The organism is Nitrobacter winogradskyi Nb-255, from assembly GCF_000012725.1.
Lineage (GTDB): Bacteria > Pseudomonadota > Alphaproteobacteria > Rhizobiales > Xanthobacteraceae > Nitrobacter > Nitrobacter winogradskyi.
The window spans coordinates 3,166,297-3,223,967 of sequence record NC_007406.1; the positions used below are offsets into that span (position 1 = coordinate 3,166,297).

44 protein-coding genes, 1 tRNA gene and 2 pseudogenes are annotated in these 57,671 nt (G+C 61.5%); 23 read left to right on the forward strand and 24 right to left on the reverse strand.

Annotated elements, in window-relative coordinates:
- The first annotated feature begins 71 nt into the window (after positions 1-71).
- The 5 genes and pseudogenes from NWI_RS15230 (at position 72) to NWI_RS15255 (ending at position 5,815) form a co-directional block, all read left to right on the forward strand.
- Positions 72-1,022 carry a LysR family transcriptional regulator gene (locus NWI_RS15230; RefSeq protein ID WP_041345694.1) on the forward strand — a complete coding sequence of 317 codons (951 nt, stop codon included), beginning with the start codon at positions 72-74 and terminating at the stop codon, positions 1,020-1,022.
- 3 nt (positions 1,023-1,025) lie between these two features.
- Complete coding sequence (locus NWI_RS15235; protein ID WP_244374929.1) at positions 1,026-1,433, forward strand: P-II family nitrogen regulator; 408 nt, start codon at positions 1,026-1,028, stop codon at positions 1,431-1,433.
- Positions 1,434-1,524: 91 nt separating this feature from the next.
- The gene (locus NWI_RS15240; protein WP_011316107.1) at positions 1,525-3,042 is read left to right on the forward strand and encodes a carboxysome shell carbonic anhydrase; all 1,518 of its coding nucleotides are present in this window, start codon (positions 1,525-1,527) and stop codon (positions 3,040-3,042) included.
- Between the two features lie 821 nt (positions 3,043-3,863).
- A pseudogene (locus tag NWI_RS18630) lies at positions 3,864-4,100 on the forward strand (ParB/Srx family N-terminal domain-containing protein); the annotation flags it as partial.
- A 590-nt stretch (positions 4,101-4,690) separates the two neighbouring features.
- Entirely contained in the window at positions 4,691-5,815 is a 1,125-nt protein-coding gene (locus NWI_RS15255; RefSeq protein ID WP_011316109.1) for a trypsin-like peptidase domain-containing protein, read from the forward strand.
- 1,000 nt (positions 5,816-6,815) lie between these two features.
- Here the strand turns inward: NWI_RS15255 and NWI_RS15270 are convergent.
- Together NWI_RS15270 and NWI_RS15275 are read right to left on the reverse strand one after the other, a co-directional pair.
- Positions 6,816-7,166 carry a hypothetical protein gene (locus NWI_RS15270; RefSeq protein ID WP_244374931.1) on the reverse strand — a complete coding sequence of 117 codons (351 nt, stop codon included), beginning with the start codon at positions 7,164-7,166 and terminating at the stop codon, positions 6,816-6,818.
- A 250-nt stretch (positions 7,167-7,416) separates the two neighbouring features.
- Positions 7,417-7,869 (reverse strand): Hsp20 family protein, encoded by a 453-nt coding sequence (locus NWI_RS15275; RefSeq protein WP_011316111.1) that lies wholly within the window; start codon positions 7,867-7,869, stop codon positions 7,417-7,419.
- A gap of 681 nt (positions 7,870-8,550) precedes the next feature.
- Here NWI_RS15275 and NWI_RS15280 point away from each other — a divergent pair.
- Both NWI_RS15280 and NWI_RS15285 read left to right on the forward strand, forming a co-directional pair.
- Positions 8,551-9,034: pseudogene (locus tag NWI_RS15280) on the forward strand (Hsp20 family protein).
- A gap of 90 nt (positions 9,035-9,124) precedes the next feature.
- Positions 9,125-9,631 (forward strand): Hsp20/alpha crystallin family protein, encoded by a 507-nt coding sequence (locus NWI_RS15285; protein ID WP_011316115.1) that lies wholly within the window; start codon positions 9,125-9,127, stop codon positions 9,629-9,631.
- Between the two features lie 575 nt (positions 9,632-10,206).
- Here the strand turns inward: NWI_RS15285 and NWI_RS15290 are convergent.
- Positions 10,207-11,558, reverse strand: a protein-coding gene (locus NWI_RS15290; protein ID WP_148203749.1) for an IS3 family transposase whose coding sequence is annotated in 2 segments (ribosomal slippage) — positions 10,207-11,225 and positions 11,225-11,558 — 1,353 coding nt in all. Because the reading frame shifts where the segments join, the coding sequence is not laid out codon by codon here.
- A gap of 369 nt (positions 11,559-11,927) precedes the next feature.
- Between NWI_RS15290 and NWI_RS15300 the strand changes: the two genes are divergently transcribed.
- From NWI_RS15300 to NWI_RS15310, 3 genes are all read left to right on the forward strand, one after another.
- A complete protein-coding gene (locus NWI_RS15300; RefSeq protein WP_011316116.1) occupies positions 11,928-12,338 on the forward strand; it encodes a DUF3489 domain-containing protein in 411 nt (136 codons plus the stop codon).
- Positions 12,339-12,399: 61 nt separating this feature from the next.
- Positions 12,400-12,855 (forward strand): DUF2924 domain-containing protein, encoded by a 456-nt coding sequence (locus NWI_RS15305; protein WP_081431748.1) that lies wholly within the window; start codon positions 12,400-12,402, stop codon positions 12,853-12,855.
- On the forward strand, positions 12,852-14,504 hold the full coding sequence (locus NWI_RS15310) for a recombinase family protein (protein WP_011316118.1): 1,653 nt from the start codon (positions 12,852-12,854) through the stop codon (positions 14,502-14,504). The genes NWI_RS15305 and NWI_RS15310 overlap by 4 nt, the downstream gene beginning before the upstream one ends.
- 180 nt (positions 14,505-14,684) lie before the next feature.
- On the opposite strand, the gene NWI_RS15315 is transcribed toward NWI_RS15310, so the two are convergent.
- Both NWI_RS15315 and cpdR read right to left on the reverse strand, forming a co-directional pair.
- Positions 14,685-14,759, reverse strand: a tRNA-Val gene (locus NWI_RS15315).
- 73 nt (positions 14,760-14,832) lie between these two features.
- Positions 14,833-15,192, reverse strand: a complete 360-nt coding sequence (cpdR, locus tag NWI_RS15320) for a cell cycle two-component system response regulator CpdR (protein WP_009797255.1) — start codon at positions 15,190-15,192, stop codon at positions 14,833-14,835.
- Between the two features lie 174 nt (positions 15,193-15,366).
- Between cpdR and NWI_RS15325 the strand changes: the two genes are divergently transcribed.
- The 3 genes from NWI_RS15325 to hisN all read left to right on the forward strand — a co-directional run bounded on the left by NWI_RS15325 (position 15,367) and on the right by hisN (position 18,776).
- On the forward strand, positions 15,367-16,254 hold the full coding sequence (locus tag NWI_RS15325) for an N-formylglutamate amidohydrolase (RefSeq protein ID WP_011316120.1): 888 nt from the start codon (positions 15,367-15,369) through the stop codon (positions 16,252-16,254).
- Positions 16,255-16,515: 261 nt separating this feature from the next.
- Positions 16,516-17,459, forward strand: a protein-coding gene (locus tag NWI_RS17245; RefSeq protein ID WP_187147993.1) for an IS630 family transposase whose coding sequence is annotated in 2 segments (ribosomal slippage) — positions 16,516-16,851 and positions 16,854-17,459 — 942 coding nt in all. Because the reading frame shifts where the segments join, the coding sequence is not laid out codon by codon here.
- A gap of 531 nt (positions 17,460-17,990) precedes the next feature.
- A complete protein-coding gene (gene hisN, locus NWI_RS15345; protein WP_011316122.1) occupies positions 17,991-18,776 on the forward strand; it encodes a histidinol-phosphatase in 786 nt (261 codons plus the stop codon).
- 156 nt (positions 18,777-18,932) lie between these two features.
- Here hisN and NWI_RS15350 read toward each other — a convergent pair whose 3' ends face one another.
- Positions 18,933-19,877, reverse strand: a complete 945-nt coding sequence (locus NWI_RS15350) for an alpha/beta fold hydrolase (RefSeq protein WP_041345198.1) — start codon at positions 19,875-19,877, stop codon at positions 18,933-18,935.
- A gap of 210 nt (positions 19,878-20,087) precedes the next feature.
- Here NWI_RS15350 and NWI_RS15355 point away from each other — a divergent pair, with 210 nt between their 5' ends.
- The 4 genes from NWI_RS15355 (at position 20,088) to NWI_RS15370 (ending at position 28,226) form a co-directional block, all read left to right on the forward strand.
- Complete coding sequence (locus tag NWI_RS15355) at positions 20,088-20,549, forward strand: Hsp20 family protein (RefSeq protein ID WP_011316124.1); 462 nt, start codon at positions 20,088-20,090, stop codon at positions 20,547-20,549.
- A 483-nt stretch (positions 20,550-21,032) separates the two neighbouring features.
- Positions 21,033-25,793: a glutamate synthase large subunit gene (gene gltB, locus NWI_RS15360; protein ID WP_041345199.1), complete on the forward strand. Its 4,761-nt coding sequence runs from the start codon at positions 21,033-21,035 to the stop codon at positions 25,791-25,793.
- Between the two features lie 187 nt (positions 25,794-25,980).
- Positions 25,981-27,435, forward strand: a complete 1,455-nt coding sequence (locus tag NWI_RS15365; protein WP_011316126.1) for a glutamate synthase subunit beta — start codon at positions 25,981-25,983, stop codon at positions 27,433-27,435.
- Positions 27,436-27,890: 455 nt separating this feature from the next.
- Positions 27,891-28,226: a hypothetical protein gene (locus tag NWI_RS15370; protein WP_148203957.1), complete on the forward strand. Its 336-nt coding sequence runs from the start codon at positions 27,891-27,893 to the stop codon at positions 28,224-28,226.
- Between the two features lie 130 nt (positions 28,227-28,356).
- On the opposite strand, the gene NWI_RS15375 is transcribed toward NWI_RS15370, so the two are convergent.
- Positions 28,357-29,973 (reverse strand): DUF459 domain-containing protein, encoded by a 1,617-nt coding sequence (locus NWI_RS15375; RefSeq protein WP_011316128.1) that lies wholly within the window; start codon positions 29,971-29,973, stop codon positions 28,357-28,359.
- 165 nt (positions 29,974-30,138) lie between these two features.
- Complete coding sequence (locus NWI_RS15380; protein WP_081431776.1) at positions 30,139-31,536, reverse strand: lytic murein transglycosylase; 1,398 nt, start codon at positions 31,534-31,536, stop codon at positions 30,139-30,141.
- A 553-nt stretch (positions 31,537-32,089) separates the two neighbouring features.
- Between NWI_RS15380 and NWI_RS15385 the strand changes: the two genes are divergently transcribed.
- The 4 genes from NWI_RS15385 (at position 32,090) to NWI_RS15405 (ending at position 34,342) form a co-directional block, all read left to right on the forward strand.
- Positions 32,090-32,965: a UTP--glucose-1-phosphate uridylyltransferase gene (locus tag NWI_RS15385; protein ID WP_011316130.1), complete on the forward strand. Its 876-nt coding sequence runs from the start codon at positions 32,090-32,092 to the stop codon at positions 32,963-32,965.
- Positions 32,966-32,967: 2 nt separating this feature from the next.
- Positions 32,968-33,231 (forward strand): DUF7662 domain-containing protein, encoded by a 264-nt coding sequence (locus NWI_RS15390; RefSeq protein ID WP_011316131.1) that lies wholly within the window; start codon positions 32,968-32,970, stop codon positions 33,229-33,231.
- Between the two features lie 178 nt (positions 33,232-33,409).
- Entirely contained in the window at positions 33,410-33,823 is a 414-nt protein-coding gene (gene msrB, locus NWI_RS15400; RefSeq protein ID WP_011316132.1) for a peptide-methionine (R)-S-oxide reductase MsrB, read from the forward strand.
- A 231-nt stretch (positions 33,824-34,054) separates the two neighbouring features.
- Positions 34,055-34,342, forward strand: coding sequence for a hypothetical protein (locus NWI_RS15405; protein ID WP_011316133.1), 288 nt, complete (start codon positions 34,055-34,057; stop codon positions 34,340-34,342).
- Positions 34,343-34,433: 91 nt separating this feature from the next.
- Here the strand turns inward: NWI_RS15405 and NWI_RS15410 are convergent, their stop codons facing one another.
- Positions 34,434-34,976, reverse strand: a complete 543-nt coding sequence (locus NWI_RS15410; protein ID WP_011316134.1) for a DUF4112 domain-containing protein — start codon at positions 34,974-34,976, stop codon at positions 34,434-34,436.
- Between the two features lie 270 nt (positions 34,977-35,246).
- Here NWI_RS15410 and NWI_RS15415 point away from each other — a divergent pair, with 270 nt between their 5' ends.
- Complete coding sequence (locus NWI_RS15415; RefSeq protein ID WP_011316135.1) at positions 35,247-35,462, forward strand: hypothetical protein; 216 nt, start codon at positions 35,247-35,249, stop codon at positions 35,460-35,462.
- A gap of 294 nt (positions 35,463-35,756) precedes the next feature.
- Here NWI_RS15415 and NWI_RS15420 read toward each other — a convergent pair whose 3' ends face one another.
- Both NWI_RS15420 and NWI_RS15425 read right to left on the reverse strand, forming a co-directional pair.
- The gene (locus tag NWI_RS15420) at positions 35,757-37,379 is read right to left on the reverse strand and encodes a hypothetical protein (RefSeq protein WP_011316136.1); all 1,623 of its coding nucleotides are present in this window, start codon (positions 37,377-37,379) and stop codon (positions 35,757-35,759) included.
- A gap of 51 nt (positions 37,380-37,430) precedes the next feature.
- Positions 37,431-38,723 carry an adenylosuccinate synthase gene (locus tag NWI_RS15425; protein WP_011316137.1) on the reverse strand — a complete coding sequence of 431 codons (1,293 nt, stop codon included), beginning with the start codon at positions 38,721-38,723 and terminating at the stop codon, positions 37,431-37,433.
- 410 nt (positions 38,724-39,133) lie between these two features.
- On the opposite strand from NWI_RS15425, the gene NWI_RS15435 reads away from it, so the two are divergent.
- Complete coding sequence (locus NWI_RS15435) at positions 39,134-40,687, forward strand: S10 family peptidase (protein ID WP_011316139.1); 1,554 nt, start codon at positions 39,134-39,136, stop codon at positions 40,685-40,687.
- Positions 40,688-40,776: 89 nt separating this feature from the next.
- On the opposite strand, the gene serA is transcribed toward NWI_RS15435, so the two are convergent.
- From serA to NWI_RS15500, 13 genes are all read right to left on the reverse strand, one after another.
- Entirely contained in the window at positions 40,777-42,366 is a 1,590-nt protein-coding gene (gene serA, locus NWI_RS15440) for a phosphoglycerate dehydrogenase (protein WP_011316140.1), read from the reverse strand.
- Positions 42,367-42,572: 206 nt separating this feature from the next.
- The gene (locus NWI_RS15445) at positions 42,573-43,745 is read right to left on the reverse strand and encodes a phosphoserine transaminase (protein WP_011316141.1); all 1,173 of its coding nucleotides are present in this window, start codon (positions 43,743-43,745) and stop codon (positions 42,573-42,575) included.
- 193 nt (positions 43,746-43,938) lie between these two features.
- Positions 43,939-44,769 (reverse strand): outer membrane protein, encoded by an 831-nt coding sequence (locus NWI_RS15450; RefSeq protein ID WP_011316142.1) that lies wholly within the window; start codon positions 44,767-44,769, stop codon positions 43,939-43,941.
- A gap of 203 nt (positions 44,770-44,972) precedes the next feature.
- Positions 44,973-45,827, reverse strand: coding sequence for an outer membrane protein (locus tag NWI_RS15455; protein WP_011316143.1), 855 nt, complete (start codon positions 45,825-45,827; stop codon positions 44,973-44,975).
- A gap of 142 nt (positions 45,828-45,969) precedes the next feature.
- On the reverse strand, positions 45,970-47,214 hold the full coding sequence (locus NWI_RS15460) for an MFS transporter (protein ID WP_041345699.1): 1,245 nt from the start codon (positions 47,212-47,214) through the stop codon (positions 45,970-45,972).
- Between the two features lie 289 nt (positions 47,215-47,503).
- Positions 47,504-48,850, reverse strand: a complete 1,347-nt coding sequence (glmM, locus tag NWI_RS15465) for a phosphoglucosamine mutase (RefSeq protein WP_011316145.1) — start codon at positions 48,848-48,850, stop codon at positions 47,504-47,506.
- A gap of 402 nt (positions 48,851-49,252) precedes the next feature.
- Positions 49,253-49,450, reverse strand: coding sequence for a hypothetical protein (locus NWI_RS15470; protein WP_011316146.1), 198 nt, complete (start codon positions 49,448-49,450; stop codon positions 49,253-49,255).
- 283 nt (positions 49,451-49,733) lie between these two features.
- A complete protein-coding gene (gene feoB / locus NWI_RS15475; protein ID WP_011316147.1) occupies positions 49,734-51,614 on the reverse strand; it encodes a ferrous iron transporter B in 1,881 nt (626 codons plus the stop codon).
- Positions 51,611-51,928: a FeoA family protein gene (locus NWI_RS15480; protein ID WP_041345203.1), complete on the reverse strand. Its 318-nt coding sequence runs from the start codon at positions 51,926-51,928 to the stop codon at positions 51,611-51,613. The genes feoB and NWI_RS15480 overlap by 4 nt, the downstream gene beginning before the upstream one ends.
- A 254-nt stretch (positions 51,929-52,182) precedes the next feature.
- The gene (locus NWI_RS15485; RefSeq protein ID WP_011316149.1) at positions 52,183-53,022 is read right to left on the reverse strand and encodes a shikimate dehydrogenase; all 840 of its coding nucleotides are present in this window, start codon (positions 53,020-53,022) and stop codon (positions 52,183-52,185) included.
- A gap of 205 nt (positions 53,023-53,227) precedes the next feature.
- Positions 53,228-55,318 carry an elongation factor G gene (locus NWI_RS15490; protein WP_011316150.1) on the reverse strand — a complete coding sequence of 697 codons (2,091 nt, stop codon included), beginning with the start codon at positions 55,316-55,318 and terminating at the stop codon, positions 53,228-53,230.
- A 311-nt stretch (positions 55,319-55,629) separates the two neighbouring features.
- Complete coding sequence (locus NWI_RS17250; protein ID WP_011316151.1) at positions 55,630-56,178, reverse strand: DUF992 domain-containing protein; 549 nt, start codon at positions 56,176-56,178, stop codon at positions 55,630-55,632.
- A gap of 236 nt (positions 56,179-56,414) precedes the next feature.
- Positions 56,415-57,617: a pyridoxal phosphate-dependent aminotransferase gene (locus tag NWI_RS15500; protein ID WP_011316152.1), complete on the reverse strand. Its 1,203-nt coding sequence runs from the start codon at positions 57,615-57,617 to the stop codon at positions 56,415-56,417.
- Positions 57,618-57,671 lie beyond the last annotated feature (54 nt).

Here is a 57,671-nt window from a genome sequence, read left to right on the forward strand (position 1 = left end):
TAAGAGATGATGTACTAAACACCAATTGTTATTTCTTATCGTTTATATTAGCGTAGCTTATGCATCAGTTTATGCACCTGACACTCAGACAGCTCCAGATCTTCGACGCAGTGGTGCGTCGGCGGAACTTTACGCGCGCAGCCGACGCGCTACACCTGACCCAACCAGCGGTCTCGATGCAGATGCGGCAGTTGGAAGAGCAGATCGGCGTGCCGCTGTTCGACTATGTCGGAAAACAGATCCAGCCGACCGACGCGGGCCGCGAGTTGCATCGCCACGCCACGCTCATCGGCGCCAAGATGCGTGACCTCACTTCAGCGATGGAGGAGTTCCGCGGCGTCCATCGTGGGGAACTCGACCTCATTGTGGCCAGCACGGCCAACTATTTCATGCCCAAGCTGATTGCAGCCTTCTGTGCCTCCCACGCCAAGGTGCAGGTGCGGCTACAAGTGTCCAACCAGACGCATATCCTCGAATCGCTCTCCGCCTCGAATCAGGATCTGGCCATCATGGGGCAGCCGCCGGAGGACGCCGAGCTCGTCGCCCGCGGGTTCCTCGACAACCCGCTGATGGTCATCGCCCCGCCCGCGCATCCGCTGGCCAGACGGCGCAAGATCCCGCTGACGGAATTGGGTTGCCAGCCCTTCATTACCCGCGAGCCCGATTCGGGCACGCGCCATGCCGCCGAGCGGCATTTTTCCCGTCACGGCGTGGAATTCCACTCAGTGATGGAGATGAGCAGCAGCGAGGCCATCAAGCAAGCCGTCGAAGCCGGACTGGGGTTAGGCGTTCTCTCGCTGCACACCCTGGAGCTGGAGCTGGCGACACGCCGCCTGGTCACTCTCCGCGTAGAGAGCTTTCCGATCGTACGGCAATGGTTCGTCGTGCACCGCAAGGGCAAGCGGCTATCAGCGGTGGCGCAGTCTTTCCTGGCGTTCCTCACCAAGCAGGCGCGCCCGTTGGCCTCGCCCAAGCAGTCACCGTCCCACTCGGGGTTACAAGCCTTTGGTCTTCAACAATGAGCCGTGAAAAGCGCACGCCGCTCGTTTGCCCAGGCTAAGGAAGAACGCCAAATGAACGCGATCAAACTGCATCCGCTGAAAAAGCTGGAAATCATTCTCGCCGGCGAGCACAAGCAATTCGCCACCGACTTGCTCAGCCGCGCGGGAGTCAAGGGTTACACCATCGTCGGCAATCTGTCCGGCAAGGGCAACCACGGCATGTACGAAGGGCATCTGATGTTCAATGAGGACGACGCCCTCATCATGATCATCGCCGTGGTGCCGAAAGACTTGGCCGACGCGCTGCTCGATGGCTTTCAGCCGTTTTTCGACGCCCACTCAGGCGTGATTTTCGTCAGCGACATCCAGGTCTGCCGCCCGACTAAGTTCGTGGCGGCCTATCCCTATGAGATGGCCCGCTCTCAATCTTAACGCATGACCGGCTTTTCGACCAAAAGTCGGTTGCCTGAATAAGCTCAGCCGGATGCCTCGGAGCCGGGCTGCAGTACAGAGGATCGCGAATATGAACACACGCAAACGCCTTCATGCCCTGCGACGGGAGGCAAGCCCGGCTGCCGTAACATCGCCCGAGGTAGCGGCCACGCCCGATCATCCGGCGTATGTGATTGGCAGCGGAGAGATGCGCGAGCATGCGCTGGTCGATCGTGACCTCAATCAACTGCTGTTCGACTACGAGCGAACTGTTCGCTTGCGCTTTGCCCGCATCGTCGATGTGCTCAAGCGCATCTCCGCGCATCAGCATGACGAGAATTTTATCGAGCTGGCGCAGCAACTGGCCCGAGAGCAACTCGGCTTCGATCTTCCGACGCAGGTGCTCGAGGACGCCTGGGTGTGCGGGCTGGATTTGTCCACGCTGCATTCACGCTGCATCTTCAGCTCTCTGAAGTTGAGCGTCGACAACGCGCAGACAGAGCAGATCGGCTGGCGCCAACGCCTCCCGCTCGACGAGAATTTTTTGCGTTCGTGCGGCTACCACACCGTTGACATCAGTCCGTGCTCCGATGGCCGGCTGCAGGGCGTCGGCGCCTATGCGCTGCGCTTTCTGCCGGGGCCGAATGTGCGGGTGAAGGGGTATGCCGGCGCACTGTTTAATGTCGAAGCCAATATGTCGGATTGGGCAGAGCGCGAAGTCAAGCGGCTGTCGGGCGCCATGGTCGATGGCGACCGCCTGAACTTCCTCAAGATCGCCGTCTATCACTTCAGCAGTTCTTCGCCCGACAATCACGGTTGCGCTGCTCACAACAGCAACGACAATCAGGCCACACAAGCTGCGCTGCAGCGCTTGTACGAGTTGCGGGCGGCGATTGAACGGACTTTCGGCGCCGGCGCAGGACCGGACATCCTGCTTATCGGTGTTGACACGGATCTGGATGCGTTGCGCATCCACTTGCCCGACGGCTTCGGCGAGCTTAGCGCGCATCGCTATTTCGAGACCGCGCAGATCTACCGCGACACCCTCGGTCTTTCGCCCGAAGCGGCGCGGACCCATATCGCCGAGACTGTTGCCAAGGGCATGGGCGGCGGAGGCCAGGGCTCCGGCCGAATGCATGAGGGAATGCGACGACTGGTGCTGGCGCTGGCCGAGGCCAATCTGTCGCAAATCGAATACGTCATCGAGCACCACACCGGGCGCTACGCGACGATCGGGCACGACGAGCAGTACATCATCGCCGGTGAGAAGCTGCGGCCGCTGCAGTTGCGCAATCTGTTTTATCTCGCCCACCTCAACACCATGGAGGAAGGCGCGCCGGACATGGATGTCGGGATCGATATCTTCACCAAGCTCAACGCCGCGCACGGTCTGCCCGTGCCGGTTCTGGTGCATTTCGAGTATGATGCACGAGTTCCCAAGTCGCGTGAGCGGGCGATCGCGCGGGGGCGGCGGGTGCGTGACGCGATCGAGGCGCGCTACCCCGTTCTGGCCGCCCGAGGCCTGCTCAACTGCGCGATTGCGGTGAGCGAACGCGGCGGCGAAGAGCGTTGCACCTTCATCGCCGACGACGCTGTCGACGGTCATTAAGGGCGTATGCGCCCTGAAAATCATGCGTATCTGCGCGACGCCCGGCGCAGGCTGCTTGTTCTAGAGCGGGATGAGGAAAAGTGTGTAGCGGTTTTCCGCCCGCATCCCGCTCTAAAATGTTGGAATCGATCACGTTCATGGTTTTGGATCGATTCGATCCAAAACCATCGTGATCTAGAGTCTTTCACCGCTTCATGGAAACGGTGAAAGACTCTATCTTTATATTTTGGCGCGTTTTCTTCCCGCGAAGCCCGATTCCACTCCGCTGGAAAACGCTATAAGCCGAATGGGATCTCGCCAGGAACGGAATTTCTGGACCAGAGACAGAGCGGAAAAGCCGGACAGACTCACGAACAAAGACAGCTATCCACAAACCACGTCCCACAAACCACGTCGTAAACTCCGCCAACGGCGGGGCTTTCCTCCCGGTCTCTAACACTGGGACAAAATAGCGGACCGGGTGGTGGCGAACCCAGTCGGATGCGAACGAGTCTCCAATGGCCATAACAGGGAATTTCTTGCAAATTGCAGGTCAAAACAGGCTTCTGATCAGTTCATAGTGGCGAGGCGATCGAAATTCTCCTGTGAATTCTGTTTGATACGCTGTAGTTCAAGCACTTTCCTGTTATTCTGCAGAACAGGTGCTAAAAACGGGCTAACAGGCAATTTGAAGTGCAGCATCAGGCATTTGAAAGCTCCGAACAGGTAGCGGTCCGGAGCGGAATCGCGCATAGCTTGAGCAGTGACATGCGTGATGCCGTCAAACCTTGGGAACCGAGCATGCTCCGATTGATCATGTCCGGCGCCAGATCCTTCTGGTCATGAGCGATCCAGTCTCTGTCGCGTCCTCGTCGCGGCTGGCCGTCGTTTACCGGCCAGTGAACGATCTCACTCCCGATCCCCGCAATGCCCGCACCCATCCGAAGCGCCAAATCGACCAGCTTCGGGCCTCCATCAAGGAATTCGGCTTCACCAATCCGATACTCATTGACCCCGAAGGCCACATCATCGCGGGCCATGGCCGACTTCAGGCAGCTCGCGCCATCGGGATTGCGGAGGTCCCGACGATCGCCCTCGCCGGCTTATCCGAGCCTCAGAAGCGTGCGCTACGAATCGCCGATAACAAGATCGCCCTCAATGCAGGCTGGGATCTGGAAATCCTGCAGTGTCCGCCGTCAGGGCTCTTGAGACAGTTTAGGAGTTTTCGGGAAGGGAGGATTTCTGGATCATCGCAGCCAATTTGGAGCGCAGATGAGACAGAAATCCGGGCCGGAGAAAGCACCGGCAGAGCAGGTCGTGAAGGACATCCGCCGGGCAACGCGCCGGTGGTGATGATCAGCGTTGCCGCGTTGTAGCCCTGCAGATCGGCATGGCTGCCCTTGGTGGTGGCCGTGACCACGGCTAAATTCTACCACTCCTAGATCAAGACTGCTGAGTTCCGGCCAAGTCTTTGACCCGACGATTGTTTCATGCGCACCAGGATTGCACCGCAGCTCTACAATCCAGAATCCGGAGGCTTGCAGTCGAAATTGTTATTCCAAGATAATCCAGCGCGCAGATTTAGAACAACTGCAACTCACTTCCTGGGTGACCACCTGCATCTTGATTTGCTCCCAACCGTCATCTACACTGACCGGCTAACGACGTGATGATTACTATACGTCCATTCGCAGCGTTGCGGCCCATTCTTCTCATCTTGATCATTGTCGGGACGTTGCTGCCCTGGTGTCCAGCCGCGGCTCAAATCCCTGATCTGGGTAGTGGGCGGGTCCCGACACTTGCTCCGCTGGTACGCGAAGTCACGCCGGCGGTTGTGAATATCTCCGTTCGTGGCCGCGTGAAGGAGGACAATCCTCTTTATCGCGATCCTTTCTTTCGCGATTTTTTTGACTTGCCGCGACAACTGGAGAGAGAGGTCCAGGCCACGGGATCGGGCGTCATCGTCGATGCGCAACGCGGATATATCCTCACCGCCAACCATGTCGTGGCGCAAATATCGACGGCTCAAATCACGACAAAAGACGGCAGAAGGTTCTCGGCCGGGCTGATCGGGCGCGATCCAGGAACTGATATCGCGGTGCTCCAGATCAAGCGCGGAAACAATCTCAAGGCTATTCGGTTGGGCGACAGCGACAAACTGGAGGTCGGCGACTTCGTGATAGCTGTCGGCAACCCCTTCGGCCTGGGTCAGACGGTGACCTCCGGCCTTGTGAGCGCGCTGGGTCGCACCGGCCTTGGCAAGCATGGCTACGAGGACTTCATTCAAACCGACGCGCCAATCAATCCCGGCAACTCTGGCGGAGCATTGATCAATTTGAAGGGCGAACTCGTCGGAATCAACACCGCGATCATTTCACCGGGCGGCGGCAACATCGGAATCGGCTTTGCCGTACCGATCAATATGGCACGGCAGGTCATGGAGCAGATCGTCGAATACGGCGTCGTGCGGCGCGGCCGTATCGGCGTATCGGTACAGGATCTGAGCACGGTCAGTTCGGAACCACAAGCTACCGGAAGGAGCGAGGGCGCTCTGATCGCCAGTGTCCTCCGAGGATCTTCGGCCGAGGCGGCTGGCATTCGCAGAGGCGATATCATCGTCGCTGCGGACGGCGTTCCCATTCGTAGTGCGGCGCAACTTCGCAATAAGATCGGACTGGCCCGTATTGGCGAGCGCGTGCAGCTGACATTCGACCGCAGGGGCACTTTACACACAGTCGTCGTCGAGATCTCCGCTACAAGGAGTGCTCCGGCGGCGTCTTCACTGAGAAGATGATAATCGTCTGTTGGGAGATGAGGCCCAATTTACGTTCGAATTTGAACTCCATGCAATCGCTCAGACGACTTCAGATTGACATGGCTATGGGGACGATGATCTTAGCGACGGCCTGCACCCCACAGTACGCGCAGCGGGTAATTTTTTTAGAGAATCACAACATGCAGGACACGCTCCTGAGCGAGCGGCCATCGCGCGGCGGCTCAGCCGCGCAATGAATTCAGACGTCTATTCTATTCGGCCTCCAGCCTTTCAGGAGGAGCAACCCTTGCAGATATCAGGAATCAGCTCGTCAGCACGGAAATCCGAACTCACGCTGAATGCCCGCTTCCTGATCATTTTCCGGTTTGTCGTCGACTGGTCTGGAGACGCCATCCGAACCTTTGCAGCAGGATCGGCTTGATGCCGCTTTGAATGCGACCTCTCCATGGCAGCGACTTGGCTCGTGCCGAAGAGCACCGCGCACATAGTGAGAATTGCGAGAATAAGGCGCGTGGTTCGCTCTCGCTCTTTAGGCTTTCCTGTTTCGGGCCGAGAACCTGATGCGCCCCGTTTGAACAAATCAGACATCCAACGTCCCAGCCGGCTGTGTGTCCGCTTAATGATCGCACCTTGGTAGGATACCAAAAGAACCTGCAAGGCTTTCATAGCCACATCCTCCTGGAAGCAACATGGTTATGCCAAGAAACCGAAATCTTTGCGGATTGGGCGCGCCATACGCTCGGCAGTGTTCTGTGTCATCGCGCAATCGAGGGCTCCGGCTGACTTTCAACCTCGGCCGGAGCCGTCGAAGATTTAGGAACTGACGCGAATAGGGGGCAAGACCGCCTGCTCCAAAGCCGCGAGTCGCGCATTAACCTCCGCAATCCAATCATCAGTTGCGACGATCAAGGAGCGCCGCTCGAGTTCTCCTCCAAGCACAGCTTCCTTCAAGCGCCGCAGACGGCTGATTTCAACAGCTGGCGGCAAATGAGAAGTTGGCATCTGCACCTCCCAAGGTCTACATCTGCGCCAAGTTGCGGATGGCAGACCGTTCTTGAGCCAAACGCCGGACAACGAACTGGCGTTCCAGCTCCGTGAGATCGGTCTTAAGGATCCGCTGGTAGCGGCGGATGTTATTCCGGTGCGCCCGCATCGACGCAGCTCGCAGGTCCGCCTCTCGCCGCAGGCGCGCCAGGTGATACACCGCCGGAGCGATGGTTGCATGGCTATCGGCATCTATGTTTCCGGCCATGATTCGTTTCGCCGCTCCGCCGCGCGGTGGCGGATCGTCCTCGTCCAGGCCGCGGAGCGCGCTGAGAATGTCGCTCAGCCGGAGTGGCGTCGTATGCCCCGGAATCATTCTCAGCATCGGCGAGGATTCGACCGCATACATATCGGATGCCCAGACCGATAGGATAGCCCGCTTTTCGTCCGAAGAGAGCTTCGGGTCTTTGAGAACCGCTTGAACGGAACGGTGATGTGCATCGGGGCGAAACTGCATCGATGCAACTTGATCACGAACGGCACGCTTCATCTTCCCCTCCTTCTCCTTTCATTGGGGATCAACTGATGGGTATTGGGTGGCGATCGATGCCGCCCAGCCCGATGTGCAGGTGCGGTTAAGCGGCGCGCTTCTTTTCGATCTGCGGATCAGGAGCAACGCCGATGGGAATGCGCCGAGGTTTCATGGCCTCTGGGATTTCCCTCACGAGCTTGATCTGGAGCAGACCATTCTCGAATGTCGCGCCTTCGACCTTGACGTAGTCGGCGAGATTAAAGGTCCGCTTGAACGGGCGCGCCGAGATCCCCCGGTACAGGTAATCCTTGTTGGCCGCTTCCGTCTTGCGTCCTTCAATGGAGAGCACGTTCTGTTCGGCCGTCACCGCAATTTCATCCGGCGAGAAACCGGCCAGCGACAGCGATATCTGGTAGCGGTCTTCAGACTGCCGCTCGATGTTGTATGGCGGATAATGATCCTCGCCCTCGGTGCGTTGCGCCGCATCAAAGAGGTCGAAAAGATGGTCGTATCCGATGGTGGACCGCGACAGGGGTGCAAAATCATAAGCTCTCATAGCCAAATCCTCCTTGGAGCAAGATGGATACGAGCGGACGTCGGACACCGGCCGGCGCCCGTCTCAATCCTCGAGCCCTTCTAGCGCTCAAGACCGCTTCTTCAGCGGCAAAAATCGAACTAGAAAAACGGCTGTAGATTTCAAGAGGGCACGGTGAAAGTTTTTAGCGCCTCAATAGCACCTATGGTTCCCTTGAGTGTTGCTCGGCAACATGGCGTGATTGTCGGCGCTGCTATGAGGCGCTATTCCTCGTCGTCTTGTGGGGTGAGAAGTTCGACCAGTTCGGCGGTCCGGCCGCTGGGCAGCGCCCGGCCTTCGTTGATCAGCGCTTCATTGTTGTTTACCCAGGCCCAGGCCTTGGTCAGTTCCTCGATTGTGCCTCGGTCGCGATGATCTCGGTCACCAAAATCTCGTCGGTGGGACCGATAACGGAAAGAACATCGTCGCGCGTGAGAGCCATTCTTGTACCTCCGTTCCTTCACCACCTGCTGATCGCGAACGATACCAGTTCATAAACGTTCTAGGGGAGCGGATGCGGCTCGATTATCGCGATTTCCTCTTGACGGATGTCGAGCTGTACCCAAATCAAAATCGCCATCTGCTGAAGAAGGGATGGTTTCCAAGGGGCGTCAGCTCTTTGGCGCCCTTGTATCCATGTTGCTTCACAAGGAGGATATGGCTATGAGAAACACCTTCGACTTTGCGCCTCTGTTCCGATCGACGATCGGTTTCGATCGCATGCTGGATACGCTTGAGTCTGCGAGCCGCGTGACATCGATCGATAACGTGGCCACCTTACGACATCGTCAGGACGAGCGAGGACGACTACCGCATCAGCATGGCGGTGGCAGGCTTGACCGAGGCTGACCTGGCGATCACGCAAGAGCAGAACATGCTCCTGGTCGCGGGACAGAAGTCAGGCCAGGATGAAGCGAGCGGGCACTATTTGCATCGCGGTATTGCCGCACGAGCCTTCCAGCGCCGCTTCGAGCTTGCCGACCACGTGAAGGTCGTGGCCGCGAATCTAGTGAACGGTCTGCTGACCATCGACCTCAAGCGTGAGCTTCCCGAAGAGATGAAGCCACGCCGCATCGCCATCACCGCGGGCGAAGCGCTGACAAAAGCTGAGACTAAGCAGGTTCAGCCCGAGAAGCAGGCAGCCTAAGGCTCTCGTCATCGAAGCCTCCAAAGAGGCGTCGGGCCTTGCGCCCGGCGCAATGGGAAGCTGCACCGACAGCAACATAAGGAGATAATCATGAGTGTTCGTGATCTGATCCCGTGGGGCCGCTCCAACAATCAGGTTCCTACGGCATTTCGTGACGACAATCGCGATCCATTCCTCTCGCTACATCGGGAGATGAATCGGCTGTTCGACGACGTGTTCCGCGGCTTCGACGGTCGCCTGCCGGCGTTCGGATCGCTGTCATCTTTCAACGGGGCCTGGCCGAACGTCGAGATCTCCGACAGTGACAAGGAGATCAAGGTAACGGCCGAAATCCCTGGTCTCGAAGAAAAGGATCTCGAGGTGTTCCTCAACGAGGGGGTGCTGACGTTGAAAGGCGAGAAGCGGTCTGAGGTGGAGGACAAGGAGAAGCAGTTCTCCGAACGCTTCTATGGCCACTTTGAGCGGCGCATCCCGCTCGGGATTGAGGTGGAGGAAGACAAGATCGAGGCGCGGTTCAAAAACGGTGTGCTGAACATCGTGCTTCCCAAAAGCCCAAAGGCTCAGTCGCAGGTGAAGCGCATCGCGATCAAGAGCTGATGAGTCGCGTCGGGTCGGCGGCTGGCGAGCCGCCGATTCCTCCATCGATTAGAGGAGGAGTCGGCTTCCAAGGTCGCCCACGCGGTGAACCGCGAAGCGAATGATGGCATGCGACGCCGAGGGCAATGCAGCCACCTCTCACCACCTGGCCCTGGTGAGCAGCTTGTTGCGTCCGTTGCCTTGAACGGCCGATGCTTGCAACGCCGTCGGCACGGCAGACTGCCCGTAGGCGATCGGAAAAGTTCGATAATGTCGAAGAAGGTCATAGCCGACCAGGGGATTGAGCTTTGCGACGCAAGGAGTAGAGCCGCTGCAGCCCCTCCTTTTGCGCTCAGAAGGCAAATCGGAGCTTGAAGTCAAAATCATCAGTCCAGGATAGTTCAGCGCGCACGAGCTGAGACAGTTGCAACTCACCCCGACGGTGATCTGGCTGCGTCTCTGCCGCTGACAGCCCAACATACTCAACATCTAAACGGAACCATGCCAACAACGCTATGATATTGTCCGTCGTCAGATAATTTGAGACTGATCAGACATTTCTAGAAGAGAGGCTCTGGTTCATCTGTGGTTAGAGTTTAAGCGGCCTGCAGCTGATGCTGCAAGCGACGGTTTGCGATGGTGTCGCGCTTGATGCGGTGTCGTTCGGCGAGGATTGTCTCAGCCCTGCCGAAGTAGACGTCGGCAGGTGTAACGTTGCCGATGCTCTCGTGGTAGCGGTCATGATTATAGTGTTCGACGAACGCGGCGACCTGACGTTTGAGGTCGTCCGGTAAATAGTAGTTCTCAAGCAGGATGCGGTTCTTCAACGTTTGATGCCAACGCTCGATCTTGCCCTGAGTCTGAGGATGATACGGCGCTCCGCGCACATGCTGCATGTCCTTGGCCCTGAGCCACGTGGCCAGATCATCCGCGACGTAACTCGAACCATTGTCGCTGAGAAGCCGGGGCCGCTGCCTGACGCTGACGTGATCCAGACCAGAGGCGGCCAGTGCCTGATCGAGCGTAGCCGTGACGTCGGAGGCACACATCGTGGGACCTAACCTCCAGGCGACGATGTAGCGCGAGAAGTCGTCGAGCACCGTCGATAGATAGTACCAGCCCCAGCCGGTGATCTTCAGGTAGGTGAAGTCGGTCTGCCAGAGCTGGTTGGCGGCGGTGGTCTTGTCCTTGAACTCGTTCGCCGCCTTGATCACTACATAGGCCGGACTGGTGATGAGGTCGTGCGCCTTCAGCAGCCGATAGACCGAAGCCTCCGAGACAAAGTACTTTCTCTCGTCGGTAAACCGCACGGCGAGCTCTCGCGGCGATAGTTCCGGAAGCTCCAATGCCAGGTCGATGATCTGGCCGCGGACGTCATCCGGGATACGATTCCAGACCCGATCCGGTCGAGAGCGGTGATCTGCCAGGGCCTCAATGCCGCCCGCGCGGTAGCGATCGTACCATCTATAAAACGTGGCGCGGGGGATGCCGAGCTTGTCCAGCGTGCGTTTGGCCGGCAAATGCGACTGCTCCACCAACGCGATGATCTCGGCTTTCTCGGACGCAGGATACCTCATGCCTCGTTCTCCCCATCCCCGTTCATGCTTTTTTTTAGCAGACGGTTCTCCAGGGTGAGATCGGCGACGACTTCCTTCAACGCCGAGGCTTCCCGACGAAGATCTTTCACCTCGCCAGAGGTTGCGGCACGTGCCGTGTCGCCCGCCAACCGGCGCTTGCCGGCTTCCAGGAACTCCTTGGACCAACCGTAATACATCGAGGCGGCGATGCCTTCGCGGCGGCAAAGCTCGGAGATGTTCTCCTCGCCGCGCAGTCCTTCCAGCACGATACGGATCTTCTCCTCCGCCGAATAATGCCGGCGCGTCTGCCGTCGGATGTCCTTCAGCACCTGTTCTGCCGGCGCTTTGCCTGGTCCGGATTTCTGTCTCATCTGCGCTCCAAATTGGCTGCGATGATCCAGAAATCCTCCCTTCCCGAAAACTCCTAAACTGTCTCAAGAGCCCTGACGGCGGACATCCGCGCTATCCAAGCGTCAATTTTTGAATCAGAGAAAGTAGGGCGCCGCAGGACTGGCGGAGAGGGAGGGATTCGAACCTCGCTACGTTGGACTCCACGAACGTACGATCGCAAGTTCAATAAAGTTTTCTCAGAAACCACTGGCATTGTTGGGTGATTGGAGCGTTACTGTCGGCGCGTTGAGTGCCCTTTTCGACCACTGAATAGCCCGCCCCGCCGGTGTGTTGCCGTGACGGGGCTTCGGTGGTGACAGCGATGATGCTGCCGCGACCGGAGAAGTCACATGGCCAAAACACAATCCCGCAAAGCCGCACCTCGATCAGCGATGGCGACCAAGCGCACAAAGTCCGCGCACCCTTCCTTGACCAGAACCGCCAAAGCTGCACCGGTCAAGAAGATCATCTCAACACCAGCCCGATCGTTGGATCGGCCGGTGCGGCATCGCAGTGGCAGCAAGCAAGCCCTGGTCATCGAGATGCTGATGAAGCCTGAGGGTACAACGATCGGCGACATCATGAAGGCCACAGATTGGCAGCAGCATTCGGTGCGCGGCTTTTTTGCTGGCGTCATCCGGAAGAAGCTCAAGCTGACGTTGATATCGAAAGCTGCTGAAGCCGGTCGGATCTACAAAGTATCTGGCGACACCGCATCTACCGCTTCCACCGGATCGACGTCAAACAATACTGCGGCCTGATGCCATGGAGCGAAGGTCAGGCTCCCGAAAGCCTATCGGTCGAAGGCTGATGGGCTTGTCAATGGAAGACGAGATTGCGCATCTGCGCAGTCTCGATCTACTCAGCTTGCACGCTCGCTGGCAGAGTGTTGTTGGGCGCCCGGCCCCGGAACACCTGCCCAAGCATCTGCTGTTCGGCATCCTTGCCTATCGCATCCAGGCCGATGCACTTGGGGATCTCGATGCTGCGACGGTGCAACTTCTGAAGCGTGCGGCTACCGTGCGGTCTTTGAGTGAGGTTTTGCCATTGGTATCGGCACAGGATCAGCGCAAGCAAGCCATGGTGCCCGGCACTGTTCTAACCCGGGAGTGGAACGGGCAACTTCATCGGGTGATGGCCGTCGAAGGCGGCTTCGCTTTTGAGGGCAAGACCTTCGACAGCCTGTCGGGGATTGCGTTCGCGATCACCGGCACAAACTGGAATGGACCGCGCTTTTTTGGTCTCCGTGCCGGAAACGGCAAGGGAGTGCAACCATGAAGCCGGACGACAACCGTGTTGTCCGGTGCGCGATCTATACCAGGGTGTCTACGGACACCGGCCTTGATCAGGAGTTCAACTCGCTGGATGCCCAGTATGATGCATCCCAGGCCTATATCCGAAGTCAGGCGCATGCAGGCTGGTCGCTGGTCAAGGCGCGATATGATGATGGCGGCTTCTCTGGCGGATCGACCGATCGCCCTGCCCTGCAGCGGTTGCTGGCGGATGTCGCGGCCCGCCGGATCCACATCATCGTCGTCTATAAGGTGGACCGGCTGACCCGCTCTCTGGCTGACTTCGCCAAGCTGGTCGAACTGTTCGATGCCCATGGTGTGTCATTTGTCTCGGTGACCCAGCAGTTCAACACCACCACATCGATGGGACGGTTGACGCTGAACGTGCTTTTGTCCTTCGCGCAATTCGAGCGGGAAGTCACCTCGGAGCGCATCCGCGACAAGATTGCAGCCTCTAAACGCAAGGGGCTATGGGTCGGCGGCATGGTTCCTCTGGGTTATATCCTCAAGGATGGTCAGCTTCACCTTCAGGAGGAAGAGGCCAATACCGTTCGTCTGATCTTTCAGCGCTATCTGGAACTCGGCAGCGTCAACCGCCTCGTCAAGGACCTGAAGGAGCGAGGCTTTAAGTCCAAGGTCCGGCAGCTGGCATCAGGCGGAACGAGAGGAGGTGTGCCGTTCACGCAGGGACCGTTGTTCTATATGCTGCGGAACCGGTTTTATCTGGGCGAGGTCAGGTTTAAGGGCGAGATTCTGCCTGGACCGCAGCCCGCCCTGCTCGACCGCGCACTGTTTGAGGCCGTTCAGAAAAAGTTGACCGAACAGCGGTCCCACCACACGACGACCCGTATCCGAACCCGCGCCCTCCTTGCAGGGCTGCTGTTTGATGACGCAGGTCATCGGATGATCTTGACCTACGCCAGTCGAAACCGTGTTCGGCATCGCTATTACGTCTCTGCGCCCTGCATCCGGGGTCAAACGGATGAGCCGGTTGGCTCTGTGACCCGCGTGCCTGCGTCAGACATTGAAGCCTCGATCTCCAAGGCGGTCATGGCCAACACGGATGTCGATGAACCATCCTCGAACGAAACCTTGTCTCGAGAAGTGCTTGAGCGGTTCGTCATCCAGATTGAGGTTCGCAAGAACCAGTTGGCCATTCATCTAAGGTCTGGCGAAAACGATATCCAAGGGACGCAGGACGATCCAGATCCGGATGAATCTCGCGCGGTCGCTACGCGCATCATCGTCGTACCCTGGAAGAAGCCCTCAAGGCCAGCCCGAGAAATCTTGTTGCCGGCGAACACGCCAGAGCATCGCGCCAGGCCCATGAAGGCCGAACGCCGGTCGGCTCTGATCCGAGCGATCGGCCGCGGCCGCCTCTGGCTTCAGGAGATCGTCGACGGCCGCGAGACCATCGAAAGCCTTGCCGCTAGGCAACATTGCAGCACGCGACATATCAAGATGACGATCTCGCTCGCCTTCCTTGCACCGACGCTCGTGACAGCAGCCGTTGAAGGACGATTCCCGCGCGGAATTGGCGTTGCTGCCCTTCGCGATGCGCCGGCTGAATGGTCACAGCAGATGAGGCGGCTCGGATTGGCGCCCACAGGCACTCCCGGTCCTGCCAGCCGATAACCCTGCCTTATCCTGTCAGCCAATTCCCAGGAACGGGAATTTGCGCCGCAGAGACAGCGCCCCAAAACGAGCCCAGACGGGTCACAGAGACAGCACCTCCGCAGATCAAAGTGCGGAAAAGCCCGCCAACAGCGGGGCTTTTTCGACAGTCTCTGGAAATGCGGAAAATAACAGACTGAGTGGTGGGCGCGACAGGGATCGAACCTGTGACCCCTACCATGTCAAGGTAGTGCTCTCCCGCTGAGCTACGCGCCCGAAAACTCCCACAGGGGTCGCCGGTCCTATATCGGCTCCCGCGCCGACAGGCAAGGATCAGCGGCCATCTGAATCAAGCCGCCAGCATCTTGTTCACTTCGCTGACCAGTTCACGCAGATGCACCGGCTTGGACAACACCTTTGCGTTCTTGGGCGCTTCGGAATCAGAATTCAGCGCGACGGCCGCAAAACCGGTGATGAACATGATCTTGATGTCGGGATCGAGCTCGGAAGCGCGGCGAGCCAGCTCGATACCGTCCATTTCAGGCATGACGATATCGGTGAGAAGCATTTCAAAGGGCTCCTCGCGCAGCCTCTGATAGGCTGAGAGGCCGTTGTCATAGGACGACACCTTGAAACCGGCATTTTCCAGCGCCTTGACCAGAAACCGGCGCATGTCGTTGTCGTCTTCGGCGAGGAGGATCTTGTGCATGGAAATCATTGGGGCCCGGCTGGATAAGCAGTCTTTTATATAATCCATATCTGGTAAATTTGGAGTGAAGGCGAACTGGGGCTTGGCAGAAGGGTTGCGATTATCGACAATACAGGTTCAGAAACGCCTGTCCGGAGGTGTCCGGCGGACGGCTGCGCAAGGATGACGCCGGCGATGAGCCAGTTTGACGGTGACCAACCGCCTCCTTTCGAGATCGCAGAGCCGGTGACATGGCGATCCCCCATCATCTTTAACTCTCCGCATTCCGGTTCGATCTATCCGGAGCAGTTCCTGTCCGCGTCGCGAATCGATCTCGCCGGCCTGCGCCGGTCGGAGGATTCGTTCATGGATGAACTGATCGGTGGCTTGACCGATGCCGGTTTTCCGGTGGTCCGGGTCAATTTTCCCCGTTCCTACGTCGATGTGAACCGCGAACCTTACGAACTCGACCCCCGAATGTTCACCGGGCGGCTGCCGAGCTTCGCCAATACGCGATCGATGCGCGTCGCGGGTGGTCTCGGCACCATCCCGCGCGTGGTCGGCGACGGCGAGGAAATATATCGCGAGCGTCTCAGCGTGGAGGATGCGCTCGGCCGGATCGAGCAGCTCTACAAACCCTATCATCGCGCGCTGCGACGGCTGATCTACAAGGCGCATCAGACGTTCGGAACGGTCATCCTCGTGGATTGCCATTCGATGCCGTCGACCGGCATCGCGCCGGAGGAGCCCAGGCGGTCGGACATCGTGATCGGTGATCGCTATGAAACCAGTTGCGCGCCGCAGATTCCGAACATCATCGACGATCTGTTGAGAAGCCTCGGTTACTCGGTCACCCGCAACAAGCCCTACGCGGGCGGATTCATCACCGAGCATTACGGCAACCCAGCCAGCGGACTGCACGCGGTTCAACTCGAGCTCAACCGGGCGGTCTACATGGATGAGCGGCACTGCGAGCGTGGTCCCCGCTTCAATCAGGTGGCCGCGGATTTCCTGACGCTCGCCAATGCCCTGGCCGCGATCCCCCTGGAAGATCTCGGCCCCTTCCGCGCCGCCGCGGAATAGCTCCCGGCGCCCGGCCAACGGTCTGAAACCCGCAAAGAAAAAGGGCCGCCCGTCGAACAAGCGACCCGAGTCTAGGGAGGAAACGCCCAAGGAGGGCAGCGATAGCGCAAAGGCTACCGCAACGCACAATATGTAACCGCGCTGCACAAAATGCAAGGGATTTTCGAGCTAGAGCGGGATGGGTTTATTTTGAATCGATTGAGATTCCCAAATCAGAATTCATCTGATTCAACATGCTGACTGGGAAGGAGGCCAGCATGGATGGGACGAGCCTATTCGAACGACCTTCGTGAGCGGGTAGTGCGTGCTGTCGTTAAAGGCGGCCTGTCGCGGCATCAGGCTGCGGCCCAGTTTGGGGTGGGCATCAGCACGGCGATCAACTGGGTACAACGCTTCCACGAGACCGGCAGCGTCGCGCCAAGCCAGATCGGCGGCTATAGGCCAAAGAAGATTGCGGGGCCGCACCGCGAATGGCTGCTGCAACGGTGCCGAAAGGACTTTACCGTGCGCGGGCTGGTGGCCGAACTTGCCGAGCGTGGCCTTAAGGTCGATTACCGCACGATGTGGGAGTTCGTTCACGCTGTGAAGCTCAGTTACAAAAAAAGACGCTGATTGCTGCAGAGCAGGATCGTCCCGATGTCGCCCGTCGGCGAGCGCAATGGACCAAGTATCGAGATCGGATTGATCCCACTCGGCTGGTGTTCATCGATGAGACCTGGACCAAAACCAATATGGCGCCGCTGCGGGGCTGGGCGCCGCGCGGTCAACGCATCAGAGCCAAGGTGCCGCATGGCCGCTGGCAGACCATGACCTTTATGGCCGCTCTGCGCCACGATCGCATCACCGCGCCGTGGTTCATCGAGGGGCCGATCAACGGCGAAGCCTTCCTTCTCTACATCGAGAAGGTTCTGGTCCCGACCCTGCGGCACGGCGACATCGTCATTATGGACAACCTCGGCTCGCACAAGGCCAGCGCCGTGCGTCGCGTCATCCGTGCCGCCGGTGCCCGGCTCTTCTACCTGCCGAAATACTCGCCTGATCTGAACCCGATCGAGCAGTTCTTTGCCAAGTTCAAACACTGGCTACGCAAAGCCACGCAGCGGACCACCGAGGCCGTCTACAATGCTATCCCTCCGATCCTCGAAACCGTTGCACCGGCTGAATGCGCCAACTACTTCGTCAATGCAGGATACAACCAAATCTAAACTCATCATGCTCTAACTCCCCGAAAATAGAAGTAATTTAAATCATTTGTCGTACCCTGCCGTGCATCAAGCCTCGACCTTGACCGCTGCTATTCATCCTAAAAATTCAAATACTTAATAGTATTTTATCGAGATTTTCTGCCTCCGCCCTCAGGGGCGCGTCCGATGCGCACTGAGCCAGTCCAAGGATGCAGTCCCAACGCCCGCGAACGATTCGAGCACGGGAAAACTGCACCGTAACCGGATGGCGGACGGTGCGATATCCGATCCGGACATGTATAGGAGGCGGTTCAGCCATGGCGTTTCGAGCAAGGCGGATGACCTGTCAGCGTGAGAAAACGCGTCAGAACACAAACTCAGGCTTCGCTTCTGATCCAGCCAGAGGCGAAAATGCCAGGGCATGATCCCGAAAAGCAGAAACCGGTTTTCGGAGAAGATCATGTTCCAACAAAAAGATAAGCGATGAGTCCGATTCAACCCGGTTGAAACAGATTCCAGCGGCACAACAAACATTACCCGGTGAGGTACAGCGTGACGGTGATTGACTTTACCGCCTTTATTGACCGTCTCGCGACGGCGTCGGGCGAAACGATCCTGCCGTTTTTCAGAACGTCTCTTCTCGACGTCGAAAACAAGAGCGCCAGCCGCGACTTCGATCCGGTGACGGAGGCAGATCGGGCGGCCGAGGCGGTGATGCGCCGGATGATCCAGGCGAGCTTTCCCGAGCACGGCATCGTCGGCGAGGAATTCGGCAATCAGAACGAAGACGCCGAATATGTCTGGATGCTGGACCCCATCGACGGCACCAAATCCTTCATCGCGGGTTTTCCGATCTGGGGCACGCTGATCGCGCTGCTGCATCGCGGAACGCCGGTGTTCGGCATGATGCACCAACCCTATATCGGCGAAAGGTTCAGCGGCGACAACCGTTCCTCGCGCTACCGTGGACCTTCGCAGGGACGCAAGCTCGCGGTGCGGCGATGCCCGTCGCTGCAGGAGGCGACCTCGTTCACGACCAGCCCTCTCCTGATGAATCCCGACGATCGCGCCGCGTTCGGCAAGGTCGAAGCCGAGGTACGGCTGACCCGCTATGGCGGCGACTGCTATTCCTACTGCATGCTGGCCGCGGGCCATCTCGATCTCGTCATCGAAACGGAACTGAAATCGTATGACATCGCGGCTTTGATACCGATCATTACCGGGGCCGGAGGCGTGATCACGACGTGGGAGGGCGAGCCGGCTCAGGGTGGCGGCCGCGTCGTCGCCGCCGGCGACCGCCGCGTCCACGAGGCCGCGCTGAAGCGGCTCAACGGCTAGAGACGCTTTTTCTTCACGCGAACCGGTCCCACTTCGCTCGAAAACGCTATGGATCTTCCGGCGAAGCAGCCGAGCGGTTCGCCGCAAGAAGACGCGGCCATACAATAATTTCCGGAGTATTTCCGCTTCAGATGGAATGAGAAGGCGCGGAAAACGCTAAAACAGCGGCGTGCCTGGCACGAAGGCGTCGAACGCCGCCCAGAACTGGGCACGGTAGCGATCCTGTTCCTGCAGGATTTCATGCTTCGATCCGGCGATGACGAGGTGCAATCCGCTGCGTAGATGATAGGCGAACTGCTCGATGGCCGGCGTGGAGACGATGGCGTCGCTGCCGGCCGCGATCAACAGCAACGGCTGACGAATCCGCGCCGGATAACTTGCATCGCGAAAATCGTGCATCGTCTGGAAGGCGGTGTCGGCCCATGCCACCGTCGGAGACGCAATTCCCAGCGTCGGGTCCTCCTGCAGGATCGCGACATTGCGGGCGAACCGCACGGGATCGCTGGTCAGGAAGTTGCCGGCGAAACCGCCCATGCCGGTGATCTGGGCGCTCCCGCCGGGAACGTAGCGGCCGCCCTGTCCCAACAGCCGCATCGCCCGCAGCAGCGTGCGCACCGGGAGCGAGGTGCGACGTCCCGGCAGGTCGATCATCGGCGCCGACAGTACCATGCGGTCGAACCAGCGATTGCCGGCGCGGGCCACCCGCAGCAGCACCGCTCCCCCCATTGAATGGGCCAGCGCAAAGTATGGCGGCGGACAATCCGGCAGCACCACCTGCCTGACGAACGCGCGAACGTCGTTTTCGTAGTCTGAGAAACGGCGCACATGGCCCTTGCGCGGGTCGGGCAGCTGGCGCAACGAATGCCCCTGTCCCCGCCAGTCAATCATCGCCACCGCAAAACCGCGGTCGCGCAAATCGCGTACGGTCTCGAAGTACTTTTCGATCTGCTCGCCGCGTCCGGTGAACAGGCAGACGGTCCCCTTGCGCCCCTGCGGCGACGGCCACCGCGCGAAACGTAAGTCGACCCCGTCTGAGGTTCTCACGGCGCCGCTGACGCAATTCTCCGGAACCGGATTTGCGGGGATTGAAAGCAGCTTCATGACCGAACCGGCTGGAGGAGAAACCTGAAAGAGCGGATCGCCTGACAGCAGCCGTGTCCCGCCTCTTGAACGTGCCTGAACTGCCTCCATATCATTTTCGTGCAGGCCGCTACCAGTGGTCCCGAAGGGATCGCTCAGGCTGCACGAGACGAAAGCCCGGCCCGATTGGCGGGCGGGTTCCCTAGATGTCGCTCAATGGAGGACTGAACCATGCGCACTTTCGATCTCACCCCGTTTTATCGTTCCACCGTCGGCTTCGACCGTCTCTTCAACCTGCTCGATCAGGCCAACGGCGACGCGCCTGGCTACCCGCCCTACAACATCGAGCGCACCGGAGATAACGCGTATCGTATCAGCGTCGCCGTCTCGGGATTTGCGCCGAACGAGCTCTCGATCGTCGCCAAGGAAAACACGCTGACCATCAAGGGCGAGAAGGTCGCCAATGAGAACGGCAAGGAAAAGTCCGAGGTGCTGTATCGCGGTATCGCGGCCCGCGCCTTCGAACGCGCCTTCCAGCTTGCCGATTACGTGCAGGTGAAGAACGCCTCGTTGGAGAACGGGTTGCTGCATGTGGATCTCGTTCGCGAGATTCCGGAAGCCAAGAAGCCTCGCAGCATTCCGATCTCGACCGGTACGGCAACCGCGCCGGCCGTCGAGAAGGCGGCCGCCTGACCAAGGACTTTTTTCCGAACGAGGAAAGCGCCCCGGCTCCGCCGGGGCGTTTATGCTGAGCCATCCCCGAAGAGCGAGACGGATCAGGTTTGATCAATTTCACCGCCGTCGCGTTTTGGGCATAACTTCCACGCCATCGGCGACTCCCCGGCGCTTGTGTGATAGAGAAAAATTTGGCAATGTGAGGGTTAGGACAGCAAAGCTGTCTTAATTTGAAGATCGGCTTGGCACCGAGGTATTGCCGCGTATGCAGGCGTCTGATGTCCGGTCAGGGCATGACAGGCTCGCTGTCCCCGCGGACGTCGGGCAACCAGGCTTGAATTCTCAAAACTTCGGCTCGCGGCTTGCGAAGGGTGGCCCGAGGGTTGTCAACCCGAGATTGTCAACCCAGAGGTTGTCGATCGGGGTGGCCACGGCCGCCCAGGGTGCGCCGAAGACGCGGACATTTGCAGGATGTCACATCCTGGCCGGGAAAGGACTGAGATGAGCGGGCCATCGTTCGAGCGGGAGACCATCGGGTCTCATTCACCGGCAGCGGAGTCGGCCGCGAAACCGCTTGAAGCCGCAGGTCCGCACGCAGGTCATGAACAGACCCATGAACACACCTGGCGACCGCCGGCGGAGGGCTTCTATGACCCCGCGCTGGAAAGAGATTCCTGCGGCGTCGGTTTCATCGCCAACATCAAGGGCAGGAAGTCGCATCAGATCGTCTCCGACGCGATCAGCATTCTCTGCAACCTCGAACATCGCGGCGCGGTCGGCGCCGATCCGCGCTCCGGGGATGGAGCGGGCATCCTCGTGCAGATTCCGCACGTGTTTTTTGCACGCAAGGCGAAGGAACTCGGCTTCACGCTGCCGAAGCCCGGCGAATACGCCGTCGGCGCGCTGTTCATGCCGCGCGAGACCGCATGGCGCGAGATCATCCGGAGCATCATCGCCGATCAGATCAAGGCCGAAGGGCTGACCCTGCTCGGCTGGCGCGAGGTGCCCACCGACAACTCCTCGCTCGGTGAAACCGTCAAGCCGACCGAACCCGCCAACATGCAGGTGTTCATCGGCCGCAACGGCGCCGCCGCGACCGAGGACGAGTTCGAGCGCAGGCTCTACATCCTGCGCAAGTCGATCTCGCAGGCGATCTTTGAGCGGCGCGAGCGCGGTCTCTCCGGCTACTATCCGGTATCGATGTCGTGCCGCACCGTGATCTACAAGGGCATGTTTCTCGCCGACCAGCTCGGCGCCTATTATCCCGACCTGCACGAGCCGGATTTCGAATCAGCCCTGGCGCTGGTGCATCAGCGCTTCTCCACCAACACCTTCCCCGCCTGGTCGCTGGCCCATCCCTATCGCATGGTGGCGCACAACGGCGAGATCAACACGCTGCGCGGCAACGTCAACTGGATGGCGGCGCGGCAGGCGTCGGTGCATTCCGATCTGTACGGCAAGGACATCAGCCGGCTGTGGCCGATCTCCTACGAAGGCCAGTCCGACACGGCCTGCTTCGACAACAGCCTCGAATTTCTGGTGCAGGGCGGCTATTCGCTCGCGCATGCGGTGATGATGATGATCCCCGAGGCGTGGGCGGGCAATCCCTTGATGGATGAGCAGCGACGCGCCTTCTATGAATATCATGCGGCGCTGATGGAGCCGTGGGACGGTCCGGCGGCGCTCGCCTTCACCGATGGCCGGCAGATCGGCGCCACGCTCGACCGCAACGGCCTGCGCCCGGCGCGCTATCTCGTGACCCGCGACGACCGCATCGTGATGGCGTCCGAGATGGGCGTGCTCAAAATTCCGGAAGACCAGATCGTCACCAAGTGGCGGCTCCAGCCCGGCAAGATGCTGCTGGTCGATCTCGAGCAGGGCCGTCTCATCCCCGACGACGAGATCAAGGCCACGCTGGCGAACAGCCATCCGTATCGGGAATGGCTCGGCCGCACCCAAATCCAGGTCGAGAACCTGCCGGACGCGCCGGCCAGGGCGACACGCTCCAACCTGCCGTTGCTGGATCGCCAGCGGGCCTTCGGCTACTCGCAGGAAGACATCAACATCCTGATGACGCCGATGGCCTCCATCGGCGAGGAAGCCTCGGGATCGATGGGCAACGACACGCCGCTTTCGGCGCTGTCGGACCGTCCGAAGCAGCTTTTCACCTACTTCAAGCAGAATTTCGCGCAGGTCACCAACCCGCCGATCGATCCCATTCGCGAAGAACTGGTGATGAGCCTGGTCTCGATCATCGGACCGCGGCCGAACCTGTTCGATCTCGAAGGTCTGGCCTCGACCAAGCGGCTCGAAGTACGGCAGCCGATCCTGACCGACGCCGACCTCGAAAAGATCCGCTCGATCTCCGATGTCGCCGAATCGCACTTCGTCTCGCGCACTCTCGACATCACTTTCGAGGCCAGCGTCGGCCCGGCCGGGCTCGAACAGGTTCTCGACGAGCTCTGCGCATGCGCGGAAGCCGCGGTGCGGGAAGGCGTCAACATCATCATCCTGTCCGACCGCATGATGGGCGTCGACCGGATTCCGATTCCCGCGCTGCTCGCCTGCGCCGCCGTGCATCACCATCTGATCCGCGTCGGCCTGCGCACATCGGTCGGCCTCGTCGTCGAATCCGGCGAACCGCGGGAAGTGCACCACTTCGCCTGCCTCGCCGGTTATGGCGCCGAGGCGATCAACCCTTACCTCGCGTTCGAGACCATCATCGCGATGAAGGAGCGGCTGCCGGGCAGCCTCGACGACAAGGAAATCGTCAAGCGCTACATCAAATCGATCGGCAAGGGACTGCTCAAGGTGATGTCGAAGATGGGCATCTCGACCTATCAGTCGTATTGCGGCGCGCAGATCTTCGACGCTATCGGACTGAAAGCCGACTTCATCGCGAAGTACTTCGCAGGCACGCATAGTCGCATCGAGGGTGTCGGCCTGGCGGAGATCGCGGAAGAAACCGTGCGCCGCCACGCTGACGCGTTCGGCGACATCCAGATCTACAAATCCGCGCTCGATGTCGGCGGCGAATACGCCTTCCGCACCCGCGGCGAGGATCACGCCTGGACCGCCGAGTCGGTATCCAATCTGCAGCACGCCGTGCGTGGCAACTCGCAGGAACGCTATCGCGCGTTCGCGAAGATCCTCAACGAACAGTCCGAGCGGCTGCTGACGCTGCGCGGCCTGTTCCGGTTCAAGACCGCCGAAGACGACCAGCGCAAGCCCGTCCCCCTCGACGGGGTCGAGCCGGCGAAGGAGATCGTCAAGCGCTTTGCGACCGGCGCCATGAGCTTCGGCTCCATCTCGCGGGAAGCTCATACCACGCTCGCGATCGCGATGAACCGGATCGGCGGCAAGTCGAACACCGGCGAGGGAGGCGAGGAGGCCGACCGCTTCAAGCCGATGCCGACCGGCGACTCGATGCGCTCGGCGATCAAGCAGGTCGCCTCGGGGCGCTTCGGCGTCACCACGGAATATCTGGTCAACTCCGACATGATCCAGATCAAGATGGCGCAGGGCGCAAAGCCCGGCGAGGGCGGACAGCTGCCCGGCCACAAGGTCAACGCAACCATCGCCCGCGTGCGCCATTCGACGCCCGGCGTCGGCCTGATCTCGCCGCCTCCGCATCACGACATCTATTCGATCGAGGATCTCGCCCAGCTCATCTACGACCTGAAGAACGTCAACCCGGAGAGTCTGGTCTCGGTGAAGCTGGTCTCGGAGATCGGCGTCGGCACGGTCGCGGCCGGCGTCGCCAAGGCCCGCGCCGATCACGTCACCATCGCCGGCTTCGAGGGCGGCACCGGCGCATCACCGCTGACCTCGATCAAGCACGCCGGCTCGCCCTGGGAGATCGGGCTTGCCGAAACCCACCAGACGCTGGTGCGGGAGAAGCTGCGCGCGCGTGTCGCCGTGCAGGTCGACGGCGGCTTCCGCACCGGCCGCGACGTCGTGATCGGCGCGCTGCTTGGCGCAGATGAATTCGGCTTCGCCACCGCGCCGCTGATTGCCGCCGGCTGCATCATGATGCGCAAATGCCATCTCAACACCTGTCCGGTCGGCGTCGCGACCCAGGATCCGGTGCTACGCAGGCGCTTCACCGGCCAGCCCGAGCATGTCATCAACTACTTCTTCTTCGTCGCGGAGGAAGTGCGCGAGATCATGGCGCAACTCGGCTATCGCACCTTCGACGAGATGATCGGCCAGGTGCAGATGCTGGACCAGACCGCGCTGGTGACGCACTGGAAAGCCAAGGGGCTCGACTTCTCGAAGCTGTTCTACCGGCAGAAGGAAGCGCCGGGCCAGAAGATCCATCACGCCGAAGCGCAGAACCACCACCTCGACAAGGTGCTGGACCGCAAGCTGATCGCGCAGGCGAAGCCCGCGCTCGATCGCGGCGCGCCGGTGACGATCGAGACCGGGATCAACAACACCGACCGCTCGACCGGCGCGATGCTGTCAGGCACCGTCGCGAAGATTTACGGCCATGCCGGCCTGCCGCTCGACACCATCCAGGTCCATTTCAAGGGCACCGCCGGTCAGGCGTTCGGAGCATGGCTCGGGCGCGGCATCACTTTCGACCTTGAGGGTGAAGGCAACGACTATGTCGGCAAGGGCCTTTCCGGCGGACGAATCATCGTGCGACCGCCGGCGGATTCCGGCATCGTGCCGGAGGAATCGATCATCGTCGGCAATACCGTGATGTACGGCGCGATCGAAGGCGAATGCTACTTTCGCGGCATCGCCGGCGAGCGCTTCGCGGTGCGCAACTCCGGCGCGGTCGCCGTCGTCGAGGGCGCCGGAGATCACTGCTGCGAATACATGACCGGCGGCATCGTCGTCGTGCTGGGCAGGACCGGGCGCAATTTCGCGGCCGGCATGTCCGGCGGCGTCGCCTATGTGCTCGACGAGACCGGCGACTTTTCGAAACTGTGCAACCTCGCGATGGTCGATCTGGAGCCAGTGCTGTCGGAAGAAATGATCAATGCCGGCACCTATCATCACAGCGGCGACCTCGAGGCGCATGGGCGCGTCGACGTGTTCCAGAACCTGCTGGAATCCGATGTCGAACGGCTGCACGTGCTGGTCACGCGCCACGCCAGGCTCGCCGGATCCAGACGCGCCGCCGACATCCTGGCGAACTGGAAGGCGTACTTGCCGAAGTTCCGCAAGGTGATGCCGGTTGAATACCGCCGCGCATTGAAGGAAATGAAGGCCAACGCGGACGCCGAACCGAAGATCGCGATCGGCGCGTAACACGAATACCGTCATCCTGAAGGACGCGCGCCTCGCGCTGATCTCGACGGGTGGCAAGGCATGGACGACTTAGTCGCCGTTGCGGGCAGAGCGAAGCAAATCCGGAGCGGCAAGCGGAAACTGGATTGCGCCGTCGCTTCACTCCTCGCAATGACGGACAAAAGCAGATTCAAGGGCATCAGGTCCGATGGGCAAGATCACGGGGTTTCTGGAAATCGAGCGGCACGACCGCAAATACGCGCCGGTCGAGGAGCGGGTGAAGAACTTCAAGGAGTTCGTGATTCCGCTCAGTGAGAAGGAAACGCGCGATCAGGCCGCACGCTGCATGAACTGCGGCATCCCCTATTGTCACGGCACCGGTTCGGTTCAGCCCGGCACGCCCGGCTGCCCGGTCAACAACCAGATCCCGGACTTCAACGATCTCGTCTATCAGGGCAACTGGGAGGAAGCCTCGCGAACGCTGCACTCCACCAACAACTTTCCGGAGTTCACCGGCCGCATCTGCCCGGCGCCATGCGAAGCCTCCTGCACGCTGAACATCGATGACAACCCGGTCACCATCAAGACGATCGAATGCGCCATCGTCGATCGCGCCTGGGACAACGGCTGGCTGAAGCCGGTGGTCGCGGCGCAAAAGACCGGCAGGAAAATCGCCGTGGTCGGTTCGGGTCCCGCCGGGCTCGCCTGCGCGCAGCAACTCGCGCGCGTCGGCCATGAGGTGCATGTCTATGAGAAGAATGCCAAAGCCGGCGGGTTGCTGCGCTACGGCATTCCCGACTTCAAGATGGAAAAGCACATCATCGACCGCCGCCTGGAGCAAATGCAGGCCGAAGGCGTGATCTTCCACTACGGCAAGCCGGTCGGAGGTGACGCGACAGGGGCAATCGATCCCGTGCAACTCGTCAGAGACCATGACGCGGTGGCTCTGACCGGCGGCGCGGAAGCCCCGCGTGATCTGCCGATCCCCGGCCGCGATCTCGACGGCATTCACTTCGCGATGGATTTCCTGCCGCAGCAGAACCGCCGCAACGGCAACGAAACCTTCGATACGCCTGATATCCTCGCGACCGGCAAGAACGTGGTGGTGATCGGCGGCGGCGACACCGGCTCGGACTGCATCGGCACCTCGTTCCGGCAGGGCGCCAGATCGGTGACCCAGCTCGAAATCATGCCGGCGCCGCCGGAGCATGAGAACAAGGCGCTGACCTGGCCCAACTGGCCGCTGAAGATGCGCACGTCATCGAGCCAGGCCGAAGGCGCCAGGCGCGACTATGCGGTGCTGACACAGAAATTCTCGGGCATCGACGGCAAGGTGACCAGGCTGCACTGCGTCCGTGTCGACGGCCGGTTTCAGCCGATCGCAGGCACCGAATTCGCGTTGGAAGCCGATCTCGTGCTGCTGGCGATGGGCTTCGTGCATCCGGTGTATGAAGGTCTTCTCAAGACGCTCGGCCTCGACCTCGACCAGCGCGGCAATGTCCGCGCCAATACGCAGGATTTCCAAACCTCGCTCCCGAAAGTATTCTCGGCCGGCGACATGCGGCGCGGCCAGTCGCTGGTCGTGTGGGCGATCCGCGAGGGACGCCTGTGTGCCCGCGCCATCGACCAGATGCTGATGGGATCGACCACGCTGCCGCTATGAAACCGCGCGGCGTGCGCGGCCGCGTCGCCGTTTACGGTCGTGATCATCGGAACGCTTAGGCAGTCGATCTCGTCCTGGAGCGTTCGCCTGCGAAGTGGATGACCTGTTCGCCGCAACAATGCGTCCAGGCAAGAATTCCAGAGCATGGTCCGATTGAACTCGATCGGATCATGCTTCTGGAATTGCTCCAATTGCAGGCTCGCATCGACACTCATCCACACGCTTAACCTGGAGCATGTTCGCTTCTGATTGAATCAGAAGCGATGCTCAAGATTGTTGTTTTGACGCGCTTCTTCACGCGAACCGGTTTCCATCCTCAGGGCTCAAGCCCGAGGACATGCTTCGCTCGAAAGCGCTATAGCCGTGTATAGAGACAATCTGTGAATTGATCGTCGTCCTCCGCACGTTACTGTCGTGACAAAGTGGGGAGCGGCGAAGTGGCGGCATCGCGTTGGATGGTTTTCTTGATCGTTGTTGTCCCGATCGCTCCGGCACAGGCGATGTCGCGTCACGTCGCCGTCAGCGCCGGCTCATTCTTCGCGGCCGCCGCACGCTGCGAAGAACAGAACCTGATTGCACCGGGTCAAACCGGGCATCTTCTGGAAGCGCTCGATCCCTATCTTTCAAAGTCCGACAAGGCGAACATGGCGGCCGGCGACGCGCGCGGCAAAAAGATATCCAAGGTGTTCGTTGAGTCGGAGAAAAAATGGGTGAGCTTCACGCCCGATGCAACGAGTTGCTACCGCGTGCAGGGCGTGCTCGACGACTACCGGGCGCAACTCGGGCATTGAGATCGCAACGCTCACCCCGCTATCGTCGGCAACTATAGCGTTTTCGAGCAGAGCCGGTGACCTGTTCGCGTAAAAAACGCGGCGCCACGACAATCCAGAGCTCGCCTATGATCCAGTCCGAAGCAAAGCTCTATCGCGAAAACAGGTCCGAGAAGAATCCCGGCAGTCCGAAATCAGCCGGTGGACGTGGCGACGCCTGAGATCGTCCCGCCTGCGCTGGCGAAAAAACGCGAGACCCCGATGGTCCGTTCGACTGCGCTTGCTGAGCGGAAGGAGCAGGTCGCGGCCTGTTCGGCTTCGCTGCGGAAGCCGCGCCCGCGCCTTCCGGCGCCGCCGCGACCGGCGGATCGCCCTTGGCCGGCTCAAGGCCGACCTCCCGCCGCGGCCAGGCGAAATCGTCGGCACGTCCGGCTGGCGCGGATAACGGTTCACCCCTCACCAGCGTACGCGCCGCCAGCGCGTCGATCGCCGCGGGATGACTGCCGGGACCGCCGAGCAACCGGTCGCTCCCGAACGAGGAAGCCACCAACGGCACGATCGGTCCAGCGAGCGGTCGCGGCGCCGGCTGCCCCGGTTTGACGTCGGTGTCGGGCGTGCCAGGCTCGACGGGGATCGCGATCGGCCCCGACCGCGCCGCCATCACGCGGGTGATCTCGCGCTCGACATAATGGGCGAGCTTGCGCGAGCCCGCCTTGGTGAAGAACACGCCGTCATATGAACGCAGGCGGCGGATCTGGCCTTCGAAATCCGGCCCCTGCTGGATATAACGGCCGGCCTCGTCGACGAACCCATCCCAGATATCGACGTAGGTGATGCCCGCCTTGTCCGCGGCGTCCCGATAAAGCGAGTTGAGGAACAGCATATCGGCGGTTGATTTTGTACCGCGCACGGCAGGCAGGGCGACCCAGAACACCGGAACGCCCTTCGACTTGAGCACCGTGATCATGTTGTCGACCTTCCTGCTGTAGAGTTCGACCCAGCGATCGCTGCGGAACTCGGCAACCCCGTTCGGCGAACGCGCGCTTTTCGTCCTTGAGGCGGCGGGCTGATCCGCGGTCTCGTCCGGAGATTGTTCGGAATCAGCCGGCTTGCCGTCAGAGTCGGCGGCGGCTTCATCCGCCTTGCCGGTATTGCTTCCCTCCTTCTTGTCCACGTCAGCCTTCCTGTCGTCCGGCTTGCCGCTCTTTTCTTTCTCAGGCGCTTCGCGAATCGACATGCGGTCTTGCAGACCGAGCATGACCACGATGGCATCCGGATTTTCGGTCGCAAGAATGGCTTTCGCCGCGGCCGCCCAATCCGCCGGCTCACCCTTCGGCTGATAGCGGATGAGGCCGGACACGGTCTTGTGTTTGCGGATCACGCCCATGTCGGACGTTTCGCTGAGAGCATCCTCCAGGCCATAGGCGAGCCAGTCGGCCATGGCGTCGCCGAGAACCAGCACATTGCGCTCAGACACGGTGTCGCGCTTTTCAGGCGGCGGCGCGTGGGAGTAATTTTCGGCCGGCCTTTGCTGCTGCTGTTGTGGTTGCCTCTGCGGCGGTTGTTGAAAGGGCGCGAAGAAAGGATTGTCCGAGCCGAACCAGCCTCCGCCTCCCCCACCTCCGCCGCGGCGCGCGGGACGGTCGAAACCGAAATCGAAAAGCTGCGCCGACGCAGGCGCGGCGACCAGCGTGGCGATAACAATCGCCAGCGCAATCCATGGTCCGCGCTGGGTCAATCGGCGAAGCAGCGATCTGGGTCCGGACATGCGCTCAATCGCAAGGGGAAAGTCTTGCAATCCTATAATAGCGAAATCGGGCCGCAAGCGGGCGATTTTCACGTCACAAGCGAGGCGGCGGCTTACGGCCTCAAAAGCGCGCCTTCTGGCATCACCCTTCGACGCCCCTTCCCTTGCGAACTTCGACGGGCGAACCTACCGCCGCCGCAGCCGCTCCAGCACGTCGGACGATGCGAAACCATCGGCAGGCGCCCCGACGGAAGCCTGGAAGCCGCGCAGCGCCTCCCGTGTCCGGCTGCCGATCTGTCCGTCCGGAGTTCCGCGATAGAAACCCCGCCGCGCCAGAAGCTGCTGCAACTCGAGCCGCTCGGCACGGGACAGCACCCGCTCCTGCCGCGGCCATGGCTGCACGAAGGGGCTCCCGCCGCGCAACCGGTCGGCGAAGTGGCCGATCGCCAGCGCATAGGCTTCCGCCGGATTGTACTTCATGAAGACCCGGAAATTCTGCAACATCAGGAAACCCGGTCCTCCGGCGCCTGCGGGCGCGAGCAGATAGGCGCGGTCGGCGGAATACGGAAAGGCCTTGTTGCCCGCGCGCCGGATGCCGAGCTGCTCCCATTGCGCGAGCGTCATCGCCTTGGCGCGGTCCGCCAGCATGTAGTTGAAGTCATTGGGCACGACCACCTCGTATCCCCAGGTCCTGCCGGTCTGCCAACCGTCCTTCTTCAGGTTGTTGGCGGTGGATGCGATCAGATCGGCGGGATTGTCGACCACGTCGCGACGGCCGTCGCCGTCACCATCAACCGCGTAACGCTTGAACGCCGTCGGCATGAACTGCGTCGGGCCGAACGCGCCCGCCCATGAGCCGCGCAACTGTTCCGGCCGCAGATCGCCACGATTGAGGATCTCGAGCGCGGCCAGAAACTCGTCCCGGAAGTATTTCTGGCGGCGTCCGACACATGCCAGCGTCGCCGTCGATTGCAGCACGCTGCGGTCGCCCATCTGCGTCGAATAGTTTGATTCGATGCCCCAGATCGCCGCGATCGCGTAACGATCGACGCCATAGGCCTTCTCGACGGCGTCGAACTGCGGCTTGTAGGTGGCGAGAATTTCGCGGCCGCGCGCAAGACGCGCATCCTTGACCAGAATATCGAGGTAATCCCAGATCGCCTTGGTGAACTCCGGCTGCGAATCCATCAGGTCCATGATGCGGAGATCAGGCGACAATCCCGCCGTGAAGCGCTCGAAATTCTCGCGGGTGATGTGCCGCCGCGCCGCATCGGGCCACATCGCCGCGACGCAGTTCGAGAAATTCGCCGCCGCCTGACGAATCGCGGCGGCGGTCATCAGCGGATGACCGGAGGCGCCGTCCTCGCCGCTCCAGGCCGTGGCGGCCGAACTCGCCGGCCGTTTCGGCGGAGAGGGCGTCTGCTCCGATCCGCCCCGCGGCGCGAGCGACGCGCTTTGTCCGTCATTCGCGATGGAGCCCGTGAAGATGTTGTCCAGGAAGCCCTGGATGCCGTTGCCGTTCGATGCCTGCGCGCGCGCCTCGCCCGGCGGCGCAAGCACCGCAAGCGCTACGACGGCCGCCATTCCTGTTCCGCGCATCCATTCCTGCATCACTGTCGCAACCATTCCTGACCGTGTATGATGAGTATTGCGATCTCAGGAGGCCCTGTCACGGTTTCCATCGGCTTAACGGCGGGTCTTTTTCCTGCCTGAGGACAATCGGCCGCGGGCCTCCGCATGATCGGTCCATATGCTGACGGAACTTTCTGCATCCGCAAGACAAAGCCAGAAGGGAACACGGACCGGCGCATATTCACCGCACCGCATCCGGCTCTTATGGTGCCTTACAAGGGCCATCCGGCCGTGACCACATATCCGCCTTTTTCCCGGCTGCAAAACCGGCCAGAGCGTTTTCGCTTCTGATCGGAATCAGAGGCGAAGCTCTGGTGGTCCGATTCTAACATTCGCATCCGCGATGCTCGGCCCAATGGGTCGCGAATGTCAGATTCACTCCACTGGTTTGTGGTTCTGGATGCGCTTACTTCACGCGAACCGGTATCCACTTCGCTCGAAAACGCTATAACACCCATAAACTGATCCGTTTCATCCCGCCTGCACAACAACCCACAGAATCGATATGAAAATCCGCAAAGCCGTCTTTCCGGTCGCGGGGCTCGGCACCCGCGTTCTCCCTGCCACCAAGGCGATGCCGAAGGAGATGCTTACGATCGTCGACCGCCCGTTGATCCAGTACGTGTTCGACGAGGCCAGGGAAGCCGGCATAGAGCACTTCATTTTCGTGACCGGCCGCAACAAGAGCGCAATCGAGGATCACTTCGACCGCCAGTTCGAACTGGACGAAACACTGAAGACGCGCGGCAAGCACGCAGAGATCAACCTGCTGGCGCAATTCCAGCCCGAGGCCGGCGCGGTGAGTTTTACCCGGCAACAAGCGCCGCTCGGGCTTGGCCACGCGGTATGGTGCGCCCGCGACATCGTAGGCCATGAGCCGTTCGCGGTGGTGTTGCCGGACGAACTGGTGCTGAACACGCCGGGCTGCCTCAAGCAGATGATGCAGGCGGCTGCGAATCTGGGACCGAAATCCAACATTGTCGCGGTGGAAGCGGTGCCCGATGACATGACCCACAACTACGGCATCTGCGGTGTGGGCAAGCGCAGCGACCGCACTTTCGAGATCGACGGCATGGTGGAGAAGCCGCCGAAAGGCACGGCCCCCTCGAATCTTTCGATTACCGGCCGCTACATTCTTCAGCCCGAGATATTCGAGATTCTCGCAAACCAGGAACGCGGCGCCGGCGGCGAAATCCAGCTCACCGACGCCATGATCGGCCTGTCGAAATCGCAAGCCTTCCACGGCCTCGAATTCGCCGGCGAGCGCCACGATTGCGGATCGCGCGCGGGCTTCCTGCGCGCCAATCTCGCTTTCGGGATGGCGCGTCCCGATCTACGCGAAGGCTTGCGCGCGGAGATGAAGAAGTATCTCGGGACGTGACGGTGCCGGACTTTGATGCATTGCGCGATTACCTGAAGCAACAGACGCAGGCCGAATTCGTGCTGAGCTTCGCGCAGATCGAGCAGATCATCGACGACGATCTCCCGCGCGCGGCGCAGCGCGCCTCGTGGTGGGATACAGCGCGCGCGCCCGAACAACGAATGCCGCAACGCGAAGCCTGCATAGCGGCCGGTTATGTCGCGACGCGCCTCGGCGAAGGCGTCCGATTCCGTCGCGCGGACGCAAAACGGCCGCGCTTCAGGTAGCTGGAATCAGCAGCGGGCTCTGACGCATAGCCCCGAACAGCCCTATATTTGACACGATGATCTTCGGAAAATCCGGTACCTGAAGAAAGCTGCCGTATCCAACCATATCGAGAAGCCGACGCTGGCCGGCGGCGGTGCGGCCGAGGTCCGGGCCGCGAACTGCACAGAGAAAGATCAAATGCGCGACAGCAAGGCGATCCCGGCCAAAATCACCAAGAGCGACAGCGAATGGCGCAAGGAACTGACGCCGATGCAATATGCGGTCCTGCGCGAAAAAGCCACCGAGCCGCCATTCTCAGGCGAGTACGAACACGAGCGCCGCGGCGGCACCTATGTCTGCGCCGGCTGTGGACAGACGCTGTTCGAATCCGACGCCAAATTCGATTCAGGATGCGGCTGGCCGAGTTTCACCGTGCCCGCGGTCGAAAACCACATCGATGAGGAGCGCGACATCAGCCACGGCATGGTCCGCACCGAGGTGCTATGCTCAAGGTGCAACGGCCACCTCGGCCATGTCTTCAATGATGGTCCCGAGCCCACAGGTCTGCGTTACTGCATCAATTCGGCGGCCCTTAAGCTCGAGCCCAAGTAAACGAACGGCGAAATCCGACAGCGACGCGTGGATTCGATCAACCGAACCTGCGGCTGAAATTTCCGGGCCGGTCGCCGGATTCATGATTCCGGCCCCGGATGGTCGCAATTTCCGCATTCCACCCTATATAATGAGCGCATCACGGACATGCTGTGTGTCGGGAGAGCCCCAGCGGGCCCTTGCATCAGCATTTGCTCGTTCTCGAAAAGCGTAATTGTAGGGGTTCCCGCCATGACGTTCAGCTTCCAGAAATCCGCCGAACTATTTCCTGCCGCGGTCCGCAGGAAAAAGCGTGCCGGGTTTTCCTACCGACGTTTCGATACCGCGGCCGACGCCGTACGCTTCGCCATCGAGGAACTGCCGGCCGACTCGTTGAACGGCGCTTATCTTCAGGTGGACGAGGCCCGCTTCGATCAGAACGGCATCCGCTCTCTCTACGAGAGCCGCGACTTTCCGCTGCCCCGCCGCAAACTCGACACGGCATCCGCGGAAACGAGAGTTCCGAAGGACGCCGCGTGAGAATTCCGCGTATCTGATTCACGCGGAATTGGATCGGCTTTTACCCGCGATCGTCTGATCAAGCGTATTCTTATGCGGCCCGACTCAGGCTCTAACGCGGCTGCCGGTCGAGCCAGCGCTTGAACATCCGCACGTTACGCATGTTAGCCCGGAACATCACGTCGAAGGCATCGCCGGCCACAGGCACTAATCCGACCACCCCGTCGACCGCGACGTTGCTCAGCATCCGCGCGGTGATGTGCCAAGGCGCGCCAAGCGCCCGCGCTTCGCGCACCAGCCATAGCGAGAACGCCGTGGTGATGAGGTCGCCGATTACCGGCACCAGCCCTATCAGGCCGTCGATGCCGTAACGGACTTTCGTTCCCGGCACGACGAAGGCAACATCAAGCAGCTTTGCGATCGCATCCAGCCGCGCCAGCCGCTGCTCGCGGGTGAGCGGCTGGAACGCAGCGGCGAACTCAAAGCCGGAAGCGCCGTGCTGAAACGCCCCGAAAGGTCCGGTCTGGAATCCATCGGCACCCGGAGGGTCGCCATGAACCTCGCGACCGTCCTGATCGATGATCTTTGCACGCGCGGATCGCCGGGCTCCGGCGTTATCACGCGAAAACAAGTCGTCGTTCGGCATGGATTTCATGGCTTTCACATGGTCTCCTCTGGCAGCTTTCGCAAGCTTGCGCCACACGGCCACGCGATCGTGATGCGCGCGCGAACATCACGGCGAAACAGCAGCTCGCATCGACGAAGTGCTGCCGGAAACGAATGTCGGTCCTGACGTCTTCCTCCCTCTCCAAGTCTCAACTCCGCCCCATTGCGTCGCCATCTTCCGGCCCAAGCGTTTTGCATGATCGCGTCAGAAATTCGCCCTACCTTCTTTCTGGATCATGTCGACAGGGGAGAACGTTGCATGAGTCAGGTTCCGTCGCAGAAGTTTGGCGCCGAGTATGTCGCGCATTTGCGCGAGTTGCTCGATATCGCAGCCGAGGAGATCGGGCCCGAACATCGCGCGTCGGCGACCAAAGCGAAGATCACCAGGACTCGCATCCGCAATAAGGATGGCCTTCCCGAGGCACGACATTTCACGAGCGCGGCGTCGACCGCGGGTGAGGACCGCACCGCATAAAGGTACGTCTTCACAAAGGAACGTCTTCGATGTCTACCGCTCAGGCCCCGGCTGAACATATCCCGCTCGATATGTCCTGAATTCCGCCGGAGGGAGGCACGCGCTGATATTGCGAGGCCGGCGTAACGGAAGCTAGAGCGTTTTCGAGCGAAGTGGATACCGGTTCGCGTGAAGAAAACGCGTCAAATCAAGATTATAGAGCCTCGCTTCTGATTCCATCAGAAGCGAAAAGGCTCTGACGTCAACAAAAGCGCTCCATACGAAGGACGACGCTGATGCTCGTCCCGCGAAGCGTTACTCGCCCCACTCGGTGAACGCCTCGTTGAAGGCGCGCTCTCCGGGCGCTCCCTTCTCGATAGCGATGATCGCGCGACGTTGATTCGTATAGACCAGCGGGATGTCCAGCCATGAGCGCTCTTTCATGAGCTGGAGATTGCGCGTGCGATCGGACTCGACGTTCGACAGCCCGACCAGGAAGAAGCCGTCGGTGACCTTGACGGCGAGTCCCGCCAGCGGGGTGCCGCGGGCCTGTTCGTTGGACTTCATCAGGACGCCGGGGACGTTGGAGACTCCACCGCCGTCGAAATCCGGCGGCAATACGAAGGTCAGCTCCGCGGTGTGACTGGCAGGCAGCGAGGTGTCGGTGTTGCGGCGGAACGACATCGTCATCTTGAACTTGCGTTCGGGAATGTCGATCTCGGCGCGCACGGCGATCTCCGGCTTGCTGCCAGCGGCCCCCTTTACTTCTTCGGTGCGCCACACCACCGAGCCGACATACTGCTTGCCCTTGGGGTCCGAGGGGTCTTCGTCATACAGCACGACGCGCTGCGCAACCGGCGCGATCGTTTCCGACATCGACGGCTGACCGACCCGGTCAGTGATCTTCGGCTTCAGCCCCGGCGCTACGGGCTTCGTCATCTCGCTGGTCTGGTTCGAGGAATCGAACAGCCCGCGTACGGCCGACACCACATTCGAACCCCAGATGATTCCCGCTCCGGCGAGGATCAGCAGGAGACCGGCCACGATCGCACTCTTGAGCGGAAAGCCGCCGCCAAGCACGCGCTCCGGCCTTTCGCGATCGGGGTGCGGCCACGATCGCGGCAAGGGCGCCGTCGGCTGGTCGACCGCGGCGCCGCCGGAGAACGATTGATCAGAAGGATACGCTCCCTCAAACGCGCCGCGATCCTCAAGGCTCGGTTCAAGCCGATCGAATTCGGGTGAAGGCGATCGCACATTGGCATAGGTGCGGCGGGCCGAGCGGTTGGCCTGCGCAGCGGCGCGGCCGAGATCGTCAGCGTCCGCCGTAACGTCTCGAAAGCCCGGAACCGGAGGCCGCGGCGGCGGGCGATCGGGTTCGGGGCCGCGGCGCGGCTGCCCCTGATTTTGATTCTGATGATTGTGATTCTGATTTTGACCCAGGCCCAACCGCTCGCGGGCGGGCGGCGGCGGTTCATCCGGTAACGGGATCGGCGGTCCAGGCGGCCGCCAGGACGGCGTCGGGCTGACGGATGGAGGCGGTGACGGGGATGGGGCCGAGGTCGGAGTCGAATCCGCGCGCAGATTGCGCGATTGGGGCGTCGCGTTGGCGCGCGAGCGGACCGGCGGCTGTGCGGCTACGTCCGGCGACTTCATCGCAGCGCGCGTCGCGGCACGGAACGCATCGCCGGAGCGCGAACCGCTGCTACGCGAGGCCTCGCGGGCGCGCTGGGCAGCCTCGGACTCGACCTTGCGCACTGCCTCTTCCAGCGCCAACCGCTCGCGGGTGATCTCGGATTCGGTCAAGGGTGGCTCGACGCCGCGGAGTTGAGCGATCAGCGCGGTCCGTGCCCGCTCATAGAGCGCACGCCGCTGCTCGCCGGGCGCGTTGACGTCCAGTCCGGCGATGGCGCGTGCGATCAGCGGGTAATAATCAGCCATGTCTCCTCAATGCGCGAACATTAACCTTGAATGCATTCCCGTAACATCCCGTTAAGCCTCGAATGGATTCTGGACCAGAATAGTATCTTCACGCTCCGGGCTGGTGGACAGCAGGGCGACCGGGCATCCCACCAACTCCTCAATCCGGCGAACGTATTTGATAGCCTGAGCCGGCAGGTCCGCCCATGAGCGCGCGTTGGCCGTCGGCTCCTTCCAGCCCTCGACCGTTTCATAGACCGGCTCAATGCGCGCCTGCGCCCCTTCTCCCGCCGGCAGATGATCGATCTCCTTGCCGTCGAGACGGTAGCCTGTGCAAACCTGGATCGTGTCAAAACCGTCGAGAATATCGAGCTTGGTCAGCGCCAGGCCGTGGATGCCGCTGGTCCGCACGGTCTGCCGCACCAGCATGGCGTCGAACCAGCCACAGCGCCGTTTGCGGCCGGTGTTGACGCCGAATTCCTTTCCGCGCTGACCGATCAGTTCACCGATCTCGTCGTTGAGTTCGGTCGGAAACGGCCCCTGACCGACACGCGTGGTGTAGGCCTTGCAGATACCGAGAACGTAGCCGAGCGCGCTCGGTCCCATGCCGGTGCCGGTGGCGGCCTGGGCTGCGACGGTGTTGGAGGAGGTAACGTAAGGATAGGTGCCGTGATCGACGTCGAGCAAAGCGCCTTGCGCGCCTTCAAACAGGATACGCTTGCCCTCGCGGCGTTTGTGATCCAGCAGATTCCACACGCTGTCAGCATAGGGCAGCACCCGCGGCGCAATTGCGGCGAGATCCCTGAGCAGCGCGCCGCTATCCACTTCCGCGATGCCGTGGCCACGGCGCAGCGCGTTGTGATGGGCGAGCAGCCGCTCGATCTTGTGCGGCAGGGTCTGCGGGTCGGCGAGGTCCATCAGGCGGATGGCGCGGCGGCCGACCTTGTCCTCGTAGGCCGGACCGATGCCGCGCTGGGTGGTGCCGATCGCCGTCGCCGCGCTCGCGTTCTCGCGCAAGGAGTCCAGTTCGCGATGAAGCGGCAGGATCAGCGTCACGTTCTCGGCAACGCGCAGGTTGTCGGGGCCGACCTTGACGCCCTGCTCTTTCAGCTTCTCGACCTCGTTGACGAAGGCTTGCGGATCGAACACGACGCCGTTGCCGATGACCGACAGCTTCGACGAGCGGACGACCCCCGATGGCAGCAACGCCAGCTTGTAGGTATTGCCATCGATCACGAGCGTATGACCGGCATTATGGCCGCCCTGAAAACGAACGACGATATCCGCCTGCTCCGACAGCCAGTCGACGATCTTGCCCTTTCCTTCGTCGCCCCATTGGGCGCCGACGACGACAACATTGGTCATTTCCGCGGAAATTCCTTGCAAAAGTGGAGCGCGTCCATACCACGCCTTCGGTCACGAACCTCGAACCCGCAGGACGCCGGCAACCCGTGATTACCATACTCATGATTGTCGTAATGGTGCGGGTTCGGAAGGTTCGCCTTGCAGGCACGCAGCAAAAATGAAGCGATCTTCCGGACCATCCCGCCAAGCGTCTCATCGGATAAAGGATGCCTGCGGTTGACGCAAGCCGGATCGACCGCGAACACCCCCTCCAAGCCGTTGATACATCCAGATAATCCACACCCGGCGGTTGGCCGCTCCAGGTGCGGTCCCGCGCCCGCCACAGTTTTCAGGCATGCTCGGACATCCATGTTCAACACCTGCCGCTTCAAGACCTGCCGCCCAACCAGCCACGCGAAAGTGGAGAAGAGATGCGCCGCCTGATGATACGCAAGGCCTGCGCCGGAGCCGCGCTGCTGGCGATGCTGGCTCCCGCCGCCGCTTACGCGCGCGAGGCGGCGCCGGCCGCGCCATCGCACCCCGCGGAAACCACCCCCGCCGGACCGCGAAACGACGGCGACCAGCCTTCGGCGACCGCCGACCATCACCGGCTGCCGCCGGAGTCCACCACCCGGCACAAGCTCGTCCTGCCGGACCGCACGCTGGCCTTCGCCGCGACGGCGGGCGCGATTCGCGTCTTTGACGACAAAGGCGAACCGCAGGCGGACATCGCCACCACAGCCTATCAGCTCGACGGCGCCGATCCCCGCAGCCGCCCCGTGACCTTCGTTTTTAATGGCGGTCCGGGCGCCTCTTCGGCGTGGCTGCAATTCGGCAGCAACGGCCCCTGGCGCATCGCGATGGACCGCGCGATCGCCAGCCCTTCCGTTCCCCTGCCGCTGGAGCCGAACGCGGAAACCTGGCTCGACTTCACCGATCTCGTTTTCATCGATCCGCTGGGCACCGGCTACAGCCGCATGGTGGCGCGCGGCGACGACGCCCAGAAACGCTTCTTCACCGTCGACGGCGATGTGGCGGCGATAGCGCTGGTGATTCGCCGCTGGCTGGAGAAAGCCGACCGGATGCAGTCGCCGAAATTCATCGCCGGCGAAAGCTACGGCGGCATTCGCGGACCGAAGATCGCGCGCAATCTGCAGACCCGGCAGGGCGTCGCCGTCAAGGGTCTGATTCTGATCTCGCCGGCGCTCGATTTCAGCGACGTGCTGGGCACGGGGTTGACCCGGTTCGTGGCGAGCCTGCCGAGCATGGCGGCTACCGCACGCGGGAAGGAGAAAGGCGGAACACTGACCCGGGCCGACATGGCCGATGCCGAAGCCTACGCACGCGGCGAATTCCTGACCGATCTCGTCAAGGGCCAGGCTGATGCGGCGGCAACACGGCGGCTTGCCGACCGCTTCGCCGCGCTGACGGGGATCGATCGGGCGGAGAGCCGCCGCCTCGCCGGACGATTCGACGTCAGCGAATTCCGCCGCGCCTTCGACCGCGACGGCGGCAAGGTCACGGGACGCTATGATGCCTCGGTGCTGGGGTTCGATCCCTACCCGGATTCAAGCGCCAGCGATTTCAACGATCCCTCGGAAGGGCCGCTGCTGACCTCGCTGACATCGGCGGCGTTCGAGCTCCATGCGCGCAAGCTGAACTGGCGGCCGACCGGCTCCTATGAACTGCTCAGCCGTACCGTCAACCGCAAATGGGATTTCGGCAAGAACCGGTCATCCGTGGAGTCGATGTCCGATATCCGCGAACTGCTCGCCGCGGACCCGCAATTCAGGCTACTCGTCGCGCATGGATTATTCGACCTCGCGACACCTTATTTCGCCTCCCAGATCCGTCTCGATCAATTGCCGACCTTCGGCTCGCGCGATCGCATCAGGCTTGTGGTCTATCCCGGCGGCCACATGTTCTATTCGCACGACTTCTCGCGTCGGTCGTTGCGCGACGAGGCGCGCGCGCTGATGAAGTGATGCGACAGTCAATCGAGTCCCGCTTCTGATAATAACATCAGAAGCGGGTAGGATGGGCCGGCGATACGGCATGATCGTGTCTCGGCCGGTCAGAACGTCAGCGCCTTGGCCTGCCTGACCTGCGGCAACGCCTGCACCTTGGCGAGAACGTTCTCCGGCACGCTGCCGTCGACCTCGACCAGCGCGATGGCGTCGCCACCCTGGCTGTGACGGCCGAGGTTGAAGGTCGCGATGTTGACGCCCGCATCGCCCAGCAGCGAGGCGAACTTGCCGATGAAGCCCGGCCTGTCCTCGTTGGTGACGTAGATCATCGACTTGCCGAACTCGGCATCGACGCGGATGCCCTTGATGTCGACGAGGCGCGGATGGCCATCGGCGTATACCGTTCCCGACACCGAACGCTCCTGCCGTTCCGTAAAGACGGTGACGGTGATCAGGCTTTCGTAGTCGCTCTGCGCGGCGCGCACGACCTCGTCCACCACCATGCCGCGCTCCTTGGCGACGACCGGCGCCGACACCACATTGACATCGCCCAGCATCGGCCGCAGCAGGCCCGACAGGGCCGCAGACGTAAGCGCCTTGATTTTCATTTCGGCGACCTGTCCCTCATAGGTGATCGTCACCTTGGATATGCCAGTCTCGGTAAGCTGGCCCGCGAAGGAGCCGAGCTTTTCCGCAAGCTCGACGAACGGCTTCAGCTTCGGAGCTTCTTCCGCCGTGATCGAGGGGAAGTTGAGAGCATTGGTGATCGCGCCGGTGAGCAGATAGTCCGACATCTGTTCGGCAACCTGAAGCGCGACATTCTCCTGTGCTTCCGTGGTGGAAGCGCCGAGATGCGGGGTGCAGATCACGTTGGGATGGCCGAACAGCACGTTCCCGGTCGCCGGCTCCTCGACGAACACGTCGAACGCCGCGCCCGCCACCTGCTTGGTGTTGAGCGCGTCGGCCAGCGCCTGTTCATCGACCAGACCGCCGCGCGCGCAGTTGATGATGCGCACGCCTTTCTTCATCCCGGCGATGGCGTCGGCGTCGATGATGTTGCGGGTCTTGTCGGTGAGCGGCGTGTGCAGCGTGATGAAGTCGGCGCGCTTGAACAGGTCATCGAGTTCGACCTTCTCCACGCCGATATCCCTGGCCCGCTCCGGCGACAGGAACGGATCGAACGCGACCACCTTCATCTTCAGACCGAGCGCGCGGTCCGCGACGATCGAGCCGATGTTGCCGCAACCGATCACGCCGAGCGTTTTGCCCGTGATCTCCACGCCCATGAAGCGGTTCTTCTCCCACTTGCCGGCCTGGGTCGAGGCATCAGCGGCCGGGATTTCGCGCGCCAGCGCCAGCATCAAGGTAATCGCGTGCTCGGCGGTCGTGATCGAATTTCCGAAAGGCGTGTTCATCACGATGACGCCCTTGGCGGTCGCGGCCGGAATCTCGACGTTGTCGACCCCGATGCCCGCACGTCCCACCACCTTCAGCTTCCTCGCGTTGGCGAGAATCTTCGCGGTCACCTTTGTGGCCGAACGGATGGCGAGGCCGTCATAGTCGCCGATGATCTCGGCGAGCTTGTCCTTGTCCTTGCCGAGCGCGGGCTGGAAATCGACCTCGATGCCGCGATCCTTGAAAATCTGCACGGCGGCGGGGCTGAGAGCGTCAGAGATGAGAACTTTCGGTTTGGTCATGGGATATGATCCTGATCTTTATTCTGTCCGCTTCAACCCTCTCCTGTTGCAGGAGTCGAGACGAGCAAAGCTCGCTCTCAGGGTGGCGCGATCCGGTGACATGAGATTGAACCGGGCGAGGGGTCCGGCGGTAAGCGAGCAAAGCCCCTCACTCGACCACTTCGCGGCCGGCCTCTCCCCCACGAAAAGAAGTGAAAAGAAAGACGCTACGCCGCTTTCGCAAGCGAGGCCTTGGTCTCGGCGAAGGCCCAGTCAATCCATTCAGTCAGCAGCGCGACATTGCTGGCTTCCACCGTAGCGCCGCACCAGATGCGCAGGCCGGGCGGCGCGTCGCGGTAGTAACCAAAATCGTACCCCGCGCCTTCTTTCTCAATCGCGGCGACGAGCTTCTTGGCGAAATCAGCTTGCGCGTCCGCGGACAAGGATGTGATCGCGGGATCGACAACCTTCAGGCAGACCGATGTGTTGGAGCGGATCGCCGGATCGGCCGCGAGGAAATCGATCCACGGCGTCTTCGCAACCCAGTCGCTCAACACCCTGGTGTTGGCGTCGGCGCGCGCGATCATGCCCTTGAGGCCGCCGACCGACCTGGCCCAGTTCAGCGCATCAAGATAGTCCTCGACGCACAGCATCGATGGCGTGTTGATGGTCTCGCCAGCGAAGATGCCGTCGATCAGCTTGCCGCCCTTGGTCATGCGGAAAATCTTCGGCATCGGCCACGGCGGCGTGTAGCTCTCAAGCCGGGCCACGGCGCGCGGACTCAGGATTAACATGCCATGCGCCGCCTCGCCGCCCAGCGCCTTCTGCCAGGAGAAGGTCACGACGTCGAGCTTGGCCCAATCCAGCGGCTGCGCGAAAGCGGCCGAAGTCGCGTCGCAAATCGTAAGACCCTCACGCGCGGCGCTGATCCAGTCGGCATTCGGCACGCGTACGCCGGACGTGGTTCCGTTCCAGGTGAAAACGATATCGGAGGAAGGATCGGCCTTGGCGAGATCGGGAATCTCGCCATAACCCGCGGTGAGCTTGGTGACGTCCTTCAGCTTGAGCTGCTTGATGACATCGGTGATCCAGCCCTCGCCGAAAGACTCCCAGGCGATCGCCGTCACCGGGCGCGCGCCGAGCAGCGACCATAAGGCCATCTCGACCGCGCCGGTGTCGGACGCCGGAACGATGCCGATCCTGTAGTCGGCCGGAATCTCCAGAACCTCGCGCGTCAGATCGATCGCGAGTTTCAGGCGCGCCTTGCCTATCTTCGCACGATGCGAACGGCCGAGAGCTGCGTCCTTGAGATTTTGGGGGGTCCAGCCGGGGCGCTTGGCGCAAGGGCCGGAAGAAAAATGCGGCACATCGGGCCGCGAAGCGGGCTTCGCAACGGTCATGATCTATCCTTCCAGATAGCAAGCCTCCCGTTGGGGGGAGGTGTCCCGCCGCCGTGGATATGGGCATCAGGCGATTTCGTCAAGAATATTCGGTAGTAGACTGATCACGGTGCCTCGGCCTGCAAAGCCAAGACCTGCTACGCCAAGTCCCGTTACGCGAAGAGTCGTCCTCGCACCGCCAAGCACGTCGGGATCAGAACCTGTAGCCCGCGCCGGCGCGCACGGTGTTGACGATGGTGTCCACCGGCGCCGTAAACCGCAGGAATTCCCATTCGGCACGCAGGAACAGACCATCGACGATCATCATGTCGATGCCGAGGCCGGCTGCGTAGCCATAGATGAAATGTGCATTGGCGTTATCGGACAAGGAGCCACCGCCTGCCAGGTTGGGAAGCGGCGGAATCTGCGTACCAACATACTGATAATGTAGGTTGTAACTCGCGTTGCGCCGTATATTGGCCTGCCCCATCGCGACGCCGCCAAACGCGTAAGGCAAAAACGAGCCCAACGAATAACCCGCACGAACACGAAGCGAGCCGAAGTCCATGATCTGCATAGAGGCGTTCGATTGTACGAACGCCGATGTCCGATAATCGGCCGGGTAACTGAACGAGCGACCCTGACTGCCACTCGATGCCCCAAGGAATTTGCTGTGAGTATAGTTGGCCTCGACGCCGAAGACGACGTCCTCCATCTGCAGGTTATAGCCCAGGAATCCGCCAAATCCGCTGTTGCGGTTTGATGAGGTCCCGCCCAGCGGCCAACTGGAAAGATTGAACTGGCTTTCGACATCAACGTGGTTAAGCAGCCGCTCGAGGAGGTCCTTACCAGAATTCTTGAAATCCATGTCGGCTGAACCGTAGCTCGCCTGTCCGCCGATATAGAAGCCCTGCCACACCGTTCGCACCGTGCTGAGGCTTGGCGGCTGCGATCCGCGCAAGAATGGAAAGTCATCAGGCATATCGGCCGCGTACGCGCCATGCGCTGCTCCGCAAATGACCGCCGCCAGCAGAAGTCTACGCATCGTGAACGCTCCATCGACCACAACTTGGGTGATGGCGATCATCGCCTGTTAACCTTAACCAATGGTTGTTGCGCCGGCTGATGCGTTTACATTGCCGACAAAATGTTGACGTGCGCGACCTCTCGCGGCAGCCGGAATCGACGCATAAAAAAACGGCGCGGGGAAATCCCGCGCCGTTAAGAACCTCAAGATGAGGATGAGGCTCAGCCCTTGGTCACAAGCGGCGGCGCATAGGCCGGCGGGCTGTTGAGATACCAGCGCACGCCGAGTCTCAAGTCATGCGAGGTGATATCGTTGAACTGCATCGGAACGCCACGGGTGAACCCGGTATAGGTCGAGACCGGACCGGTCGTGCCGCTGCCGAGGTTGACGTAGCTGTAGCCCAGTTCGATCGCGAGACCCGGATTGACCTGGTAGGCCAGACCGGCATGCGCCGCCCATGCGAAGTTCCATGTCGAGGCCGCCGGCGCGACTGCAGCACTCGGATACGTGCCCCAACCAAATCCGATATTGTTGACCATGCCGACGTCAGTGTAGTTCGCGATGGTTACACGCGCCGCGCCAACGCCGGCGCCGATGAACGGCGTGATACCCCACCAGGTGCCGAGATCGACGTAGGCGTTCGCCAGCACGAGCCATTCCGACTTGGCGGCATTGTAGTTGTTCACACCGGTTCCGACCACGCCGCCGCCAACCGGATAAGTCAGAAGATCGGTACCCTTGAAGTTCGCGTTGCCGCGATACTGCCCGGTGATATCGCCACGGAGCCAGTTGTTGAACTGATAGCCAACGCCGACGCCGTAGATACCGGCGGCGTCAAAAGCGGTCGTCTGTTCATGCGACAGGAGTTGCGCGTTGCGGCCATCCGCCATCGCAATGTTCCGCACACGCTGGTTGCTGAACCCGATATCGCCTCGCAGATACCAGCCGCCGAAATCAACGATCGGCGGGACGAAGTATGGCGGAGGCGGCGGCGCGATGGGCAGGTCGGCGGCGAACGCGGCCGATGAGAACAGTGATGCCGCTCCGGCGGCGACGAGCAATTTTACACTACGCATCGGTTTCGTCCCTTTGTGCCGTGAGGCAACGCTGCCCCAATCCGATTTAGGAGAGACGATGACACCGAATACTTAAGAGCTGCTTAACCCTAATTTTTAAGGTTGATTTTTGGTGAGTTTCTTTTGGCGCTCATGCGTGACGCTATACGTGTTGGTTTTTCGGCATCTTCGGCAGGAACATCGCCAGCAGCCCGATCGCCGGCAGGAACGCACAGACCCGATAAACAAACTCGATGCCCTTCGCATCCGCGACCTCGCCCAGCAGCGCGGCGCCGAGTCCCGCCGCACCGAACGCAAAGCCGAAAAACATGCCTGAGATCATGCCGAGACGGTGCGGCATCAACTCCTGCGCGAAAACGATGATCGCGGGCATCGCGGACGAAAGGATGACGCCGATAACAACCGTCAGCGCCACCGTGCCGGCGAGATTCGCAAACGGCAGCAGCAACGTGAACGGCAACACCCCGAGAATCGACAGCCAGATCACATAGCGGCGTCCGAAGCGATCGCCGATCGGACCACCGAAATACACGCCAATGGCGACGGCGCCGAGAAACACGAACAGCAAAAGCTGTGATGTCTGCGTCGAGACATGAAACTTCTCGATCAGATAGAAAGTGTAATAGCTCGTCAGGCTCGACATGTAGATGAACTTCGAGAACACCAGCACGATCAGGACCGCCAGTGCGACCATGGTTCGTGCGCGCGTCGGCGCCTCCGGCGACCGGATCTGCGCCGCACTCTTGCGCGGCACGATCCTCGGCCTGTACCAGCGGCCGATCTGAACCAGCAGTACGATCGCGACAAAGGCGATCGACGAAAACCACGCGATGCTCGGCTGCCCGAACGGCACGATGATGAGAGCCGCCAGGAGCGGCCCCATCGCCGCGCCGAAATTTCCTCCGACCTGAAAAACCGATTGCGCGAAGCCATAACGGCCGCCGGACGCCATCCGCGCGATGCGCGCGGACTCCGGGTGGAACACGGCGGAGCCAAGGCCGATCAGCGCAGCGGCCACAAGAATCATGGCGTAGGAATGAGCGCCGCTCAGCAGCAGCAATCCCACGAACGTAAATCCCATGCCGACCGCGAGCGAGAACGGCTGAGGCTTGCTGTCCGTAACGTAGCCGACCACGGGTTGCAGCAGCGACGCCGTCACCTGAAACGCCAGCGTGATCATTCCGATCTGCGCGAAGTCGAGCGCGTAATTCTCCTTCAGGATCGGATAGACCGATGGGATCAGCGACTGCATGGTGTCGTTGAGAAAATGCGAGAAGCTGATGCCGCCGAGCACGAGATAGGCTGGCCCCGTGGCGGATTTTTCGGTGATCCCGGGAATCACGACCGGTGCGACCAGCGTTTCCTCGGAGATGACAGGCTTGTCCACGGGCAGTTTTTCCGATTGTTGCAACCGGCGCCTGTTATAGCGCTTTCCAGCGAAGCATGTCCCCGGGCTTGACCCGGAGAGGGGGACCGGTTCGCGTGAGCATGAAGCGTCAGATCAAATCAGCGAGCCCCGAATCATGGAGCCCGCTTCTGATTCCGTCAGCAGTGGAAAATCTTCACGATGAGATACCGGCCCGGCCAACCCAGACTGGTTATAATAGCAGGGACGCATACGCATCCGAAAATGTCCGCCAGAGAGCTTAACGGCCAAGGTTCCGGTTCCCCGGCTTTCACGCCACCGCCGGATTGCCCAGCGCAGAAACGATGGTGTCAACAACCTCCTCGACCAGGATACGATCGTCGCCCTCGCCCATGACGCGAATGACGGGCTCGGTCCCCGAAGAGCGGACCAACAGCCGCCCATGGCCATTGAGGCGTTTCTCGCCCGCTGTAATGGCCGACTTCACCTCCGCGCGGTCCAGCGGCTTGCCGTTGCGGTAACGGAAGTTCTTCAGTATCTGCGGCAGCGGCTCGAACTTATGGCAGACCTGCGAGACCGGACGTCCCAGCTTCTGCACCACGGCAAGAACCTGAAGCGCGGACACGAAGCCGTCTCCGGTGGTCGCATAGTCGGACAGGATGATGTGTCCTGACTGCTCGCCGCCGAGATTGTAGCCCTGCTTCAGCATCTGCTCGAGCACATAGCGGTCGCCGACGGGTGTCCGCACCAGCGACAGATCGCGATCCTTCAGGAATCGCTCAAGACCGAGATTCGACATCACGGTCGCGACAATCCCCGGTTTGGTCAACCGGCCGTCTTCCTTCCAGCTCTCGGCGATCACGGCGAGAAGCTGATCGCCATCGACGACATGACCGCGTTCGTCGACGATGATGACGCGGTCGGCATCGCCGTCGAGCGCGATGCCGATATCGCCGCGCATTTCACGCACCTTGCGACACAGCGCTTCCGGCGCGGTGGAGCCGCATTCCTTATTGATATTGAGACCATCGGGTTCGACGCCGATCGGAACCACATCCGCGCCCAGTTCCCATAACGCCTCCGGCACCACCTTGTAGGCGGCGCCGTGGGCGCAATCGACCACGACCCGCAACCCTTCGAGGCTCAGTTCGCGTGGCAGCGTGCGCTTGGCGAATTCGATATAGCGGTCGTGCACGCCGTCGATACGGCGGGCGCGGCCCAGGTTCCTGCTCTGCGCGAGCTTCTTGTCGAGGTTTTCATCGAGCAGCTTTTCGATCTTCTTTTCGACCTCGTCGGACAGCTTGAAGCCACGCGGGCCGAACATCTTGATGCCGTTGTCCTCGAACAGGTTGTGCGAGGCTGAAATCATGACGCCGAGATCGGCACGCATGGACTTGGTCAGCATCGCGACGGCCGGCGTCGGCATCGGACCAAGCAAGAGCACATCCATACCAACGGAGGTAAAGCCCGCGACCAGCGCGTATTCGATCATGTAGCCCGATAGCCGGGTATCCTTGCCGATCACGACGCGATGGCGATGCTCGCCGCGCTGAAATACCAGCCCGGCCGCCTGTCCAACCTTCATCGCCAGTTCCGGCGTGATCAAGCCGTTGGCTCGGCCGCGAATTCCGTCCGTTCCAAAATATCTGCGGCTCATTTTTCCCCCACGACGTGCCCTGGATCATGATCCGATCAATAAAAGCGGACCATGCTCCGGTAATTACTGTCTGGTCGCATTTTCCCGCGGCGAACCGGCATCCACTTCGCTCGAAGGCGCTCTAATTCGCCACCGCGCTCGAGTTCGGTCATCAAATCCCTGAACGTCCGGTATATCGCACGGCGCGCTTATATCGTCCTAAACGATAAAACGACTTCAAAAAATATAATGAACGGTTACCGGAACTTGGGAAAGACCATGATCAGCGTGAGCACCCAGTTCTCCGGGGATTGATCCCGAGACGCAGTACCGGTTCGCGTGAAGAAAAAGGCGTCAGAACTAATCTGGACTTCGCTTCTGACTCCATCAGAAGCGAAACTGCCCTAAGGACAGCCACCTGCCTTAATCCCTGGTGGATTCTTCTTTGGTGGGCTTTTCCTTGGGATGGTTTTCCTCGGGAGGTTTCGCGGGAGCCGGCTGGGTCACACTCAACGGATCCGACCCGGGGAACGATTCCTCAAGGCCGCGATCGAGTTCCTCATCCAGCTCCTTCTTGGTTTTCCGCCTCCGGTCGTCCGTCTCGCCGCCATTGCTCGCCATAAGTCTCTCCCATAGCGTTTTCGAGCGGAGCATGCTGTCCTGAAGCATTTTCCAGCTAAGTGGAATCCGGTTCGCGTGAAGAAAACATCAGCGCGACTTCCAATCCGTCAGAACACAAGCACCTCAGGTAACCTGCTTAGGTAACGCCATCGTGTACGCCTGAGTTCCGGTGAAAGTCGTCATTCAGGCTCGGGCTCCTGCGGCGGCGACCGGCCCCGAACCCTTGAAGTTGGCCGAGCCCTAAAAGTTAGCAAAGGCTCCCCGCACGACCGGAAACCGGCGATCAGCCCCAGCCCAACGCCAGCGCGATGCGATAGGTGACGAAAGCCGCCAGATAAGCCATCGACAGCATGTAGAAGAATGTGATCAGCACCCAGCGCCACCCGCCGGTCTCGCGCTTGATGACGGCAAGCGTCGAAGCGCATTGCGGAGCAAACACATACCACGCGAGAAAAGCCAGCGCCGTGGCGAAGCTCCATTGCCCGGCGAGCATCTGCCCGACCTGCTCCGCCGCCTCGTTGCCCCCCTCGATCGCATAGACGGTGCCAAGCGAAGCGACCGCCACCTCGCGCGCCGCCATGCCGGGAATCAGCGCAACGCTGATCTGCCAGTTGAAGCCGATCGGCGCGAGCACCGGTTCGATCCAGCGGCCGATCATCGCTGCAAGGCTGAAATCGATCGCGGGCTCGGTGGCGCCCTCCGGCGGACGCGGGAACGACGCCAGGAACCAGATCAGGACCATCATCGAAAAGATCGTCGTGCCGGCGCGCTTCAAAAACGCCATCGCCCGCTGGTAGAGGTTCATCAGCACGCTGCGCAGTTGCGGCAGCTTGTAATCCGGCAGTTCCAGCATGAACGGCGGAGTCGCGCTGTCACGCCAGAACAAGCGGTTGGCCACGAACGACACGGCGAGCGCGCTGAATATCCCCAGCGCATAGAGCCCGAACATCACGAGCCCCTGCAATCCGAGCACGCCGAGAACCGGCTGGTTCGGGACGAAGGCCGCGATGATCAAGGTATAGACCGGGATGCGCGCCGAGCAGGTCATCAGCGGCGCGACCATGATGGTGGTCAGCCGATCACGCTTGTTGTCGATCACCCGCGTCGCCATGATCCCCGGAATCGCGCAGGCGAAGCTCGACAGCAGCGGGATGAAAGCGCGTCCGTGCAGCCCCGCCCCGCCCATGATGCGGTCCATCAGGAAAGCCGCGCGCGCCATGTAGCCGAGATCTTCGAGCAGCAGAATGAACAGAAACAAAATGAGGATCTGCGGCAGGAACACGATGACGCTGCCGACACCGGAGATCACGCCGTTCTGAATGAAGCTCTGCAACAGTCCTTCCGGCAGCACCGTCGCCGCGAGCGCGCCAAGCGCGTCAAACCCCTGACTGATGAGTTCCATCGCCGGTTCGGCCCAGGCGAAGACCGCCTGGAACATCACGAACAACAAAAGAAGCAGCGCGACCATCCCCCACACCGGATGCAGCAGAACGGCATCCACCCGCGTGGTCCATGTATCGGGCCTGGCCGGCTCGCTGACCGCGGCGCGGATCACGCGATCGGCCTCGCGCTGCGCCGCCCGCAAATCGGATGCCGCCGGCGCGGTCCAGTCGCTCGCGATGATTTCCGTGGTCGGCTTGCCGGCGATCTCATCGATCCGGCACAGCAGGTCGTCGATGCCGCCACGCCGCACGGCCGTCGATGTGACGACCGGCACCCCAAGTTCGGCGGAGAGCTTGTCGAGATCGATATCGACGCCGCGACGCCGCGCGATGTCGATCATGTTCAGCACCAGAAGCATCGGCCGGTGGACGCGCTTCAGTTCGATCACGAGGCGCAGCGCCACGCGAAGGTTGGTGGCGTCGGCTACGCAGAGCAGAAAGTCCGGCGGGCTTTCGCTCGCGAGCTTGCCGAGAATGACGTCGCGGGTGATGTCCTCGTCCGGGCTGCGTCCCCGCAATGAATAAGTCCCCGGCAGATCGATCAGATCGACGCGATGGCCGGATGCGGTGCGCAAAACTCCCGACTTACGCTCCACCGTGACGCCGGCGTAGTTGGCCACCTTCTGCCGGCTGCCGGTCAGCGCATTGAACAAGGCGGTCTTGCCGCAGTTGGGCGTTCCAACCAGGGCGATGCGCCAGTCATTCACCTCGATTGCGGTCATGTGACGGTTTTCGCGGCCTGGTCATGATCGCCGACCATGATCGCCATCGCTTCGCGCCGACGCAGCGCGATCGTCGTGCCGTTGACCCGGACCGCGATCGGATCCCGCCCAACTGGTCCTTCATGCAGGATCTGAACCGACGCGCCCTCGACGATGCCGAATTCGAGAAGACGCCGTTCGATCTCGTTCGCCGACACGCCAAGGTGGTCGCCTCCGACCATGATGGCGCTGACCCGGCCGCAAAAGCCGCGGCGCGCGAGGCCGAGCGGCGTGGCCTGCGTTGCTTCAAGGGTTCGGGTATCGGGATCTGACATGATGCTCGCTGATTGAAGGGGTGACGCCTCTATCCAGTGGATCAACCTCTCGTAGGGGTCAAGACACAGAGCATTGATTGAAGTTTGCTGGAATGATTAAAAAGTGAGGACATCTCAGTCGCGGGATGAGGCGCTGGAGCATTTTGGCTTCTGACTTGGATCAGGGGCGAAGCTCGGGATCGCTGTTCTGACGCGTTTTTTCATGCGAACATCCATCTCCGGGTCAGGCTCGAGGACGTGTTTCGCCCGAAACGCTATAGAAGATCGGCTTCGACCAGCGCGCGCAACTCCTGCGTCACCGCGGGACGCAGTCCGAACCACAGTTCGAACCCGCGCACCGCCTGATGCAGCAGCATCCCGAGCCCGTCCGCGGTCCTGAGGCCCCGCGCCCGCGCCGCGGACAGCAATGGCGTTTCCAGGGGAACATAGACCAGATCGGCGACCACCGCATCCCGCGGCAGCAGCGCCAGTTCGATGTCCAGCGGCGGCTGCCCTTTCATGCCGAGCGAGGTGGTGTTGACGAGCAGGCCGACGCGCGGCAGCAAGTCGCCAAGCGTATTCCAGGCCGCCGGGATAACGGTCGCCCCAAACTGGTCCGCGAGCACCCGCGCCCTTTCCACCGTGCGGTTGGCGAGATGGATGCGCCCGATGCCGCGCTCGACCAGGCCGAAAACCACGGCCCGCGACGCCCCGCCGGCGCCCAGCACCAGCGCGTCCCCGGTGCGATCCCAGCTCGGCGCCGCAACGTCCAGATTGCTGATAAAACCCTCGACGTCGGTATTGGTGGACCGCAGAACGGCGCCCTCATAATAGAGCGTGTTGGCCGCGCCGACGGCTCGCGCGCGGTCATCCGGCTCCGTGAGTTGCAGCGCCCGCTCCTTATGCGGAATGGTGACATTGGCGCCCGCGAAGCCGTGCGTTGAAAGATGCATGACGAATTCAGCGAATCCCTCGGGCGGAATCGCCTCGATGCTGTAGCCCCCCGTTATTCCGTGCAAGCGCAGCCAATAGTGATGGATCAGCGGCGAGCGCGAATGCGCCGCGGGCCATCCGATCAGGCAGGCGGCCCGGCCTGTTGTCTCGGCTGTCATCATGGAATCCCGTCGCGTGACGCGCCCGACCATCGGGTCGGCCCGCCGGGATGGAATCATTCAAGCCGCGCCGCCTGTCAATGCCGCCGCCGGCCGCACTGCAACACGCAAAATTCCCGCCCCGCGCTCATGGCGCGGGCCGCGATCTTATCCGAAAGCCGGTTTCCACTTTCCGCTGGCGCGGCCCTTCGGGTCGGGATCCTGCTCTCTAAGCCGCCACGCGACGCGAGGCGATGATCTGGTCCGCGGTCCGCCCGGTGACTTCGGCCATGCGATCGAATTGCCGGGTAAAACCGCCCGCTCCCGCCGTCGCCGATCTCAGCTCGATGATGAGATCGCCGATCTCGGCTTCCGGCATCGTCGCGCGCACGCAGTCCCAGCCGGGCCAGCCCTCGCGGCTGTCGAAGCCAAGAATCTGGCCGCGGCGAGCCGACAGGATCGCGTTGACCTTTGCCGTCGCCTCACTCGGGCAGACGATCTCGACCACATCAATGGGCTCCAGCAGAACCGGCTGGCATTTCGGCAATGCCTCGGCGATCCCGATGCGGGCGGCGGTGCGGAACGCCTGGTCCGAGGAATCGACGCTATGGTAGGATCCGTCGGTCAGCGTCACCTGTACATCGGTCACCGGAAAGCCGAGCGGACCGCGCGCTAGTCCGTCCACCACGCCGTCCTCGACCGCGCCGATATAATTGCGCGGCACCGCGCCGCCGACAATCCTGTCGACAAAGACGAAGCCAGCGCCTCGTGACAGCGGTTGAATTTCCAGCAACACGTCGCCGAACTGGCCGTGCCCCCCGGACTGCTTCTTATGACGTCCTCGCTGGCTGACCGGCTTGCGGATCGCTTCCTGGTAGCCGATCGCTGGCGGATGCGAGGAAACATTGACGCCGAAACGGTCGCGCAGCCGTTCCAGCGCAACGCGCAAATGCATCTCGCCTTGCCCCCACAGCACGGTGTCGTGGGTCTGCGGGTTGTGAACGACGCCGAGCGAGGGATCTTCCTCGTTGAGCTTGCTCAAAGCCTGTCCGAGCTTGACGTCATCCTTGCGGTCGCCTGCGGCGAGCGCCATCGCAAGAACGGGCGGGGACGGCGCGATGCTGACCAGCGAGGGCGGCGCGGCCCTGGCGGTCGTCAGCGTATCGCCGGTCCTGACGGCCTCGAGCTTGCCCAACGCCACAACCTCACCCGCGCCCGCCGATGCGCGCTTGGTCTCTTGCGCGCCGGTGGCGGCGAAAATGCCGGATATCTTTCCTGCTTCGCCCGAGGACGCCTGCACCGCCGCGCCATCGTCGAAACGTCCGGTGAGCACCCGCGCCAGCGACAGCTTGCCGCCATGCTGGAGGTGCACGGTCTTGAACACGCAGGCCAAGGCCTCCTTGCTGCCAGCCACGCCCATGCGCTTGACGGTCTCGCCGATGCCGGGCGCTTCGTGGCGCAACGCTTTCATCAGCCGCATCACGCCGTTTTCGCGCGCGGCCGAGCCGAGCAGCACAGGGCAGATCCGGCCTTCCCGCAGTTCGCGGGCGAGGTCGTCGAACACCGCATCCTGTGGCGGCGCAATATCCTCGAGCAGTTGCTCCATCAGCGCGTCGTCGTGATCGGCGAGTTTCTCCAGCATCGAGAACCGCGCCTCCTTCTCGCGGTCGAGATCGCCGCCGTCCAGTTGGACGACCTCGGAGGCCATGTGCTCGCGGTAAACGAAGGCGCGTTCCAGCGCGAGATCGACAAATCCCGAGATCGAATCGCCGTTCCAGACCGGAATCTGCCGCAGCAGCAGCGGCGTTCGCGACGCCTGCTGCAACGTCGCCAGGGTTTCGCGAACGCCCTTGTTCGCCTTGTCGATCTTGTTGAGGAACAAAAAACGGGGAATATTCAGGTCTTCCAGTTCGCGCAGGATGATCTGCAACTGCGGCAGCTTGCGCTCATCCGCCTCGCACACTACCACCGCCGCATCGACCGCGGGAATCGCCGCGCGCATGTCGTGCGCGAATTCGATCGATCCCGGACAGTCGATAAAAGTGTAGTTTTCATCCATGAAGCAGGTGGTGGCCGGCGTAAGGGCGACCCCCATTCTGTGCTGGCGGGCCTCGGCGCTGGCGTCGCCGACGCTGGTTGCCTGATCGACGCTGCCTGCTTTGGGAATTGCGCCCGTTCGGGCAAGGATGGCTTCGAGAAGGGTGGTTTTACCGCTCTGGAACGGGCCCACCAGCGCAATGCACCGGGGACCCGACGCCTGAGTGCCTTGAGAACCCCTTTCTTGAGAAACCCCTTGGGGACTTCTGAGGTCTTGTCCCATCGCCGCCTCCTGTCTGGAAGTCGGCCCATGATTGGGTCGGCGATAGCGATGCTCCTCCCGCGAGCGGAATTTGGCAAGCGGGAAAACGCGTCGGGTGACCGGACCGATGGCGCCGAAAACGCAGGGTCCCGGTCGGGGAGGATGGGTTCGAAAGCTTTGCCTGAAACTAGAGCCTCGCTTCTGATGGAATCAGAAGAGGCTCTAGTTTGTTGTTTTGACGCGTTTTCTTCACGCGAACCGGTATCCACTTCGCTTGAAAACGCTCTAATAAGGCCCGCTTTCGCGGGCCTTATGGTGATCGTCCGATCCGATCAGCGATGGTGCCGATGACGGCGATGGTGATGACGATGCCGCTTGTAGCGTGGCGCCCCACGAACATCCGCCGGACGCAGGTCGACATCGACCACGCCAGCCGCGGCGCTGAAGCCGGTCTGGCCCTGCAGGCTCAGCGGCTGCAGAGAAATCGAATTACCGGAACCGCCGACCAGCAGGTTCGCACCGATCCCGACGCCGACCGTCGCGTTCGCTCCGACCCCGCCGAAATGGCCCGCCAGCGCGCCGCGGCCCAGCCGGCCGCCCGGCGCATGGACCATCCATGCCAGGCCGGTCTGCTGAGTGACGCCAAGGTCAAGGCCAAAGCGCTGGATGCGCGCGATGTACGGTTCAGGCGGCGCTCCGGTGCTGCTGCGGAAGATGCACTGAAGTTCCGTTGTCGAACCAACGATATAGCCTACGTGCTGGCCGCCTTCGCATTCGAGGACGCCGGCCTGGACCCCATGATGTTGATACTGGGCCTGGGCGCCCGCAACCGACGCGACGAGGGTCACGGCGGCCGCAGCGAGAAGTTTTGGGAAGTTCATGAATGATCTCCGCTTGGAATCGGTTGGGAATCGGTAAAGGTTTGGGACATTGATGGAACCGGCGTGTCCAAAACAAGGCGAACGCCACATTCAATACATCAACATGCCTGCACCTTGCTAAACCTTAGATGAACATCCTGACAAAACCTTTCGGGGCCGGATGCAGGCGTTGGCTTGCCGCGAACGCCGAAAGCCTGCTCGGGCGTCGGCCGATCGCGCGAAACCTTCGCAGGCGATCAGCGCAGACTGCCACAGAACCGCTGAATCCGTTTGCAGGCTTCTTCAAGATCCGCCGTCTTGGTCGCATAGGAGATACGAAACGCCGGCCCTAAGCCAAACGCCGACCCATGCACCACCGCGACGCCCTCGGCCTCCAGCAGTTCGGTGACAAAATCCTCGTCCGTCTCGAGCGTCTTGCCAGACGGCGTGGTCTTGCCGATGGCGCCGGCGCAGGACGGATAGACGTAGAACGCGCCTTCCGGCCGGGGACAATCTATGCCGCTGGCCTGGTTCAGCATCGCCACCACAAGGTCGCGGCGCTGCTTGAATACCTTGTTGTTCGCTTCGATGAACCCTTGCGGACCGTTCAGGGCTTCCACCGCCGCCCATTGTGAAATGGACGACGGGTTCGATGTCGATTGCGACTGGATCGTCGCCATCGCCTTGATCAGTTGCGCGGGCCCCCCCGCATAGCCGATGCGCCAGCCGGTCATGCAGTAGGCCTTCGACACGCCGTTGACCGTCAGGGTGCGATCGAACAGTTTCGGCTCGACCTGCGCCGGAGTGGTGAATTCAAACTCGTCATAGATCAGATGCTCGTACATATCGTCGGTCATGACCCAGACGTGGGGATGCTTCACCAGCACATCGGTCAGCGCCTTCAATTCGGCCCGCGTGTAGGCCGCGCCGGTCGGGTTCGACGGCGAATTGAGAATGATCCACTTGGTCTTCGGCGTGATCGCTCTTTCCAGAGCCTCGGGCTGCAGCTTGAATCCGAACTCCGCCGTGCAGATCACCGGCACGGGCTCGCCTCCCGCCAGCGCCACCATCTCGGGATAGCTGACCCAGTAAGGCGCGGGGATGACCACCTCGTCACCGGGATTGATGGTCGCCATCAGCGCGTTGTAGAGGACCTGCTTGCCGCCGGTGCCGACGATGATCTGGTTCGGCTGGTAGGTCAGTTCGTTGTCGCGCTGAAACTTGGCGATAATCGCCTGCTTCAATTCCGCAATGCCATCGACCGCCGTATATTTGGTCTTGCCCGCCTCGATGGCATGAACAGCGGCCAACTTGATATTGGCCGGCGTATCGAAGTCCGGTTCGCCCGCGCCGAGGCCGATGACATTTCGTCCCTCCGCTTTGAGCTGACGTGCCTTATCCGTGACCGCGATGGTCGCGGACGGCTTCACACGATCGAGCGCGGCGGACAGGAACGACATCGTCATCTCCTAGCAAGCGTGGCCGGTCACCCCTTCCACGCTACCTCATTGATT

Excerpts from the sequence above, each read along its gene's own strand:
- NWI_RS15270 (WP_244374931.1), bottom strand. The coding sequence starts at position 7,166 with ATGCTGAGAATGATTCCGGGGCATACGACGCCACTCCGGCTGAGCGAC.
- NWI_RS15435 (WP_011316139.1), top strand. The coding sequence starts at position 39,134 with ATGCGCCGCCTGATGATACGCAAGGCCTGCGCCGGAGCCGCGCTGCTG.
- msrB (WP_011316132.1), top strand. The coding sequence starts at position 33,410 with ATGCGCGACAGCAAGGCGATCCCGGCCAAAATCACCAAGAGCGACAGC.
- cpdR (WP_009797255.1), bottom strand. The coding sequence starts at position 15,192 with ATGCACAAGATCCTCCTCGCCGAAGACGACAACGACATGCGCCGGTTT.
- NWI_RS15405 (WP_011316133.1), top strand. The coding sequence starts at position 34,055 with ATGACGTTCAGCTTCCAGAAATCCGCCGAACTATTTCCTGCCGCGGTC.
- NWI_RS15325 (WP_011316120.1), top strand. The coding sequence starts at position 15,367 with ATGAGCCAGTTTGACGGTGACCAACCGCCTCCTTTCGAGATCGCAGAG.
- NWI_RS15445 (WP_011316141.1), bottom strand. The coding sequence starts at position 43,745 with ATGACCGTTGCGAAGCCCGCTTCGCGGCCCGATGTGCCGCATTTTTCT.
- NWI_RS15410 (WP_011316134.1), bottom strand. The coding sequence starts at position 34,976 with ATGAAATCCATGCCGAACGACGACTTGTTTTCGCGTGATAACGCCGGA.
- NWI_RS15455 (WP_011316143.1), bottom strand. The coding sequence starts at position 45,827 with ATGCGTAGTGTAAAATTGCTCGTCGCCGCCGGAGCGGCATCACTGTTC.
- NWI_RS15485 (WP_011316149.1), bottom strand. The coding sequence starts at position 53,022 with ATGATGACAGCCGAGACAACAGGCCGGGCCGCCTGCCTGATCGGATGG.
- NWI_RS15350 (WP_041345198.1), bottom strand. The coding sequence starts at position 19,877 with ATGAAGCTGCTTTCAATCCCCGCAAATCCGGTTCCGGAGAATTGCGTC.
- NWI_RS15385 (WP_011316130.1), top strand. The coding sequence starts at position 32,090 with ATGAAAATCCGCAAAGCCGTCTTTCCGGTCGCGGGGCTCGGCACCCGC.
- gltB (WP_041345199.1), top strand. The coding sequence starts at position 21,033 with ATGAGCGGGCCATCGTTCGAGCGGGAGACCATCGGGTCTCATTCACCG.
- NWI_RS15230 (WP_041345694.1), top strand. The coding sequence starts at position 72 with ATGCACCTGACACTCAGACAGCTCCAGATCTTCGACGCAGTGGTGCGT.
- NWI_RS15375 (WP_011316128.1), bottom strand. The coding sequence starts at position 29,973 with ATGTCCGGACCCAGATCGCTGCTTCGCCGATTGACCCAGCGCGGACCA.
- NWI_RS15415 (WP_011316135.1), top strand. The coding sequence starts at position 35,247 with ATGAGTCAGGTTCCGTCGCAGAAGTTTGGCGCCGAGTATGTCGCGCAT.
- NWI_RS15470 (WP_011316146.1), bottom strand. The coding sequence starts at position 49,450 with ATGGCGAGCAATGGCGGCGAGACGGACGACCGGAGGCGGAAAACCAAG.
- NWI_RS15365 (WP_011316126.1), top strand. The coding sequence starts at position 25,981 with ATGGGCAAGATCACGGGGTTTCTGGAAATCGAGCGGCACGACCGCAAA.
- serA (WP_011316140.1), bottom strand. The coding sequence starts at position 42,366 with ATGACCAAACCGAAAGTTCTCATCTCTGACGCTCTCAGCCCCGCCGCC.
- NWI_RS15425 (WP_011316137.1), bottom strand. The coding sequence starts at position 38,723 with ATGACCAATGTTGTCGTCGTCGGCGCCCAATGGGGCGACGAAGGAAAG.
- NWI_RS15240 (WP_011316107.1), top strand. The coding sequence starts at position 1,525 with ATGAACACACGCAAACGCCTTCATGCCCTGCGACGGGAGGCAAGCCCG.
- NWI_RS15480 (WP_041345203.1), bottom strand. The coding sequence starts at position 51,928 with ATGTCAGATCCCGATACCCGAACCCTTGAAGCAACGCAGGCCACGCCG.
- NWI_RS15355 (WP_011316124.1), top strand. The coding sequence starts at position 20,088 with ATGCGCACTTTCGATCTCACCCCGTTTTATCGTTCCACCGTCGGCTTC.
- NWI_RS15370 (WP_148203957.1), top strand. The coding sequence starts at position 27,891 with ATGGTTTTCTTGATCGTTGTTGTCCCGATCGCTCCGGCACAGGCGATG.
- feoB (WP_011316147.1), bottom strand. The coding sequence starts at position 51,614 with ATGACCGCAATCGAGGTGAATGACTGGCGCATCGCCCTGGTTGGAACG.
- NWI_RS15490 (WP_011316150.1), bottom strand. The coding sequence starts at position 55,318 with ATGGGACAAGACCTCAGAAGTCCCCAAGGGGTTTCTCAAGAAAGGGGT.
- NWI_RS15310 (WP_011316118.1), top strand. The coding sequence starts at position 12,852 with ATGAAGCCGGACGACAACCGTGTTGTCCGGTGCGCGATCTATACCAGG.
- NWI_RS15380 (WP_081431776.1), bottom strand. The coding sequence starts at position 31,536 with ATGGCGGCCGTCGTAGCGCTTGCGGTGCTTGCGCCGCCGGGCGAGGCG.
- NWI_RS15255 (WP_011316109.1), top strand. The coding sequence starts at position 4,691 with ATGATTACTATACGTCCATTCGCAGCGTTGCGGCCCATTCTTCTCATC.
- NWI_RS15285 (WP_011316115.1), top strand. The coding sequence starts at position 9,125 with ATGAGTGTTCGTGATCTGATCCCGTGGGGCCGCTCCAACAATCAGGTT.
- NWI_RS17250 (WP_011316151.1), bottom strand. The coding sequence starts at position 56,178 with ATGAACTTCCCAAAACTTCTCGCTGCGGCCGCCGTGACCCTCGTCGCG.
- NWI_RS15420 (WP_011316136.1), bottom strand. The coding sequence starts at position 37,379 with ATGGCTGATTATTACCCGCTGATCGCACGCGCCATCGCCGGACTGGAC.
- NWI_RS15300 (WP_011316116.1), top strand. The coding sequence starts at position 11,928 with ATGGCCAAAACACAATCCCGCAAAGCCGCACCTCGATCAGCGATGGCG.
- NWI_RS15305 (WP_081431748.1), top strand. The coding sequence starts at position 12,400 with ATGGAAGACGAGATTGCGCATCTGCGCAGTCTCGATCTACTCAGCTTG.
- NWI_RS15275 (WP_011316111.1), bottom strand. The coding sequence starts at position 7,869 with ATGAGAGCTTATGATTTTGCACCCCTGTCGCGGTCCACCATCGGATAC.
- glmM (WP_011316145.1), bottom strand. The coding sequence starts at position 48,850 with ATGAGCCGCAGATATTTTGGAACGGACGGAATTCGCGGCCGAGCCAAC.
- NWI_RS15500 (WP_011316152.1), bottom strand. The coding sequence starts at position 57,617 with ATGTCGTTCCTGTCCGCCGCGCTCGATCGTGTGAAGCCGTCCGCGACC.
- NWI_RS15450 (WP_011316142.1), bottom strand. The coding sequence starts at position 44,769 with ATGCGTAGACTTCTGCTGGCGGCGGTCATTTGCGGAGCAGCGCATGGC.